The sequence below is a fragment of the Micromonospora tarensis genome, assembly GCF_016803395.1.
Lineage (GTDB): Bacteria > Actinomycetota > Actinomycetes > Mycobacteriales > Micromonosporaceae > Micromonospora > Micromonospora tarensis.
In genome coordinates this window covers 1-46,158 of the sequence record NZ_JAEVHL010000026.1, presented here as the reverse complement: position 1 = coordinate 46,158, position 46,158 = coordinate 1, and the positions used below count along the sequence as shown (strand labels likewise).

Here is a 46,158-nt window from a genome sequence, read left to right as displayed (position 1 = left end):
CCGGACGCCGGCGAGGCGGAGACCGGCGCCGCGGACACCGGCGGGCCACCGTACGGCTGCCCGGAGGCCGGGGCGGCGGAGACCGGCGGGCCACCGTACGGCGCACCGGAGTAGGGCTGCGCGGAGTACGGCTGGCTGGACGTCGGCGAGGCGGAGACCGGCGCACCGGAGTAGGGCTGCGCGGAGACCGGCGGCGCCGAGTACGGGTGCGTCTCGGGGCTGCTCGGCAGCTGCCGGGGAATCGACGGCTGCTGGCCGGTGGTCGGGGTGTCGTCCCCGGCCCGGCGCTGCGGCAGCGGGTCGATCGGCTGGCCGTTGGCCGGCCGCGGGGTGAACCCGTCGCCACCGTTGACACCGTTCGTCCCGGCCGCGCCGGTCAGATCGGACCATGCCGGCATCGAACGGTACCCGCCGGCGTTGGCGGGGGTGCCGGCGCCGTTGCGCGATGCCGGCTCGAACGGCCGACCGCCGAGGGTGACCTGGTTACCGGACTCGCTCGGGCGGGGGCCGTTACCCAGCGCGGGCAGCGCTCCGAAGACCGGCGCGGGACCGCCCTGCTGCGGCCCGCCGGCCGCGGGCAGCGCCGGCGGCTGCTGCACCCGACCGGAGAGCGCCCGGGGCACCAGCACCGAGGTGGGCAGGGTCACGTCGGCGACCGTGCCACGGTCGCTGCCGGGGCGCAGCTCGACCCGGACACCGTGCCGGGATGCCAGCCGGGCGACCACGACCAGGCCCATCATCCGGGAGACGGCCACGTCCACCTGCGGTGGCGTCGCGAGCCGCTCGTTGAGGTCGTGCAACTGCTCGGCGCTGATGCCGATGCCACGGTCCTCGACGTACAGCGAGGAGCGGTCACCCACCCGACGAGCCTCGACCATGACCTGCGAGTCGGGCGGCGAGAACGCCGTGGCGTTGTCGAACAGCTCGGCGACGAGGTGCACCAGGTCGTTGACCGCGTGCGCGGCGACCTCGATGTCGCGGTCGATGACCCCGAACTCGATCCGGGTGTAGTGCTCGACCTCGGACTGCGCGGCGCGCAGCACGTCGATCAGAGCGGCCGGCTCACGCTGCACACGGGTGGAGTCGGCACCGGCGAGCACCAGCAGGTTCTCGTCGTTGCGGCGCATCCGGGTGGCCAGGTGGTCGAGCTGGAACAGCTCCGCCAGCCGGTCCGGGTCCTCCTCGCCGCGCTCCAGCCGGTCGAGGTGCCCGATGAGGCGGTCGACCAGGATCTGCGAACGGCGGGCCAGGTTGACGAACATGGTCGCGACGGAGGCACGCAGTGCCGCCTGCTCGGCGGCCGTGCGGACGGCTTCCAGGTGGACGGCGTTGAACGCCTCGGTCACCTGGCCGAACTCGTCCTTGCTGCGGACCGGCAACGGTTCGGCGATCTGGTTGGCCAACTGCACCGGGGAGAGCTGACCGACGACCTGCGGGTCACGCAGTCGGGCCACCGCCTGGGGCAGCCCGTACTGGGCGACGGAGAGCGCGCCCTGCCGCAGCTCGCGGAGCGAGCGGGCCATCGAGCGGGCCACCAGGTACGCGAAGAGGATGGCCAGCAGCAGCATGCTGAGCAGCAGGCCGGTCTCCAGGAACACCTGGCGTTGGACGTCCGACCGGAGTGCGTCGGCCTCGTTGACCACCTCGTTGTCGAGCCGCGTCTCGACGGTGCGGATCAGCTTGGCGTTGGCCGTCATCGCGGACTCCCACTGGTCCGGACCGAACGGCGCGTTGCGCATGTCGCCTGTGGTGTTGCCGTCGATCCAGCCGGTGTAGTTCTGCGCCTCCCGGCGGTCGCCACCCGCGACGGTCTGGTCGTGGAACTTCGCGTCGTCCGGGGTGGCCACGGCCTTGAAGCTCTGCAGCGCCTGCTGCTGACCGGTGCCACTGGCGATGTAGTCGGTGCGCAGCGCCGGGGTGAGACGCTTTCCACCCTTGACGCCCAGCGCACGGTGCACCACGACCCGGCGTACGGCCAGGAACTCCTTCTCCCGGGCGACCGCCGCGGCGGCGCGCATCCGGTCGCTCAGGTCGTTGTCACCGGCGAGCTGCGTGGCCGAGTCGCGGATGGCGAGCAGGTCACTGATCAGACCCTCGTACGCCTGCACGGTCTCGGTGAGCGCGAGCTTGCCGTTGAACACCTGACTGCGGACGCCGGACAGGTCGCGCAGGTTCTGGTCGATGCCGTCGAGCAGAACCTCCAGGCTGCCCGGCAGGTCCTCGATCTCGGCGCGCTGCTGCCGGTAGGGGCCCGTCCGCTGGTCCACCCGGGAGTTCACCCGGTTGTAGGCCTCCTGGTACTGCGCCGTCGGCTGCGTCCCGTCCGCACCCAGCAGCAGCACGGCGGCGGTCCGCTCGTCCTGCAGGGTGTCGACCAGGTCACCCGAGTAGCTCGACAGGTTGGCCAGGTCGCCGGCCCGGTTGGCATTGTTGAGCGTCTCCACGTGGTCGACCAGACCACTGGTGCCCACCACGACCGTGGCGATGGTCGGCACGATCATGATGAGACCGAGCTTGGACCAGATCGGCATGTCCTGAAGCCGGCTGGCCGGCCGGCGCAGCCGCGACAGGAAGGAGCCCGCCGTGTTCGGCCGTTTGCTCACGTCACCGTCCTCGCGATTACAGCTTCAACGCGTTGCCCCGGGCAACGCCCAGCGACCGACCCGGCGGGTCGGACCCCCGAGATTCCATCACGCCGCTCGACAAGAAGAAAGCCCAGGTTGTCCCGGACCGAAGGTGTGATGAGATGTTGATGCGATTTGATAGCAGTCCGTCTGGCCGGAGTAACTGAAGGTAATGGAACATCCGCATCGCGTTGTCCTGCTCGCCGGCCCCTCTGGGTCCGGAAAGTCGTACATAGCTGAGCAAACCGGCTTGCCGGTGCTCTGCTTGGACGACTTCTACAAAGACGGTGATGACCCTACGTTGCCGAGACGAAACGGCCAGGTGGATTGGGAATCACCACAGTCCTGGGACGCCGACACTGCGGTGGAAATCATTGCCCGACTTGCTCGTGAAGGCCGAGCCGATGTGCCGGTTTATGCGATCGGCGCCGATCGACGGGTGGCCACCCGGACATTTGATGTCGCCGGATCGCCACTTTTCGTGGCCGAAGGGATTTTCGCCGCCGAGATCGTCGAGGAGTGCCGCCGCCGCGGCCTGCTCGCCGGGGCGTACGCGCTGCGTCGACCACGCGGGGCGACCTTCCTGCGCCGGCTCGCCCGCGACCTGTCCGAACAGCGCAAGGCACCTCGGGTGCTGGTCCGGCGCGGGGTGGCGCTGCTGCGGGCCGAGCCCGCGGTGCTGCGTCGACAGATGGGCCTGGGCGCGGAGGCGGCCCGGGCCAGGGAGGTGCTGCGCCGGGTGGCCGGTCTGCTCGCCGGCCACCCGCACGGCTGAGGAGTCAGGCCAGCAGCTTGGCGTACGCCGGCTTGATCACCTCATCGATGATCCGCAGCCGCTCGTCGAACGGGATGAAGGCGCTCTTCATCGCGTTGATGGTGAACCACTGCAACTCCTTCCAGCCGTAGCCGAACGTCTCCACCAGCAGCCACATCTCCCGCGACATCGAGGTGCCGCTCATCAACCGGTTGTCGGTGTTGACGGTGGCCCGGAAGCGCAGGTCCCGCAGCAGGCCGATCGGGTGGTCCACGATCGAGGCCACCGCGCCGGTCTGCACGTTCGACGAGGGGCACAGCTCCAGCGGGATCCGCTTGTCCCGGACGTACGCGGCCAGCCGGCCGAGCGCACCGTCGGGGGCGATGTCGTCGACGATCCGGACGCCGTGGCCGAGCCGGTCCGCGCCGCACCACTGGATCGCCTGCCAGATCGACGGCAGACCGAACGCCTCACCGGCGTGGATGGTGAAGTGGAAGTTCTCCCGTTGCAGGTATTCGAAGGCGTCCAGGTGCCGGGTGGGCGGGAAGCCCGCCTCGGCGCCGGCGATGTCGAAGCCGACCACCCCGGCGTCCCGGTGCCGCACGGCCAGCTCGGCGATCTCCTGGGAGCGGGCGGCGTGCCGCATCGCGGTGAGCAGGCTGCCCACCCGGATGGTCAGGCCCGCCTCGGCAGCCTGCGCGGTGCCCTCGGCGAACCCGGCCAGCACCGCCTCGACGACCTCGTCCAGGCTGAGGTCCCGTTCCAGGTGCTGCTCCGGGGCGAACCGCACCTCGGCGTAGACGACCCCGTCGGTGGCCAGGTCCAGCGCGCATTCGCGGGCCACCCGACGCAGCGCGGGCGCGGTCTGCATGACCGCCACGGTGTGCGCGAACGTCTCGAGGTACCGCTCCAGGGAGCCGGAGTCCGCCGCGTCCGCGAACCAGCGGCCGAGCGCCTCGGGGTCGGTGGTGGGTAGTTCGTGGCCCACCTCGGCGGCCAGGTCGACGATCGTCGCCGGCCGCAGCCCGCCGTCGAGGTGGTCGTGCAGCAGCGCCTTCGGGACCTTGACAATGTCCTCGTACCGGATAGTTGCGACCATGCTCAGACCCTAGTCAGCCAGCTCGAACACGCCCAGCCAGGCCACACTAGGCTCGACCACATGGACGCGCCCGGGAGATCGGAGAAGCCGCGGCCCGACCTGGACCCTCGGGTCCTCGACCGGCTGCGCTGCCCAATCTGTGGCGAACCACTTCGGCAGGCCACCGACACCCGGGCCCTGCGCTGCGCGCGCCGGCACAGCTTCGACATCGCCCGGCAGGGTTACGTCAACCTGCTCACCGGTCGGGCGCCGCACGCCGGTGACAGCGCCGAGATGGTCGCCGCCCGCGCGGACTTCCTGGCCGCCGGGCACTACGACGTCATCTCGACCACGCTTGCGAATGCCGCCAGCGAGGCGGTCGCCCGGGTCGAACCGCTGGCGGCGGGCTTCGGGGCGTACCCCCTGGTGGTCGATGCCGGCGCCGGCACGGGCCGGTACCTGGGCGCGGTGCTGGCGGCGCTGCCGGACGCCGTGGGTCTGGCCCTGGACGTGTCCAAGCCGGCGCTGCGCCGGGCGGCCCGCGCGCATCCCCGCGCCGCGGCGGCGCTCGCCGACACCTGGCAGCGGCTGCCGCTCGCGGACGCCTCGACCGCCGTGCTGCTGAACGTCTTCGCCCCGCGCAACGGCGCGGAGTTCCACCGGGTGCTCGATCCGGCCGGGACGCTGTTGGTGGCCACGCCGGACGCCGACCATCTCGGCGAGCTGGTGGACGCCCTCGACCTGCTGCGGGTGGACCCGGACAAGGCCGACCGGGTGACCGCGAGCCTCGGCGGGCACTTCACGCTGGCCAGCTCGACGGTCTGTCGGGCCCGGCTGGCGCTGAGTCGGACGGATGCCGCCACCCTGGTCGGGATGGGCCCGAGCGCCTGGCACACCGACCCGGGGGCCCGCACCGACCGGCTGGCCGCCCTGCCCGAGCCGGTCCGGGTGACCGTGGCGGTCCGGGTGGACACGTACCGACCCCGCTGAGTCAGGTGGAGAGGTCGACCTCTTCCCAGCCGGGCGGCTCGTCGTGGTACGGCCCGCGCAGGATCACCGCCCACTCCAGTGCCCAGCGCCGCTGCCCGATCGCGTTCGCGTCGACCAGGCCCGGCGCCCGCCGGCCACCCCGCTCGGTTTCCAGGTACGCCCAGTCCAGGCAGTAGTGCAGGTCGAGCAGGGCGGCCGCGTCCGCCGGGTGCTGCGGCGCGGTGAGGATCCGGGCGCGCCAGTGCGGGAAGGTCTCCCCCTCGGCGATGTGCGGCAGCCGCTCGACCAGCTGCTCGTCGACGGCCAGGGTGGGATCGAGCTGCTTGCTCAACCCGAGCACCCAGGCCAACGCGAACAGCGCGTCGTGGTGCAGCACGAACGAACGGTGGTCGCCCTTGCCGCCCATCACGAACTGCCACTCCGGCGGGGTGACCATCTCGACCAGGTGTGAGTTGAGCAGCCAGCTCATCGCCGCCTGCGGGGGCATCCCGAAGCAGCGGGCCAGGATCAGGTGCAGCACGGCGATCCGCGCCTCGATCTCCACAGTGGGCCGCAGGTCGATCTGGTCGCCCGGCTCCCAGACGAGCGGAAACTGGGCTGGCGGCAACGGCAGGCCGAGCCGGGACAGCTCGTCCAGGCTCGCCTCGCGCACCTCGCGTGGGTCGGGGGCAGGTACGGTCACGGGGCAACTTCCTGTCTGCTCGCGACGGCTCGAAGCCGGCTGTTCCCCCCTTGGCCTGCGAGAATAGCGCCCTCAGGTGACCGACACCACGCCACCCCGACCCGCGATCGATCAGCCGATCCGCTCGATGACCAGCGGCGTCGGGGCCGGTGCCGTCGGCGCGATCCGCACCGCGTCGGCGGCCTCGGCCAGCGCGGCGGGAATCCGCGTCGCGTCCTCGGCACGCAGCTCGTAGAGCGGGTCGCCGGCCCGCACCGGGTCACCGGGCCGCTTGTGCAACACCACACCGGCCGGCACGCTCACCGGGTCCTCCTTGCGGGCCCGACCGGCGCCGAGCCGCCACGCCGCAACCCCCATGGCGTACGCGTCGACGGCCGCGACGTGCCCGTCCCGCTCGGCGCGGACCACCTCGACCTCGGCCGCCGCCGGCATGGCTGCGTCCGGGTCGCCGCCCTGCGCCCGGATCATCGCCCGCCAGGAGTCCATTGCCCGGCCGTCGCGCAGCGCCGCCGCCGGGTCGGCGTCCGGTAGGCCGGCGGCGTCCAGCATCTCCCGGGCCAGCGCCAGGGTCAGCTCCACCACGTCGGCCGGTCCGCCACCGGCCAGCACCTCGACCGACTCGGTGACCTCTACCGCGTTGCCGATCGCCAGGCCGAGCGGGGTGGACATGTCGGTGAGCAGGGCGACCGTCCGCACGCCGTGCGCTCCGCCCAGCTCGACCATGGTGCGGGCCAGTTCGCGTGCCTGGTCGACGGACTTCATGAAGGCACCGGAGCCGACCTTGACGTCGAGGACCAGCGCGCCGGTCCCCTCGGCGATCTTCTTGCTCATGATCGAGCTGGCGATCAGCGGGATCGCCTCCACGGTTCCGGTGACGTCCCGCAGCGCGTACAGCTTGCGGTCGGCCGGGGCCAGGCCGGCACCGGCCGCGCAGATCACCGCGCCGACCTCGTCGAGCTGGGCGATGAACTCGTCGTTGCGCACCGTGGCCCGCCAGCCCGGAATGGACTCCAACTTGTCGAGCGTGCCGCCGGTGTGCCCGAGGCCACGGCCGCTGAGCTGGGGCACCGCCGCGCCACACGCCGCGACCAGCGGGGTGAGCGGCAGAGTGATCTTGTCGCCGACGCCGCCGGTGGAGTGCTTGTCCACCGTCGGCCGGCGCACCGCCGAGAGGTCCAGCCGCTCACCGCTGGCGATCATCGCGGCGGTCCACCGGGCGATCTCCGGCCCGGTCATGCCGTTGAGCAGGATCGCCATCGCCAGCGCGGACATCTGCTCGTCGGCGACAACCCCCCGGGTGTACGCGTCGAGCACCCAGTCGATCTGCGCGTCCGACAGCACACCCCCGTCCCGCTTCACCCGAATAACGTCAACAGCAGCAAACCTCATCAGAAGATCTTCCCTAGTCTGTTGCAGATCCCGATCCACGGCCCGTGACCACGTCAGGGCCGGGGCCGACCGTGCCCGGCGGAGGGATCAAGCCTGACCGCCCGGAGCCGGGCACGGTCGCCCCGGCCCCAAACCGCAACCACAGTCAAGACCAGCGCACCGGGATCTCCGCAGGCGGCTCCCCCTCGCCGGCCCAGAAGATCGTGCCGGTCTCGTCCACCACCACCACCCGTGGCGTCCGGGCCATTCCCCAGGTGATCGCCTCGGCCGGGTCGTCCCAGCTCGGCGCCTCCTCCAGCACCCCGGTCTCGGCACCGGCGTCGTCCCCGGCCGACCGCTCCCAGTAGGCCGTCCAGACCTGCTGCCCGGCGGACATGTCCGGGTGCACGAAGACGGTGCCGCGGCCTCGCCAGGCGGCCAACCGCTCCGGGACCACAGGTACCGGCGTCTCGCCGGTGACCGCCTCCAGATCCTCCACGCCGAAGCGTGTGGCAGCAGCTCGGCCATCCGCAGCGGACGGGTCTTGCTCTCGATCAGGCAGTCCGGCCCGCCGTGCTCCCAGAGCAGCTGCCGGCAGCGGCCGCACGGCATCAGCGGCTCGCCGGTGGCGTCGACGCAGGAGAGCGCGACGAGCCGACCACCGCCGGTGGCGTGCAGGCTGGAGACGACGCCGCACTCGGCGCAGAGGGTCACCCCGTACGCGGCGTTCTCCACGTTGCAGCCGACCACCACGCGGCCGTCGTCGACGAGCGCGGCCGCGCCGACCGGGAACGTCGAGTACGGCGCGTACGCGTGCCGCATCGCCTCGATGGCGGCGGCCCGCAACCGTGCCCAGTCAATGTCGGTCATGCCATCATTCTGCCGAAGTACCCCAGCTCAGAAGCGGGCAGGGCCACTCCCCCGCCAGCCTTCGGGTTGATCAAGAAGTTTGCGTCAGGATCGGCGGTTCCGCTGACCGACACCTCTTGATCAACCCGAGGGGATGGAAGGTCAGCCCTTGATGTAGGGCTTGCCGTCGGCGGCTGGGGCGCGGACCCGGCCGACCAGGCCGGCGACCGCCAGGATGGTGGCCAGGTACGGGAGCATGGCCAGGAACTGGCTCGGGATCGAGCTGCTGATCGCGCCCAGGTAGGTGGCGAGCTGGTCGGCGAAGCCGAAGAAGAGCGCGGCCAGCAGCGCGCCGGTCGGGTTCCAGCGTCCGAAGATCAACGCGGCCAGGGCGATGAAGCCCTTACCACCGATCATGTTCTTGGTGAACGAGTAGAGCGCAAGCGTGTAGGAGGCACCACCGATGCCGGCGACCACACCGGCCAACAGCACGTTGCGGTAGCGCACCCGCAGCACCTTCACGCCGAGCGTGTCGGCGGCGGTCGGGTGCTCACCGACCGAGCGGGTACGCAGCCCCCACCGGGTCCGGAACAACCCGATGTGGATCACCAGGACCAGCAGCAGCCCGAGGTAGAGGAAGATGTTGCCGCGGAACAGCGCCGGCCCGAGCACCGGGATGTCCTTCAGCAGCGGGATCTCCCAGTTGCTGAAGCGCGGCGCGCTGTTGTATTTCGCCGCGTCGGTCTGCATCAGCCGCTCGTAGAGGAAGCCGGTGACGCCGACCGCCAGCAGGTTGAGCACGATGCCCATGACCACCTGGTCGACCAGGTAGCGGATGGCGAAGACGGCGAGTAGCAACGAGATGAGCGCGCCACCGAGGGCGGCGGCGACCAGGCCCACCCAGACGCTGCCGGAGATGCTGCCGAACAGGGCGCCGCTGAACGCGCCCATCAGCAACTGCCCCTCGATGGCCACGTTGACCACGCCGGAGCGTTCGCAGAGCACACCGGCGAGCGCGCCGAAGATCAGCGGCAGGGCCAGGATGAAGGTGCCCCGGATGATGTTGACCAGCGGCATGAAGTTCTGCCCGGTCGGCGCGGCGGAGACCTGCCAGCAGAGGAACGAGAGCACGAAGCCGACGAGCCCGACGCCGAGCACGGCGAGGAACCACCGCTTCGGCACCCCGGCGAGCAGCGCGGCACCGGCGGCGATCGTGATGACCCCGAACAGGATCGCCCCGATCGTGCCGTTGATCTCAAGTGCGGCACCGGCCGCGTCATCGCTGAGGGTGAATCGGGCCTGCTGGTCCGTCGCGAGCGCGCCGAAGAGCACCGCGGCCAGCAGACCGAGCCCCAGCAGCGTGAGGCCGACCTTGCGACCCCGGGTCCAGAAGCCCTCGTCGACCGGCGCGACAGCGATGTCGGGGACAGCCATGGTGGACATGAGTTACCAGCCCTTCGCCAGGCTCGTCTGCAACCGGGCGGCGCGCGCGGCCCGGAGCTGGAAGATCGCCTTCACCAGGGCCGGCGCGGCGATGAAGATGACGATCAGCGCCTGGAGCACCGTCACCAGCTCCAGCGAGATCCCGGAGTACGACTGCATCCGGTTGCCACCGGCCTGCAACGCCCCGAACAGCAGCGCTGCCAGCAGCACGCCCCAGGGCTTCACCCGCCCGAGCAGCGCCACCAGGATGCCGTCGAAGCCGATCTGCGCGGCCACCAGCGGAGTCAACGCGCTGGCGGTGGAACCGAGCACCATGTTCGAGCCGCCGAGGCCCGCCAGGATGCCGGCGAAGACCATGATCAGGACGTACGTCCGGGTGACGCTGATGCCGGCGGTACGGGCCGCGTCCGGGTTGGCGCCGACGGCGCGCAGCTCGAAGCCGAGCGTCGAGCGGTTCAGCAACCAGGCGACCGCCCAGGTGGCCAGCACGGCCAGCAGGATGCCGGCGTGCACCCGCAGGTTGTCGCCGAGCAGTCGGGGCAGCTGGGCGGAGCCGTGCACCGCCTTGCTGATCGCGTCGGTCCGGGTCGGGTCCTGCACCCCGTTCTGCACGATCAGCCAGGTGAGGAAGTAGGTGGCGACGTAGTTGAGCATGATCGTGTTGATCACCTCGTGCGCGCCGGCACGGGCCTTGAGGATGCCCGGGATGAAGCCCCAGATCGCCCCGCCCAGCGCGCCGGCCAGCACCGCCACCAGCAGGTGCAGGCCGGGGGGCAGGGGCAGCAGGAAGCCGGCCAACGCCGCCATGATCACGCCGATGATGGCCTGACCCTGGGCGCCGATGTTGAACAGGCCGCCCCGGAAGGCCAGCGCCACCGACAGACCGGTGAAGACCAGCGGCGCCGCGTAGGTGAGCGTCTCGGAGATCGGCGCGAGCACTGCCTGCCAGCCGCCGTCGCCGCTCACCCAGGCGGAGAACGCCTCGGGGTCGAAGACCGACCCCTTGAACAGGTTCGCGTACGCCTCGCTGACCAGCGTCCAGCTGGAGTTGATCGCGTCGGACGGGCGGGAGGTGATGTAGGAGTAGGTGGAGAGCACCGCCGGATCACTGATGATCATCAGCACCGCGCCGACCACGATCGCCAACACCAACGACAGCAGGGTGACCGTGAAGGTGTTGGCCGCCCAGAGGTTGTCCAGGAACAACCGGCCCAGGCTGGACTCCGGCTCCGGCTTCGGTGCCGGCTGGCCCGGCTCGGTCGCCAACTCGGCCCGTTCGGTGTTGTCGAGCGCGTTCTGCGCGGCCTGCGCCTCGCTCGCCGGCTCCTTGTCCGGGGAGCTGGGCTGCGGGGTGGTGTCGCTCATGCCGTCACTCCGCTTCGACGCGCGACGCCGTGCGGCACCGACGCCGGGTAACGATGATTCGCACGCTGGGGATCGCTCATGCCCTGTCCTCGTTCGCGGGGCCGTCGGCGCTCGCCGGGCCCCCGTCGGTCACCGTGCCGTCGGCCGCGCCGGGCTCGGCGGTGGCGTCCGGGCTGATGCCGGCCATCAGCAGGCCGATCTCCTCGCGCGGGGTGTCCGGGCCGACGATGCCGATGATCCGGCCCCGGTACATCACCGCGATCCGGTCGGCCAACCCGATGACCTCGTCCAGCTCGCTGCTGACCACCATGACGGCGGTGCCGATGTCCCGCTCGTGGACGATCTGACTGTGGATGAACTCGATCGACCCGACGTCGACGCCACGGGTCGGCTGGGCGGCGATGAAGAGCTTCAGCGGCCGGGACAGCTCCCGGGCCACGATCACCTTCTGCTGGTTACCGCCGGAGAGGGTGCCCACCGCGGCGTCGGCCGACGGGGTACGGACGTCGAACTGCTCGATCCGCTCCTTGGCGGACGCGGCGATCGCGTCCGGCTTGAGTGCGAGCCCGGCACCGAACGGCGGCCGGTCGTAGATGTCCAGCACCAGGTTCTCCGCGACGCTGAACTCCTTGACCAGGCCGTCCACGCTGCGGTCCTCCGGCACGTAGCCGACACCCGCGCGGAGCACCTTCTTGGGCTTCCAGCCGTCGATCCGCTCGCCGGCCAGGCTGACCGTGCCGGCGAGCACCGGGCGCAGCCCCATGATCGCCTCGATCAGCTCGGTCTGACCGTTGCCCTGTACGCCCGCCACGCCGAGCACCTCGCCGGCCCGCACGGTCAGGTCCACCCCGTCGACGGCGCGGATCTGCCGGTCGTCGTCGACGACCAGACCGGTCACCTCCAGCACCGGCTCACCCGGGGTGGCCGGGGCCTTGTCCACTGTGAGCCGGACGTTGCGCCCGACCATCAACGCGGCCAGCTCGTCCCGGCTGGCCTCCGGCGAGGCGGTGCCGACGGTCCTGCCACGTCGGATCACCGTGATCCGGTCGGCGATGGCCTTGACCTCGCCGAGCTTGTGGGTGATGAAGACGATCGACTTGCCGGCCGCCTTGAGTGACCGCATGACGGTCAGCAGCTCTTCGGTCTCCTGTGGGGTGAGCACGGCGGTCGGCTCGTCCAGGATGAGCAGGTCGACGTCGCGGGTGAGCGCCTTGACGATCTCGACCCGCTGCTGGATGCCGACCGGCAGGTTCTCGATCACCGCGTCCGGGTCGACCCGCAGGTTGTAGCGCTCGGACACCTCGGTGACCTCGCGCCGGGCGCGCCGCCGGTCCAGGAAACCGGCGATGCCGCCCCGGGTCTGCTCGGCGCCAAGCATGATGTTCTCGGCGACGGTGAAGACCGGCACCAGCATGAAGTGCTGGTGCACCATGCCGATCCCGGCGCCGATCGCGTCGGACGAGCCCTTCAGCTTGAGCGGCTTGCCGTCCACCAGGATCTCGCCCTCGTCGGGCTGGTAGAGCCCGTAGAGCACGTTCATCAGGGTCGACTTGCCCGCGCCGTTCTCGCCGAGCAGGGCGTGAATCTCTCCAGGCTCCACCGTCAGGTCGATGTGGTCGTTGGCGACCAGATCACCAAACCGCTTGGTGATGCCGCGCAGTTCGAGTCTCAGCGCAACCTCCTGGAGTGCGAGCGATGGTGCAGCCTAGCTGCCGTCAACCCGGCCGGACCGGCCCGGCCGATGTGGTGCGCGATCGGCCGCTCCGACCCCACGGTCACCCGCGGGGCCAGAGCGGCCGATCGGTCGTAGCTGTCCCCCGCCGCCTCCCCCGATGATCTCACCGGAGGAGGCGGCCGGTCGTCACTTGGTCGGCTGGGCCGCTGAGGTGACGGTGATGGTACCGGCGGCGATGTCCGCCTTGATCTTGTCGACCTCGGCCTTCAGCTCGGCCGGAACCTTGCTGTCGAAGTCGTGGTACGGGGCGATCGAGACACCGTTGTTGGCCAGGGTGCCGACGAAGCCCGGCTTGGCCGGCAGCTTGTCACCGGCAGCGGCCTTGACCACGGCTTCCTTGACGGCCTCCGGGATGTTCTTGACCACGGTCGTGATGATCGCGGAGCAGTCCGGGGTGCTCTCGCAGCCGTCGACGTCCACCCAGATGGTGCTGTACTTGCCGCCCGAGGCCTTGGCCGCGGCGGTGGTGCCGAGGCCGGAGCCGCCGGCGACCGGCATGATGATGTCCGCGCCCTGGGCGACCAGCGCGTCGGAGACCTTCTTGCCCTCGTCCTGCTTGGCGAAGTCGTTGGTGAAGGAGCCCTTCTGGGTCTGCTTGTTCCAGCCCAGCGCCTGGACGTTCTTGCCCTTGGTCTTGTTGTAGTGCGCCACGCCGTCGACGAAGCCGTCCATGAAGATCGTCACCGGCGGGATCGGCACGGCGCCGTAGGTGCCCACCTTGCCGCTCTTGCTCATCCCGGCGGCCAGGTAGCCGGCCTGGAACGCGGCCTGCGCGGTGTCGAACTGCATCGGGTAGATGTTGTCCAGACCCGGGTTCGAGTCGACGATGCCGAACTCCTGGTTCGGGTTCGCCTTGGCGATCTTCGCGGTGGCGTTGGCCATCAGGCCACCCACCGCGAGGATGAAGTCGCACTTCTGGTTGACGTACTGCGTCAGGTTCGGCTCGTAGTCGGCCTCGGCCTTCGACGCGACGAACTTGATGTCGATGTTGTCGTTGGCGGCCTTGGCCTCCTGCAGACCCTTCCAGGCCGAGGCGTTGAACGACTTGTCGTCGATGCCACCGACGTCGGTCACCATGCAGGCGCTGAACTTCTTGGCGCCGCCGCCGGCGTTGTTGTCCTCATCGGGGGCCTCGCCACAAGCGGCGGCGGAGAGCGCGAGCCCACCCACCGCGACGATCGAGGCGATCCGCATCCCACGCACCGAGCGCAAGACGTCTCCTTCCCATTGCACACCGCGCCTAGTGCGGTGGCAGCCCATCAGCCGACCTGCGGGTGTGCCGCCGGCTGTCCCACGTTACGGACGGGAGCGTACGCCCGCGCCCACCCACCGGCCGACAATCGTGCACGACTGTTGAGCGCCTGTTACCCGGGTGTAACCCTCGCGTGGGGCAAGTCACTCTTCGTGCTGGTAGGCGAGTCCTCGGGCGTCCGCAACGTCCGTTTTTCCGGGGGCGGGCCCCTCCCCGGACGTTACCGCCAAAAGACCGCGACCGCCGCGTTGACCAGGGTCAGACCGATGATCGCGAGGAAATGGCCGCGGTTGACCGCCTCCCGCTTCCGGGAGAAGAACACCATGACGAAGATCAGCAGGGCGATCACCAACTTCGTCACAAGTTTCGCCGGGGCCGGCTCGTCGCCATCACGCAGCGGCGCGGCCAGGCCGAGCCCGGTCAGCAACTGGATCACCGCGCCCCACAGCATGGCCGGGTTGACGCGCAGCCGATTGGTGACGTATTGAGCGATCGAGCCGCCGAGCAGCAGCGCGAACCCGATCAGGTGGGCGTAGAGGAGTACGAGTCTGAGAGCTTCCACGATCGCCATACTCCCCTATTCACGACGGAACGTAGTAGTGGGCATCGCCGACCGGCCGAAGATCAGTCGCCGGCCTGCCCGGTCGCGCCCGACAGGACCGGCTTCGGCGGCTCGTCGCGCACCGGGTGCGGCCCCACCTCGCGACCACCGCCGAACGCGACAGCGACCCAACCCGCGCAGCTCACCACCGCCAGCTGGATCACCGGCAGGGTGACCCGGTCCACCGAGGTCGTCAGCCACCATTCGATGTCGTTCGGACCGGACAGATAGGTCCAGACCAGAACGGCCAGGTAGTAGCCATTGGCCGCCCACACCCAGCCGTCCGGGGACAGCCCGGTCGCCCGGCGCTGCCTGCGCAGGAACAGCGTGCCGAGCAGCGCCACCACCGCGGCGCCGGCCAGGAGTGGGCCGACCACGTCCCACAACGCCGAGACGGTGAGCTGGAACCGCTGCACCGCACCCAGGTCCACGGGTGCCACCCGACCCGATCCATCGCCGGTGATGTCCGACCGGGCGCCGAGAAGACGGGCCAGCACCGCCCAGGCGACCCCGGCCAGCACCGGCAGCCAGACCAGCGCGGCACGGCGCGGCTCACCGCGGGCCCGCAGGGTGACCAACACGGCGACGCCGACGGCGGCCACCAGCCCTTCGTTCTTGCTGACCGCCGAGACGGTCAACAGCAACAACGGCAACAGCGGCTGGCGTAGCGGGTCGGCACCGAGCAGCAGGGCCACCACCGCCCCGGCGAAGGCCGCGGACCAGAGTGCGTCGGCGAGCCCGCCCGCCACCCCGTAGGAGGCGGTCGACCAGCACGCCAGGCCCACCCCGGCGGCGAGCGCCCAGGCCAGCCGCGCGGACGCCCCGTGCAGCGTCCGCCGGACCAGGTAGACCAGCATCGCGATCGCGGAAAAGGTGACCAGCGCGCTCACGACCTGGGCGGTACGGAAGTCCGGCTCGACGACGCTCCAGACGACGGCGGCCGGCGCCGAGGCGAGCGGCGGGTAGTCGGTGTGCGAGAAGAGGAGGGCGGGGTTGCCGATCGCCGCCCGGGCGTACTCCCCGCCGTTGGCGAAGTAGCCGGCGTGCAGCCACCAGATGGAATGCGCGTCCCACTGGTAGGCCGGTTCGAAGACCAGCAGGAACGGCGGCAGCAGTGGCAGCACGATCAGCAGCGAGTGCGACAGGCGCCCGTACGGCGCCGGCTCGCCGGGGTGGCGGAACAGCCACCGGCCCGGCCGCGCCGGCGAGCAGCACCACGGCGGTCCAGAGCGGCAGCGGACCGCCGACGACCAGCATCAGGATCACCGCGACAGTGCCCGACAACGCCGCCACCAACGGCGCGAGGACCAGGGCGAGGAAGGGGCTGCGCACGATCGCGAGGGCCAGTGGGAAACCGGCGGCGAGGACGGCGAGGACGGCCAGCACCGGGGCGAGATCCATGACGTCAACCGACCTTCCGGACGACCAACCGCACGCCGGGACCGGTCGGCCGTTTCCGCTTCACCTGCACGACGCCCACCGAGTAGTCCCGGTCCGCCCCCTGGACGACGACACATCCGTTCAGCACGGCGAACTCGGTCAACCGCTGTTGCCAGTGTTCCGCGTCGGTCTGGGGCGGTGTGATGGCGACCCGGCTGCCCGACGGCACCTGCTCGACGAACTGGCGCCAGAGCGTCTCGTAGTCGGCCTGGAACTGGCGCGGGGGAAGGTCGTACTCCGGGTCGTGCAGGATGGCGACGCCGCGACCGGCCGCCTTCACCGCGCCCCCGGCGGTCAGCAGCAGGCAGCCCACCCCGACGAGGGCCACCACGACGCGGACGACAGTCGTCGGGCTCCGGCGCTTGGTGAGCGTCATTGGTCAGCGAGAGAGTTGACGGGGTTGTCGCTGGGACGACGCCGGGCCCGTTCCCGGCCCAGGATCCACAACGCCTCGACCCCGTCCCGCCAGGTGATCTTCTTGCCTTCGTCGCGGCCCCGCGCCCGATAGGTGATCGGAACGTCGTACGGGCGGATCTGCCGCCGCAGCAGCTTGCCCGTCACCTCGGCCTCCATACCGAAGCCACGGGACCGGATGTCCAGGGATCGGTACAGCTCCACCGGCATCAGTTTGAAACACGTCTCGAGATCGCCGATGTAGGAGTTGAACAGCATGTTCGCCGCGGTGGTAACGCCCCGGTTGCCCACCACGTACCAGAAGCTGTAGGCGCTGTGGCTGCCGAAGGTGCGGTTGCCGTAGACGACCGTGGCGCTCCCGTCCAGCACCGGCGCCAACAGTCTCGGGATGTCCTGCGGGTCGTACTCCAGGTCGGCGTCCAGGATCACCATGTACTCGCCCCGCGCGCCGGCCACCGCCGTCCTGATCGCCGCGCCCTTGCCGATGTTGCGCGGGTGGGTCACGACCCGCAGTCGCGCGTCGTCCACACCGCGAAGGATCTGCGCGGTGTCGTCCGTACTGCCGTCGTCGACGACCACGATCTCGATCTCGCAGGGGTACTGCACCGCGAGGGCCTGCTTCAGTGCCTCCGCGACGCGTTCCTCTTCGTTGTAGACCGGCATCAAGATCGACAGTTGCACGAGAGTCTCCCGGGAACGCACCGGACGGCGGATGAGGGGCGGCGGCCAGCGGCTGGTGAATCAGGCGCACCGCCCGTTCGCTGGCCCGCCCGCGCCGCGAGGCGCGGGAGCGGTGCCGAAGCACCCTACCGCTTGACGATCGCGCATCGATCAACCCCGGCCCCTTCCTCGACGGCCGCCGAGGTCGGCCGACCTGACGCCGGGAGGCCGCAGCAAGAAATTGCAACGGGCGGAAGGGATTACGGGGCACCCCGCAAGAACTTGCCGGTGAGCTACAGTGCCGCCATGCGCGCTCGACTGTCCGACATCGCCCGGCAGGCCGACGTCAGCGAGGCCACGGTGTCGCGGGTGCTCAACGACCGCCCTGGCGTGGCCGCGGAGACCAGACAGGCCGTCCTCACCGCTCTCGACGTGCTCGGGTACGAGCGCCCCGCTCGGCTTCGCAAGCGCAGCGCCGGACTGGTCGGCCTGGTGGTGCCGGAGCTGGACAACCCGATCTTCCCCGCCTTCGCCCAGGTCATCGAGTCCACACTGGCGCAGAGCGGGTTCACCCCCGTGCTCTGCACCCAGACCGCCGGCGGCGTGACCGAGGACGAGTACGTCGAGATGCTGCTGGACCGGCAGGTTTCCGGAATCGTCTTCGTCTCCGGTCTGCACGCCGACACCGCCGCCAACCACGACCGCTACCGGGCCCTGCTCGCCCGGCCCATGCCGGTCGTGATGATCAACGGGTACGTGCCCGACATCGGCGCGCCCTTCGTCTCCTGCGACGACCGGGAGGCGGCCGAGCTGGCCGTTGCCCACCTGGTCGCCCTCGGGCACCGGCGGATCGGCCTGATCACCGGCCCGGACCGGTTCGTTCCGGTGCAGCGTAAGGTGGCCGCCTGGCGCGCCGCGATGACCCGCCTGGCCGGCGTCTCCGAAACCGATTTGGGCGCACTGGCCGAACTGTCACTGTTCGGAGTGGAGGGTGGCGAGGCTGCTGCCGGCCGGCTACTGGACCGCGGTGTCACCGGCATGGTCTGCGGCTCCGACCTGATGGCGCTCGGCGCGGTCCGGGCGGCCCGGCAACGCGGCCTCAGCGTGCCCGACAGTCTCTCCGTGGTCGGCTTCGACGACTCCCCGCTGATGGCCTTCACCGACCCGCCGCTGACCACCATGCGGCAACCGGTCACCGCGATGGCGGTTGCCGCCGTCCGGGCTCTGGTCGACGAGATCAACGGGCACGGCGCCCCGCACTCGGAATACCTGTTCCGGCCCGAGCTGGTGGTGCGCGGCTCCACCGCCGTCGCCCCGAGTTCCGCCCGACTCGCTTACGCACGATCCGCCTGACCGTTGCGGCGCCCCGGGACCGGAACGCCTGCCGGCAATTGCGGCGACAGTCCGGTTTGATCGGCGCTGAACGGGTAACACGTCCTCGACCTGGTCGTTCGTCGTGCCCCGCGCCGGCGGGCGACTGGGCTACCGACCCCTTGTGGTGGGGGGTGAGGTGCCACCGGCGCCACGCGGAGCCCGCTCCGCGCGGCGCCGGTGTCCGTTTCGGCGTGTGCGCCGGCACCGACGGGGGTACCGCACCGGTACCGACGCTCCCGGAGGTGACCCAGGTGGTACGGGTGGCACAGTGCACGATCGACGTCACGGACCTGGACCTGATGGTCGCGTTCTGGTCCGCGGCGCTCGGCTACCAGGTCGAGCAGGGCGACGACGGCAGCGCCAAGCTGTGGCCACCGGGGCCGCCGTCCGGCGCGGCGCCCACCATCTGGTTGCAGGGCTCGGGCACCCCAAAGCAGGGCAAGAACCGGCTGCACCTCGACCTCGTCGCCGACGGCGACCCGCAGGCCGAGATACGGCGGCTCGTCGAACTGGGCGCGCGGCATGTCGACGTCGGGCAGACCGGCACCGAGCCGTTCACAGTGCTCGCCGACCCCGAGGGCAACGAGTTCTGCGTACTGGACGCCGCACCCGAGCGCTGACCCTCCCGGCGGTCACTTCGCGGTGAGCAGCGCGGCGATCCGGGTGAAGCCGGCACGGACCTCGGCCTCGTCCGGCGGCTCGGCCGGCTCACCGTGGCCCGCCTCGTCGGCCGCGGCGTCCAACTCCTCGTCGATCACGTCCTCGAAGTCCCCGTACAGGTCGGCCCCCTCCACCTGACGGGCCTCGTCCTCGGCGGCGACCTGCGCGGCGGCGATCTCGTCGCGGATCTCGTCGGCCGACAGCGCCGGCAGCAACGGCTCGACCACCGCCATCAGCTGCTCGTCGGCCACCACCGCCTCGGCCAGCGCCAACGCGTGCGGCCGCTCGTACGGCCCACACACCACCGGCTCCCACTCGTCGAGGTCACCGAGCGGGCCGAAGGTGATGATCCACGGCAGGCCGAGCAGCGGCGAGTCCGCCGGTAGGTCCAGTGTCATGAGTGCGCCCACCGGCTCATCATGGTCCGCGAACGCGAGTCCCGACGGCGTTCTGCTCAGTTACCGCTCGATCGGCGGCCGGTCAGCCGGGCCGGACGGCATCCAGCGCCGCACGGACCAGCGCGAGCGCGGTGGCCGCCGGTACGCCGAGTCGGGCCGCCTCGGCCGCGTAGCCGGCCGCCGCCCGCTGCAACCGGTCGACGGCGTCGTCCCGGCCCGGGGCGACGAAGGTGCCGTTGCGCCCCCGGGTCTCCAGCAGTCCAGCCGCCTCCAGCTCCCGGTAGGCCCGCGCCACCGTGTTCGCGGCCAACCGCAGATCGGCGGCGAGCTGCCGGACGGTGGGCAGGCGGCTGCCGACCGGCAACCGGCCGTCCCCGATCAGCTCGGCGAGCTGTCCACGGACCTGCTCGTACGGCGGCACCGACGAGTCCGGGTCAACCGAGATCAGCACCTGCCCACCTCCGTCCTCAGCCGGCACCGCCCGGCGTACCGGGACCGGTGTCCTCGTCGACCACCTTCGGCGGGGCCGGGGTCTCCGCCAGGTCCACCACCCGGCCCTTGGTGCTGGTCGCGAGAAGCGCCGCGCCGAACAGCACCAGCTGGTTGAGCAGGTAGAGGTAGAGCAGCAGACCGACCGCACCGGCCACCACGGTGTACGCCGGGTTCCGCTCGGTCCGCACCACGTAGTACCGCCCGACGGTGTTCAGCAGCGTGATGCCGACCGCCACCAGCAGCACCACCGGGCGCAGCCGGGACCGGCTCATCCGCAGCCGGGGCACGGCGAGCAGCAGCGCGGTGGCGAGCACGGTGTTGACCAGCACGCTGAGCACCGCGCTGATCGTGGTCAGACCGACCGATCCGGTGCTGCGCAGCAGGAACCGCAGCAGCGATTCCAACGCGTCCACCGCCGCGACCGAGACACCGAGCAGCACGAAGATGCCGATCATCACGCCCAGGTCGACCAGCCGTCGCACCACCAGGTTGCCCGGCTGCTGGTTGAGCTGGTACATCAACCGCTGCGAGGACCGGATGGCCTCCACCCAGCCGATCCCGGTGAAGACCAGGATGACCAGGCCGACCACCCCGACCGTGTTGCTGGAGTTGGCGATCTGCTGGGCATCCAGGAACGGCAGATTCTCCTTGAGGAAGTTGGCCGCCGCCGCGCTCACCTCGTCGTTGTCCTCGAGGATCGCGCCGAAGATCGAGTACGCCACCAGGGCCAGCGCGAACACCGCGAAGAAGCCGTAGTAGGCGATCGCGGCGGCCAGCCGCCCGGCCAGCACCTCGGCGTAGAGCGCGCCGGCCCGCCACACGTGATCGAAGAGCCCCGACCGGTGGCGCGCGGCGCTCACCCAGCGGTCGATGCCCGCCTCGATCCGGCCGATCACGTTCACGCGATCATCCTCGCCGATCTCCCACCGCTGTAGTGGCAACCGGCTCTCGATGCTCGCCGACCGGCGCGTCGCCGACGGCTCAGGTGCCGAGGCGGAAGTCCCGACGCGGCTGCCACCGGGCCTGCCCGCTGTGCGAGAAGAGGGTGAACGCGTCGACCTCGAACATCGCGGAGAAGTCGGCCAGGTCCTCGTACACCTTGTCCAGGGCATCCGCTGCCACGTCCTGCGCCACTGTGACGTGCGGATGGTACGGGAAGCGGGCCGTGCGGCGCAGGCCCGGGGACGCGGCGATGGCGGCGGCCAGCAACTCGCACTCGCTGATCCCGGCGGCCACCGCGACGAACACCACCTGGGTGACCGGCCGGAACGTGCCAGTGCCGCGCAGGTGCAGGGTGAACGGCAGATGTGCGGCGGCGACGGCGGCCAGGTGCTGCTCGACCGCGGGCAGGCTCGCCATCTGGATCTCGGTGGGCCCGAGCAACGTCACGTGCGCGGGCACCGCCAACGGGTCGCCGGCCTCGACCCGCCGCCGGGTGAGCTGGGCACCCCACGGCTCGGGAATGTCCACCGCGATGCCGATCTGGATGGTGTCGCCGGTCGGCGGCACCCCGCCACTGCGATCCACGCTTCGCGCCGCCCCTCCGACCACCGACCCGTCCACCTGTATCGGGAACTATTCGCCGCGCACGGGCGGGAAGAACCCGACCCGCTCGTACGCGACCGCAGGGTCGTCGAGGCCACCGCGCGTGCCTTCTCCGCGCCGGCGCCGAGGAGCTTGTCCAGCTGTGCCGGGTCGTCGAGGTAGCCGCGGGTGCGCTCCTGGATCGGCCGGACGAAGTCGGTCACCACCTCGGCCAGGTCCTTCTTCAGGTCGCCGTAGCCGCGGCCGGCGTACGCGGCCACCAGCTCGTCGATGCCGCGCCCGCTCAGCGCCGAGTAGATGGTGAGCAGGTTGGACACGCCCGGCTTGGTCTCCGCGTCGAAGACGATCTCCCGACCGGTGTCGGTCACCGCCGACCGGATCTTCTTCGCCGACCGGGCCGGATCTTCCAGCAGGTCGATGATGCCGGCCGGCGAGGACGACGACTTCGACATCTTCGCGGTCGGGTCCTGGAGGTCGGTGATCTTGGCAGTGTCCTTCACGATGTGCGGCGCGGGCACCGTGAACGTCGCGCCGAACAGCGAGTTGAAGCGCTGGGCCAGATCGCGGGAGAGCTCCAGGTGCTGCCGCTGGTCCTCGCCGACCGGCACCGCGTTGGCCTGGTAGAGCAGGATGTCGGCGGCCTGCAGGACCGGGTAGGTGAACAGCCCGACGCTGGCCCGCTCGTTACCCTGCTTCTGCGACTTGTCCTTGAACTGGGTCATCCGGCTGGCCTCGCCGAAGCCGGTGATGCAGCCGAGCACCCAGGCCAGTTGCGGGTGCTCGGGCACCTGCGACTGGACGAACAGGGTGCTTCGTTCCGGGTCGAGCCCGACCGCGTAGAGCTGGGCCGCGGCCACCCTGGAACGCTGCCGCAGCACCGCCGGGTCGTGCCCGGCGGTGATGGCGTGCAGGTCCACCACGCAGTAGAACGCGTCGTGGGTGTCCTGTAGCGCCACCCAGTGCCGCACGGCGCCGAGATAGTTGCCGAGGTGGAACGAGTCGGCCGTCGGCTGGATGCCGGAGAAGACGCGGGGGCGGGCGGGAACGTCGGACATGGCGATAATTCTGTCAGCAAGCAACCCGGTACGTCATGACGGGCCGGCGGGTTGGCGACGGCCCGCCGATGCCGGGGTGCTGACCTCGCGTGGTTCGTCCATGCCGGCCCGACGCGTCGAGCCGGCCGCGAGCCGACGCTGCTGCCCGGCCACCGCCTCCCGGCGAGCCTCCGGCAGGCGCATGGCCGAGACCGCGAGTCGGGCCACCCGGCGGCCGTCCACCGTGAGCACCCGCACCAGCCAGCCACCCGGCGGGTCGGCCGGACCAGGCGCGCCGACGTCGGCGGGTTCGGCGGGCACCGGCACCTCGTCGCCGGTCACCGGCAGCCGGCCCAGCGCGGCCATGACGAAGCCACCCACCGTCTCGTACGGCCCGACCGGGAGGGCCACCCCGGTCCGCTCGGCGAAGTCGGCGAGGTTGAGTCGGCCGTCCACCACCGCCGGGAGGCCGGCGTGCACCGGGTCCGGGGCGGCGTCGTACTCGTCGTGGATCTCACCGATCAACTCCTCGATCAGATCCTGGAGGGTGACGATGCCGGCGGTGCCGCCGTACTCGTCGACCACCACCGCCAGGTGCTGGCCCTCCCGGCGCATCTCGGTCAGCGCGGCCAGCACCCGCTTGCTGCCGGGGAACCGCTTCACCTCCCGGGCCAGCTCGCCGACGGTGCCGCACTGGTCGGCGTCCGGGCGCAGCAGCACGTCCCGTAGGTGCACGAAGCCGACCACGTCGTCGTGGGTGCCGTCGGTGACCGGGTACCGGGTGTGCGTTTCGGCGCGGACCAGTCGGGCGGCTTCGGCGATGGTCAGCCGCGCCGGGAGGAAGACCACCTCGGTGCGCGGCATCATCACCTCGCGGATCAGGCTGGCGCCGGCCACCAGGACCTCGTCGATGATCCGGCGTTCGTCCGGGTCGAGCACCGTGTTCGCCGCGACCAGGTCCCGCAGGTCTGCCTCGGAGATGCGCTCCCGGCCGGCGGCCGGACCGGTCCCGAGCAGGTCGGTGACGAGTCGGGTGGTGCCGTCCGCGGCGCGGACCACCAATCGGGCGACGGCCCGGGCGAGCGGGCCGGGGTCGCGGCGGGGGTGTACCCGCGCGCGCCGCCGGAGCCCGGTACGGGCCGCTTCCCGCATGACAGAGATGGTAGACACCGTGGGCCCGTCGCACGGGCGATCCCGCGGAGCAGCCCACCGATGTTCGGCTCTGTTTAATCGTGAGAGATTATGATGGAATGGGGTTGCCGGTGGCGTCGGCGTGGGTGCCGGCCACCGTCCTAGTGTGATCACGAAGGGCCACGTCCCGAGCGGGCCAGGCAGGAGGCAACGACGTGAAACTGCTCGTCACCGGGGGCGCCGGTTTCATCGGGAGCGTGGTGACCCGGATGCTGCTCGACGCGGGCCACCAGGTGGTCGTGCTGGACGACCTGCGCACCGGGCACCGCGAGGCCCTCGCCCCGGACGCCACCCACGTCGAAGCGTCCATCCACGACGCCGCCCGCGTCATCACCGCCGATGCCGGCTTCGACGGCGTGCTGCACTTCGCCGCCCTGATCGCCGCCGGCGAGTCGATGGTCAAACCCGAGCTGTACTGGCAGACCAACACCATCGGCACGCTCGCCCTCATCGACGCGGTACGCGCGGCCGGGGTGCCCCGGATGGTCTTCTCCTCCACCGCCGCCGTCTACGGCAACCCGACCGAGCTGCCCATCACGGAGCACGCGGTCAAGGCCCCCACCAACACGTACGGCGCCACCAAGCTCGCCGTCGACATGGCACTCACCTCCGAGGCGATCGCGCACGGGCTGGCCGCGGTGTCGCTGCGCTACTTCAACGTGGCGGGCGCCCACCTCGACGGCGACGTCACGCTCGGCGAACGGCACGACCCGGAGACGCACCTGATTCCGATCGCGCTGGAGGTCGCCGCCGGCCGGCGGGAGAAGCTCCAACTGTTCGGCGACGACTACCCCACCGTGGACGGCACCTGCGTCCGCGACTACATCCACGTCGCGACCTGGCCCGGGCGCACCTACTGGCGCTGGACGCGGCCACCGCCGGCCAACACCGGATCTACAACCTGGGCAACGGCAACGGCTTCACCAACCGTCAGGTCGTCGACGTGGTCCGCGAGGTCACCGGGCACGAGCTGCCCGTCGAGGTCGCGCCGCGCCGCGAGGGCGACCCGGCCGAGCTGGTCGCGTCCGCCGCGCTGGCCCGCGACGAGCTGGGCTGGGTGCCACAGAAGCCGACCCTGCACGACATGGTCGGCGACGCCTGGGCGTTCTACCGCACGCACATCCTGGGGCAACAGTGAGCGCGAGGAGTGAGCCGGGTTTGCGAGCCCCACAGTCGCGATCGAAGAGGGCACAGTGAGCGCGAGGAGTGAGCCGGGTTTGCGAGCCCCACAGTCGCGATCGAAGAGGGCACAGTGAGCGCGCCGCAGCCGGTCGGTGACGTCGTCGGGCGGGCCGCCGCCGGTTTCACCGCGCAGTTCGGCGGTCAGGCCGCCGGTAGTTGGGCGGCTCCCGGCCGGGTCAACCTGATCGGCGAGCACACCGACTACAACGAGGGGTTCGTCCTACCCTTCGCGCTCCCGATGCGGACCATCGTCGCCGCCGACCGCCAGGACGGCGAGCACTGGACGGTCTGGTCCGAGCTTCCCGACGAGACGATCACCTTCGGTGCGCACGACGTCGCCGAGCCGGGCCGGGTCACCGGCTGGGGGGCGTACGTCGCGGGTGTGGTCTGGGCGCTCCGCGAGGCGGGTCACCGGGTGCCGGGCGCCCGGCTGGCGATCGCTTCCGACGTGCCGCTGGGCTCCGGGCTCTCCTCCTCGGCCGCACTGGAGTCGGCCGTGCTGGCCGCCCTGCTCGACCTCGGTGGGCTGGAGTTGCCCGCGACAGCTCAGCCTCGGCTGGCGCAGCGGGCGGAGAACGTCTACGTGGGTGCGCCGACCGGCATCATGGATCAGTCGGCCTCGATCCGCTGCCGCGCCGGGCACGCCCTCTTCCTGGACTGCCGCGACGAGTCGGTCGAGCACATTCCGTTCGATCTCGAGGCGGCCGGGCTGGCGGTGCTGGTCATAAACAGCCGGGCGCCGCACCGGCACGCCGACGGGGAGTACGCTGCCCGCCGCCGCTCCTGCGAGGCGGGGGCCCGTGCGCTCGGGGTGGCCGCGCTGCGGGACGTGGGCGTGGACCAGCTCGACGCCGCGCTGGCTCAGCTCGACGACGAGGAGACCCGGCGGCGGGTCCGGCACGTGGTGACGGAGGACCAGCGGGTACTGGACACGGTGGCGCTGCTCCGCGCGGCCCGGGTCAACGAGATCGGCCCACTGCTCACCGCCTCGCACGTGTCCATGCGCGACGACTTCGAGATCACCGTGCCGGAGGTCGACACCGCGGTCGAGGCGGCGTTGGCGGCCGGCGCGCTGGGCGCCCGGATGACCGGCGGCGGCTTCGGCGGCTGCGTCCTCGCCCTGGTTGAGGTCGACCGCGCCGACGCGGTAGCCGCAGCGGTAACGACGGCGTACGCCGAACGCGGCTTCACCACCCCCGGCACCGTGCCGGTCCTCCCCTCCCCCGGCGCCACCCGCCTCGCCTAACCCGCCCCACTCCCCACTCCCACTCCACCCAGGTTGATCAAGAATTTTGCGTCGATTCCAACCCGCATCCTGACGCAAACTGCTTGATCACCGGGCAGGGCGAGGGGTGGGTGAGCTGGGGAAGGGGAGATCGTGCTTGTTCAGAGAAGTAGTGGCCTCGCCCGCTGGGCGAGGCCACTACTTCATAGCTCGAGCGCGATCTCGCCGCGGGCGGGCGGGCGGCGCGGTCCGTTGGCGGGGCCGGGGGGTGTCAGCCGGCTTCGACGATCATGGCGGCGCCCACCGTGCGGTTGGTGGTCTCGTCGATGATGACGAAGCCTCCGGTGGTGCGGTTGCGGCGGTACTCGTCGGCCAGCAGCGGCACCGTGGTGCGTAGCCGCACCCGGCCGATCTCGTTGAGCCGCAGCTCGTCGGCCGACTCGTCGCGGTGCAGCGAGTTGATGTCCAGTCGGTAGTGCAGGCCGCGCACGATGGCCCGCGCCGACCGGGTGGTGTGCTTGATGGCGTACCGACCGCCGACCCGCAGCGGGGCGGTCTCGTCCATCCAGCAGACCATCGCCTCGATGTCCTGGGCCACCGCCGGCGCGTTGTTCGGCCGGCAGATCAGGTCACCCCGGGAGATGTCGATCTCGTCGGCCAGTCGTACCGTCACCGACATCGGTGGGAACGCCTCCGGGACCGGCCCGTCGGCGGTCTCCACGGCGGCGATCCGGCTGCTGAAGCCGGACGGCAGCACCATCACCTCGTCACCCGGCTTGAGCACACCGGAGGCGACCTGACCGGCGTAACCGCGGTAGTCGGTGACAGTGGTGGACTGCGGACGGATCACGTACTGCACCGGGAACCGGACGTCGACCAGGTTGCGGTCGCTCGCGATGTGCACCCGCTCCAGGTGGTGCAGCAGCGACGGGCCCTCGTACCACTGCATGTTCTCTGATCGGCTGACGATGTTGTCGCCGCGCAACGCGGAGACCGGCACCACTGTCAGGTCCGGTACGTCGAGCTTCGCGGCGAACGCGGTGAACTCGTCGGCGATCTGCTCGTAGACCTCCTGGGACCAGTCCACCAGGTCCATCTTGTTGACACAGAGGACCAGGTGCGGCACCCGCAGCAGGGAGCACAGGAACGCGTGCCGTCGGGACTGCTCGACCAGCCCCTTGCGCGCGTCCACCAGGATCAGCGCCAGGTCGGCGGTGGACGCCCCGGTGACCATGTTGCGGGTGTACTGGATGTGCCCGGGGGTGTCGGCGATGATGAACTTGCGCCGTGGGGTGGCGAAGTACCGGTACGCCACGTCGATGGTGATGCCCTGCTCCCGCTCGGCCCGCAGACCGTCGGTGAGCAACGCCAGGTTCGTGTACTCGTCGCCGCGGGCCGCGCTGACCGCCTCCACGGCGGCCAACTGGTCGGTGAAGAGCGACTTGGTGTCGTAGAGCAGCCGACCGATCAGCGTGGACTTACCGTCGTCCACGCTGCCGGCGGTGGCGAAGCGCAGCAGGTCCATCGGCCGCGCCTCGGCGGCCGGGGCGACGATCTCGGTGCTCATCAGAAGTAGCCCTCCCGCTTGCGGTCCTCCATGGCGGCCTCGCTGACCCGGTCGTCACCGCGGGTGGCGCCACGCTCGGTGATCCGGGTGGCCGCCACCTCCTCGATGACCTTCTCCACGGTGTCCGCGTCGGAACGGACCGCGGCGGTGCAGGAGGCGTCGCCGACGGTGCGGTAACGCACCTGCGCCTTGAACCGCTCCTCGCCCGCTCGGGGGCGGAAGAACTCGTTGACGGCGTAGAACATGCCGTCCCGCTCGATCACCTCACGCTCGTGCGCGTAGTAGATCGAGGGCAGCGGGATGCGTTCCCGGGCGATGTAGTGCCAGACGTCCAGCTCGGTCCAGTTGGACAGCGGAAAGACCCGGATCGACTCGCCCGGGTGGTGCCGACCGTTGTACAGCGACCACAGCTCCGGTCGCTGGTTCTTCGGGTCCCACTGGCCGAACTCGTCGCGGAAGCTGAACACCCGCTCCTTGGCCCGCGCCTTCTCCTCGTCGCGGCGGGCGCCACCGAACAGCGCGTCGAAGCGGTGCTTCTCCACAGCGTTCAGCAGCACCGGCGTCTGGATCCGGTTACGCATGCCGTCGGCGGACTCCCGGACCAGGCCGCTGGCCAGGGCCTCCGGCACGCTCGCCAGCACGAGCTGCAACCCCAGCTCGGCGACCCGCTGGTCGCGGTATTCCAGGACCTCGGGGAAGTTGTGCCCGGTGTCGACGTGCATGACGGGGAAGGGAATGTTGGCCGGGGCGAACGCCTTCTGCGCCAGCCGCAGCATGACGATCGAGTCCTTGCCGCCGGAGAAGAGCAGCACCGGGCGTTCCATCTCGGCGACCACCTCGCGCATGACGAAGATGCTCTCCGCCTCCAGGGCGTCCAGGTGGGAGACCTGGTATGCCGCGGGAGTGGTCATGACACCGGCTCGATTCGCTCGCTCATCCGATTTCCAGACCTTTCCGGTCGGGCATGTCAAGAAGTCCGCTCAGGCTACCCGGAATGCCTCTGCAGCGCTGCAAGCAACCGGCTGGCGAGATCCTTGCGGCAGACCAGCAGGTCCGGCAGGCGCGGATCCGCCTCGTTGTATTTCAGCGCAGAACCGTCGATCCGGGAAGCGTGCAGTCCGGTGGCCGTCGCCACAGCGATCGGGGCCGCCGAGTCCCACTCGTACTGCCCACCGGCGTGGATGTACGCGTCCACCTCACCGGTGACCACCGCGGCGATCTTCGCGCCGGCCGAACCCATCGGCACCAGGTGCGCCCCGACATCCTCGGCCAGGTCGGTCAGGAAGACCGGCGGCCGACTCCGACTCGCCGCCAGCCGGATCTTCCGCTCGCCGGCGGTCGCCGCCTCGACGGTCATCGGCGGGTACGCCGGCGGGTAGTCCGTGCCCAGCACCCGGTGCTGGGCCGGCAGCCCCACCGCGCCAGCCAGCAGGCCGTGCGGGCTCGGCGCGTTACGCGCCCAGAGCGCCACGTGCACCGCCCAGTCCGAGCGGCCCTCCTCGGCGAACTCCCGGGTGCCGTCCAACGGATCGATGATCCACACTCGGTCGGCGGTCAGCCGCGACACCGCTCCGGTGTTCACCTCCGCGGCCCAGGCCAACCGCGACCCCTCGTCCTCCTCGGAGAGCACCGCGTCACCCGGGCGCCACTTCGCCAACTCCGTGCGGATCAGGTCGTGCGACACCTTGTCCCCGGCCGATTTCAGCGCCCCGGTGTCCGCGAAACCCAGCTCCGTGCGCAGGTCGAGCAGTGCCTGCCCGGCCCGGGACGCCAACCACCGGGCGAACGCGCCATCGATCATCGGAGGACTGCTCATCTGCCCGCTCCCGTCGCCTCGCCGCGCTGCCCGCACGGGCCGATCCGCCGCGACTCGCGTCGCCGGTCGCGGCACGCCGAAAGGCGCAGACTACCGGCCCGCAACGCCCGATCCGGTACGCCCCGCCCGGTTCAGCCGCCGTGGTAGAGGTTCTGCGTCGGCTCCACGCCCTTGAGGATCACCGACTCCACCACGTCGGCAGCCCGGTCCACCAGGAAATCCACTTCCTTGCGCTCCGCCGCGCCGAAATCCGACAGCACGTAGTCCGCCGGGTCCTGCCGCCCCGGCGGTCGGCCCACGCCGAACCGCACCCGGGCGTAGTCCTTCGTGCCCAACGACTTCGACATCGAGCGCAGGCCGTTGTGCCCGCCCTCGCCGCCGCCGAACTTGACCCGCACCTGACCGAACCCGATGTCCAGCTCGTCATGGACCGCGATGACCTGCGCCGCCGGCACCTTGTAGAACTGCGCCAGCGCGGCCACCGGCCCGCCGGAGAGGTTCATGTACGTCAGCGGCTTCACCAACACCAGCTTCGGTCCACCGAACCCCAGCCGCGTCTCGGCCACCTCGGCCACCGCCCGCTTGTGCCGGCCGAACCGCGCGCTCGTCCGCCCGGCCAGCAGCTCGGCCACCATGAACCCGACGTTGTGCCGGTTGCCGGCGTACTCCCGCCCGGGGTTGCCCAGGCCGACCACCAGCCACGGCCCCGACTCGTCCGTCACGACCCGTCCCTCCCGACGCTCATCCCACCGCGTGCCGATACGCCGACAGGCGCCCCCGAACATCCGGGGACGCCTGTCGCACAGTACGAACCGATCAGGCCTCGGTGCGCGCCTCGGTCGGCTCCTCGCCCTCGGGGGCGTCCGCGCCCTCGGAGCCCTCGGTGGTCTCGCCGACCTCGGCCTCGGCCTCGTCGGTGGCCGCCTCGACCTCGGGCAGCGTCGCCTCGAGCTGCTCGGCGGTCGGGGCGGCGGTCACCGACGCGACGGTCAGCTCCGAGTCGGCGGCCAGCTCGACGCCGGCCGGCAGCTCGACGTCGCCGGCGGTCACCTGGGTGCCCGCCTCCAGGCCCTCGATCGAGGCCTCGAGGTGGTCCGGGACCTTGGTGGCGTCCGCGGTCACCGAGAGGGTGTCGTGGTCGTGCACGATCAGGGTGTCCCGGGCGGCCTCGCCGGTCAGCTGGACCGGGACCTCGACGGTGACCTTCTCGCCCCGGCGGACCAGGATGAGGTCGACGTGCTCGAAGGTGTCCCGGATCGGGTCACGCTGGATCGCCTTCGGCAGCGCCAGCACCTGGGTGCCGTCGGTGATGTCGATCGCGAAGAGCTGGTTCGCACCGCCCTTGCGGATCGCGGCGGCGAACTCCCGCGACGGCAGCGCGATGTGCTTGGGCTTCTCGCCGTGGCCGTACAGCACGGCGGGCACCTTGCCGGCCCGGCGGGTACGGCGGGCACCACCCTTGCCGAACTCGGTGCGGGGCTCGGCGCTGATCTTTACCTCGGACACGGGGAAACTCCTGATGCTTTTCGCTGCGGCGGCTTGTCGTCTGGCGGTGCTGGGGCGAGGGGCTCGCTGGGGCTCATGCGTCATGAACGACTGCCCGGAGCACCGCGTCGATGACGGTGCCTCCGTGCGGCGCTTTTCAGCGGCCCGCCGGGCACCCTCGCCGTGGCAACCGCACCAGTCTACCCGAGCTGTTTCCAGCGTTTCCGGCAGTCCCCGGTCACGGCTCGGGACCGGCGCGTCGGTGTGGTTCGCCGCCAGCGCGCCGGCCTCGTTTCGACCAGTTTGTCAGGCCCCGCCCGCACCGGAACGCGAGTGCCGGAAACGGGGCGCGCGGCTCAGCTCAGGCCGCCGAAGAGGGTGGTCACCGAACCGTCGTCGAAGACCTCCCGGATCGCCCGCGCCAGCAGCGGCGCGATCGACAACACGGTCAGCTTGTCCAACTGCTTCTCCGGCGGCAGCGGCAACGTGTTGGTCACCACGATCTCGCTGATCGAGCTGTTCTTCAGCCGCTCGGTCGCCGGGTCGGACAGCAGCGCGTGGGTGGACGCGACCACGATCTCCGCCGCACCCGACTCCTTGAGGATGTCGGCGGCCTTGGCGATCGTGCCACCGGTGTCGATCATGTCGTCGACGATCAGGCAGACCCGACCCTCGACCTCACCGACGACCCGGTTCGCCACGACCTGGTTCGGCTTCATCGGGTCCCGGGTCTTGTGGATGAACGCCAGCGGGCAGCCACCCAACCGGTCGGTCCACCGCTCGGCCACCCGCACCCGGCCCGAGTCCGGCGCCACCACGGTCATCGGCCGGCCGGCGTACTTGTGCTCGACGTACTCGGCCAGGATGTCCATCGCGAAGAGGTGGTCCACCGGGCCGTCGAAGAAGCCCTGGATCTGCGCGGTGTGCAGGTCGACGGTGAGGATGCGGTTCGCGCCGGCGGTCTTCAACAGGTCCGCCACCAGGCGGGCCGAGATCGGCTCCCGACCGCGGTGCTTCTTGTCCTGCCGCGCGTACGGGTAGAACGGCAGCACCACGGTGATCCGCTTGGCCGACCCCCGCTTCAGCGCGTCCACCATGATCAGGGTCTCCATGACCCAGGTGTTCACCCCGTGCGTGACGGACTGCACCACGAAGGCGTCCGAACCGCGCACGGAGTCCTTGAACCGTACGAAGATCTCGCCGTTGGCGAACTCGTACGCGTCGGCCGGGGTCGGCGCTACGCCGAGCACCTCACCGATCTCCTTGGCCAACTCCGGAAAGCCACGTCCGGAAAAGAGCATCAGGCTTTTGCGGTTTTCGGCGACGATGCTGCCCATGGGCCCGTCTGCTCCCGTTTTGTCGGCGGTACCCGACCCGGTGGTGGTGGGTCAGGGACTATTCGGTTGCAGTATCTCCCGTGCCGGATGCACCGCCCACCGTCTCGGCCACCCCGTGGATTGCCTCACTGTCGCTTGCGGTACCGGCCCCCTCCGACGCACCCTTCGCGTCGCCAGTTCGCTGCGCGCCCTCCGCGTCCCGGGCCCGCTGGGCCGCCTCCGCCGCGGCCGTACCGGCGCGCCGCTTCACCACCCAGCCCTCGATGTTGCGCTGACGTGCCCGGGCGACGCCCATCGCGCCCGCCGGCACGTCGTCGACGATGACCGAGCCGGCGGCCGTGTACGCCCCGTCGCCCACCTCGACCGGCGCCACGAACATGTTGTCCGCCCCGGTCCGCGCGTGGCTGCCGATCACCGTGCGGTGCTTGTTGACCCCGTCGTAGTTCACGAAGACCGAGGCGGCGCCGATGTTGGTCTGCTCGCCGATCGTCGCGTCGCCGACGTACGTCAGGTGCGGCACCTTCGAACCGGTGCCGATCTGCGAGTTCTTCACCTCGACGAACGTGCCGACCTTCGCCTTCTCGCCCAACCGCGCCGCCGGCCGCAGGTACGCGTACGGCCCGACGCTGGCGCCCTCGCCGACCTCGGCCCCGACCGCGTGGCTACGGACCACCGAGGCGCCGGGGCCGACGATGGTGTCGACGAGCGTCACGTCCGGGCCGACCAACGCTCCCGCGCCGACCACCGTGCCGCCGCGCAGCTGGGTGTTCTGGTCGACCACCGCGTCGCGGTCGAGCGCCACCGTCACGTCGATCCAGGTGGTCGCGGGGTCGAGCAGGCTCACCCCGGTACGCATCCAGGCCTCGTTGACCCGGTCGCGCAGCAGCCGGCGCAGAATCGCCAGCTCCACCCGGTCGTTGCAGCCCAATGTCTCGACGTGGTCCACGGCCACGTGCACGGCGACCGGTTCGCCGGCCGAGCGGAGTAGGCCGAAGACGTCGGTCAGGTACTCCTCGCCCTGGTCGTTGTCGGTGGAGAGCTTGCCGAGGGACTCGCGCAGCCGGACCGCGTCGAACGCGTAGATGCCCGCGTTGATCTCGCGGATCGCGCGCTGCGTCGGGTCGGCGTCGCGCTCCTCGACGATCTGCTCCAGCCGGCCGTCGGCGTCCCGGACGATCCGCCCGAGGCCGGTCGGATCGGGCACCTCGGCGGCCAGCACGGTGGCCGCCGCGGCGGCCTCCTCGTGCGCGGTCACCAGCGCGCCCACCGTCTCCGGGCGTAGCAGTGGCACGTCCCCGTTGATCACCACGACGGTGCCCGCGCCGTCCGGCACGGCCTCCAGTGCGATCCGCACAGCGTGCCCGGTGCCGAGTTGCTCGGCCTGGAGCACGGGGGTGGCGGTCGGGGCGACCTCGGAGAGGTGCGCGCGCACCTGGTCGGCGCCGTGCCCCACCACGACGACGGTACGGTCCGCGCCCAGCGGGGCGGCGGCGCTCAGCACGTGGCCGAGCAGCGTCCGACCGAGCAGGGGGTGCAGCACCTTGGGCAGTGTCGACTTCATCCGCTTGCCCTCACCGGCGGCGAGCACGACGACGGTACGGAGGTGGGACTGGGGCACGACGTGGCTCCCGTCGGGACGGCGGACACTCTCGCGGCCATGCTAACCGCGAGGCCCGGCACGTTCCCCTCTTACCCCCACCGGAACCTAAAACGGACGTAGGTGGGCAGCTCGGCCGCCAGGGTTCGAACCTGAAATACGGGTACCAAAGACCCGGGTGTTGCCAATTACACCACGGCCGATCAGCGACGCGAGCACGTCGCACGAGGGATGGACATCCCGCCGCTACACCTTAGCGCCCCGAGCGCCGGACGCCATCGCTCATCCCGCCCACCCGTCGCCGACCCGGGCCCCCGGCACCCCTCGGTGGGCCACCCGCAGGGCTCGACCGGCGGCGAGTCGAGCCCCCGCACCCGTCCCCGGTAAACCTTGCTGACCTGCGGGTTCGAGCCGCCAAGCGAGGTTTTTTCCAAACTTCCCCGTGCGATCTACGGTGCCGTAAGTTACGGTGACGTAGGCGTAACTTCGTCGCTTCCATCCCCCTGCGAGGTCCCATGTCCACTGCCCTGCTCGATCCCAACACCGCCACCCCCGGCCCCAAACCACTCACCGACGGCAGCCAGTCCTCCGGAATCCTGGCCGCCCTCTGGGCATTCGTGGTGATCCCCTTCGTCGCCCTGCTGGTCGCCGTCCCGGTGGCCTGGGGTGGCTGGCTGGGCTGGACCGACGTGATCATCGGCTTGGTCTGGTACGTCGTATCCGGGCTCGGCATCACGGTCGGCTTCCACCGCTACTTCACGCACGGCTCCTTCAAGGCCAAGCGGTGGCTGCGGGTGACCCTGGCGGTCGCGGGTTCGCTGGCCGTGCAGGGCGAGATCATCCAGTGGGTCGCCGACCACCGGCGGCACCACGCGTTCTCCGATCTGGAGGGTGACCCGCACTCCCCGTGGCGCTTCGGCACCAGCTTCTGGGCGTTGACCCGGGGGCTGTTCCACGCACACGTGGGCTGGCTGTTCCGCCGGGAACTGTCCAACCGCGAGCGTTTCGCACCGGACCTCATCGCCGACCGTGACATCAGCCGCGTCGACCGCCTCTTCCCCGCACTGGTGGCCATCTCACTGCTCGGCCCGGCAGTGATCGGCGGCCTGGTGACCTGGTCCTGGCAGGGCGCGCTGACCGCCTTCTTCTGGGCCGGGCTGGTCCGGATCGGTCTGCTGCACCACGTCACCTGGGCGATCAACTCGGTCTGTCACGTCTACGGCGAGCGTCCGTTCGCGATGCGCCAGGGCGACCGCGCGTCGAACTTCTGGCCGCTGGCGATCCTGTCGTTCGGCGAGAGCTGGCACAACCTGCACCACGCCGACCCGACCAGTGCCCGGCACGGCGTGCTGCGCGGCCAGGTGGACATCTCCGCCCGGGTGATCTGGCTGTTCGAGAAGATGGGCGCGGCGACTCAGGTGCGCTGGCCCAAGCCGGAGCGCCTCGCCGCCAAGCTGGTGAAGCCGGTCGCACCCCGCTAAACCGGGCGGTGCCGGGGGAGGCCGCCTGGCAGGATGACCGGATGGCCGAGCCACGCGGGGGACCGGACGGCTCGGCGGATGGGGAGCCGAGCCTGATCCGGGCACGGTCGAACGGCCCGGCGGGGCGGTCGGACCGTCCGCCAGTGAGGCGACGACGTGAACGGGCACAGCGGAGGCACCATTCCACGGCAGGGCGTCACCGAGCGCCAGCAAGGCGGCGACATGCCCCAGGTCAACGAGGGTGACAGCGCGGGCGTCGGGGCCCGACGGGCGACACCGCCGACCCCGAAAGCCAAGCCTGCCACCTCCCGGGTCCGGATGTCAGCGGCCCAACGACGCGAGCAGTTGATCGCGACGGGCCGGCAACTCTTCGCCGAACGCGGTTTCGACGCCACCTCCATCGAGGAGGTGCGTCCCGCGCAAAGGTCTCCAAGCCGGTCGTGTACGAGCACTTCGGCGGCAAGGAAGGGCTCTACGCGGTGGTGGTGGACCGGGAGGTCCGCGCCCTGCTGGACCGGATCACCACGGCGTTGACCGCCGGGCACCCCCGTGAGCTGCTGGAACAGGCCGCGCTGGCGCTGCTCGGCTACATCGAAGAGGAGACCAGCGGTTTCCGGGTGCTGGTCCGCGAGTCACCGCTGATGTCCGGCACGGCCAACTTCAGCAGCGTGATGAACGACGTGGCGCACCAGGTCGAGCACATCCTGGGCGCCGAGTTCAACAGCCGTGGGTACGATCCGAAGCTCGCCGAGTTGTACTCGCAGGCGCTTGTCGGGATGGTGGCACTGACCGGCCGCTGGTGGCTGGAGGTGCGCAAGCCGCGCAAGGAGACGGTGGCGGCGCACCTGGTCAACCTGGCCTGGAACGGGTTGTCGCATCTGGAGGCCAAACCGACGCTGATCACCGCGCGACGCCGCTGACGCCGGTCAACGGCGGTGCACGTCGGCCACCGGGTGTCTGCGGCGCTCCCGCTCCGCCTCGGCCCGCTCCGGCGGGCCGACCTTGTCGTACAGGCCGGTGCCCAGCAGGATCAGACCGAACAGCATCGACACCACCACTGTCGACATCGAGAAGTTGAGGAAGTTCGCCTCGGTCTGCAGCACGGACATCATCAGGATGCTTGTCACCAGGAACACCGCGCCGGCGGTGAGGTTCATGTAGTGGCCGAGGTTGGTGCGCCGCGAAGCCCCGATGATCAGGACGATTCCGAAGACCACCGAGGCGAGCGAGAAGGCCAGGTTGGTCCGCAGCCCGAGGGCCCAGGTGCTGCTCCGGGCGAAGAGCGGGTCGCCGATCGTCTCGGCGACGCCCCAGACGCCAAAGACCAGGATGTAGACGCCGATCAGCCCGGAGAGAAGCCGGTAGAGCGGCCGTGCCGGATGATTGACCGGAAAGTGCGGCATAACCAGACCCCCTGATTGACCAATTCAGGAGATTGTCACCCCGGGCAGCGCCAACTGTCCGAAGAACCACGAAGCCGAAAGGGTCCGCCGAAGGCTGGACCAAGTCAGGTTTTCGCCGGAGCCCGAGCTGCGCAGGGATCAAGCCTGACCGCCCGGAGCAGCTCGGGCTCCGGCGAAAACCCCCGGCCGCGACCCAAAGGATTCAGAGAACGAGACGAGCCTTCTGGAACGCCTCCGCCTCATCGTCCGTGCCGACCTTGCCGTACATGCCGACCACGAGCAGCACCAGGCTGACCGACAGCACCACGATCACCGTGGTGATGCTGAAGTTGAAGATGTTGGCGTCGGTCCGGATGAACGCGAGACCACCCAGGCCGATCACCATCAGCGAGTACGCCAGCCACTGGTTGATCGCCACGTCGATGTTGCGGCCGAGCGCGGTGCCGACCAGCACGACGAGCCCGAGCAGCACGCTGAGCAGCGAGAAGCCGAGGTTGGTGCCCTGACCGAGGACCCGGGTGTCGTCCTGCGCGAGGATCTCGTTGCCGGCGCTCGTGACGATGCCGAGCACACCGAAGACGACCAGGTACAGACCGGTCAGCCCGCCGATCGCCCGGTAGATCGGCGCGCGGGGTGGTTGACGGGGGTGTGGGCCATGTCTGTGTCTCCAACGCCGTGGGGTGAGGTGTCGCCGACGATTGTCTCGCATGTGGCGGTGTGACGCCGCACACGGTCCCGGGTCGGCGCGCCCGGACCGTTCAGCTCTCCGGCAAGTCCTCGGCGAGGGTCATCCAGCTCTCCTCGATCTGCTCCCGCTCGGCGCGCAGATCCTTGAGCTGGGCGTCCAACTCGGCGACCCGGGCATAGTCGGTGGCGTCCGCCGCGAGCTGATCGAGCAACGTGGTCTCGCGCTGGTCGAGCTTGCCGAGCTGCCGCTCCAGCCGGCTCAGTTCCTTGCGGGCCTGCCGGACCTCGGCGGCGGACATGCCACCGGTGCCCGGGCTGGCGGGCGCGCTGCTCGGGCTGGCGCCACCCCGGGAGGCGCGGCCGCTCCGCGGTCCGCGCCAGGTACTCGTCCACCCCGCCCGGCAGGTGCACCAGCCGGCCGTCACCGAACATCCCGTACGCGGTGTCGGTGACCCGCTCGATCAGGTAGCGGTCGTGGCTGGCCACGATGATCGTGCCGGGCCACGAATCGAGCAGGTCCTCCAACGCGGCGAGAGTGTCGGTGTCCAGGTCGTTGGTGGGCTCGTCGAAGAGCAGCACGTTGGGCTCTCCCGCGAGCAGGCGCAGCATCTGCAACCGGCGGCGTTCCCCACCGGAGAGGTCGCTGACCGGGGTCCAGAGCCGGCGGTCGTCGAAGCCGAACACCTCGGCGAGCTGGGACGCGGAGACCTCCCGGTCACCGAGCTGCACCCGGCGGGCGACCTCCTCGACGGCTTCGAGCACGCGCAGGTGCCCGGGCAACTCGGCGAGCTCCTGGGACAGGAACGCGGGCCGCACTGTGGAGCCGGTGCCGAGACGGCCACCGTCGGGGCGGGTGATGCCGGCGAGCATCCGCAGCAACGTGGTCTTGCCGGCGCCGTTGGCACCGAGGATGGCGATCCGGTCGCCGGGACCGACCAGCCAGGTGACGTCGCGCAGGATCTCCTTCGGCCCGGCGTGCAGCTCGACGTTCTCCAGCTCGTACACCTGCTTGCCGAGCCGGGAGACGGCCATGCGCTGCAACGACATGGTGTCCCGCGCCGGCGGTACGTCGGCGATCAGCGCGTTGGCGGCGTCGATGCGGAACTGCGGCTTGGAGGTCCGGGCCGGCGGCCCACGGCGCAGCCAGGCGATCTCCTTGCGGAGCAGGTTCTGCCGGCGGGCCTCGGTGGCGGCGGCGACGCGCTCGCGCTCGGCGCGGGCGAGGATCCAGGCGGCGAAGCCACCCTCGTAGGCGCGGACGGTCTGGTCGGCGACCTCCCAGGTGGTGGTGCAGACCGCGTCCAGGAACCACCGGTCGTGGGTGACCACGGCCAGGGCGCCCTTGCGGCCGACCAGGTGCCGGGCCAGCCAGTCGACACCGCCGACGTCCAGGTGGTTGGTGGGCTCGTCGAGGATGAGCAGGTCGGAGTCGCGGACGAGCAGCGCGGCGAGCGCCACCCGGCGTCGTTCGCCACCGGACATCGGGCCGACCGGCTGGTCGAGACCGAGGTGCGGCATGCCGAGGCCGTCGAGGATGGCGCGCACCCCGGCGTCGCCGGCCCACTCGTGCTCGGCGCCCATGCCCTCGGCGAGCCAGGCGGTGCCGAGCACCACGTCCCGGACGGTGGCGTCGGGGGCGAGGGTGAGCTGCTGCGGCAGCCAGAGCACGCGCAGGTCGCGACGGTGGGTCACCCGGCCGTCGTCGGGATCCTCCTGCTTGGTGAGCAGCCGCAGCAGGGTGGACTTCCCGGCGCCGTTGAGGCCGACCACGCCGATCCGGTCGGCGTCGTCCAGGCCGAGCGAGACGTCCGTGAGCAGCCGCCCAGCGGCGCCGTAGCCCTTGGACACCCGGTCCAGATTGACGATGTTCGCCACATTCCACCCTTCATGATCAAGGCGTCCCGGTGCCGGCGGGCACCTCGGGACGCCTGACCCAAGGGTACGCGGACGCCTCAGCCGTCCGCGCCGCCCGTCGGCAGGGGCGCGGTGGACCGACCGGACGTGCGGTCAGCCGATCCGGGCACCGGCGACCGGACCGTGCGCCACCCGCGCCTCCCGGCACACGCCCGCAGCGGTCAACTCGGCGGCGATCCGCTCCGCGTCGGCCGCGCTGGCGGCGAGAAACACGCAGGTCGGCCCGAGCCGGAGACGATGCCGGTGAGCGCGCCGGCCGCCTCGCCGGCCTTGAGGGTGTCAGCCAGCGCCGGGCGCATGGTCAGCGCGGCATCCTGGAGGTCGTTGCCGAGGGTACGGGCGAGCACCCGGGGGTCGCGCTGACGCAACGCCCCCAGCAGGGCATCGGTGCTGCCCAGCGGTGCGCCGGCGGCACCCGAGTCGCGGAGCCGATCCAGCTCCCGGTACGCGGCCGGCGTGGAGAGGCCGGCGTCGGCGATCGCCACCACCCAGTGCCACGAGGTGGGGCGGGCCAGCACCGGACTGATCGCCTCGCCCCGGCCGGTGCCCAGCGCGGTGCCCCCGTAGATCAGGAAGGGCACGTCGGAGCCGAGGTCGGCGGCGATCCCGGCCAGCTCGTCGCGGGAGAGCCCGGTGCCCCAGAGCGCGTCACAGGCCACCAACGCGGCGGCCGCGTCGGCGCTGCCGCCGGCCAGCCCACCGGCGAGGGGGATCTGCTTACGCAGGTGCAGTCGCGCGTGCGGCAGCACGCCCGCGTAACCGGCGAGGGCGTGCGCCGCGCGGATCACCAGGTTGCTGTCGTCCAGGGCCAGCTCGCCGGTGCCCTCACCCTCCATGGTCAGGGCGAGGGTGTCGCCCCGGCGGGCGGTCAGCTCGTCGTAGATCGAGATGGCGTGGTAGATCGTGTTCAGCTCGTGGAATCCGTCGCGGCGCAGCGGACCCACCCCGAGGTGCAGGTTGACCTTCGCCGGCACCCGGACCTTCACCGGCCCGGCGGCGCCGCGTCGCTCGTCCTCGTCGTCCGGTCGCCAAGCCTCGGTCACGGGGTGACATCCGGCAGGTGCAGGCGGATGTCGAACGGCTTGGCCACGATCAGCTCCTCAACGTCCTCGGCGGGCACGGCGTCAGCCTACTTCGCGGCCGGCGTACCGACCGGAGCCGACGCGGCGATGGCGGCGAACTGCGCCACGGTCAGCGACTCCCCCCGGGCGCCCGGGTCGACGCCGGCGGCGGTGAGCGCCTCGGCGGCCCGGTCCGCGCCACCAGCCCAGCCGGCCAGCGCGGCGCGCAGCGTCTTGCGGCGCTGCGCGAACGCCGCGTCCACCACCGCGAAGACCCGTTCCCGGGACACGTCGTCCCGGGGCGGCTTCCGGCGGCTGAAGGAGACCAGACCGGAGTCGACGTTCGGCACCGGCCAGAACACGTTCGGGGGCACCCGCCCAGCGCCCCGGGCCTGGGCGTACCAGGCGAGCTTGACCGACGGGATGCCGTACACCTTCGAGCCGGGACCGGCGACGAGCCGGTCGGCGACCTCCTTCTGCACCATCACCAGGCCGTGTCGCAGGGTGGGCAGCACGGCGAGCAGGTGCAGCACCACCGGCACTGCCACGTTGTAGGGCAGGTTCGCCACCAGCGCGGTCGGCGGCGGGTCGGCCAACGTGGCGGCGTCGATGCGCAGGGCGTCGGCGGGATGCACGGTGAGCCGGCCGGTGTCGGCCCCGGCGTGCCGCGCGACGGTCTCGGGCAGCGCCCCGGCGAGCACCGGGTCGATCTCCACGGCGTGCACGTGCCCGGCGACCGGCAACAGCCCCAGGGTCAACGAGCCGAGTCCGGGACCCACCTCCACTGCCACGTCGTCGGGGGTCAGACCGGCGGCGGTGACGATCCGGCGCACGGTGTTCGGGTCGTGCACGAAGTTCTGGCCCAGCTTCTTGGTGGGCGCGACGCCCAGCCGGGCGGCGAGTTCCCGGATCTCCGCCGGGCCGAGGAGACCGGTCATGCCTGGCAGCGTAGCGACGGGGTCGGCGCCGACCGTCGGGCCGGGCTCACCACGGCCCGAAGACCCGGTCGCCGGTGGTGGAGATGGCCGCGCACAACTCGTCCAGGTCACTGCCGGTGGTCGCGGCGAGCGCGCGGACGGTGAGCGGGATCAGGTACGAGGCGTTCGGCCGGCCCCGGTGCGGCATCGGGGTGAGGTACGGGGCGTCGGTCTCCACCAGCAGCTGGTCCACCGGGGTCAGCGCGGCGGCCTCGCGCAGCGGCGCGGCGCTGCCGAAGGTCACCGTGCCGGCGAAGCTCAACAGGTAGCCCCGGCGGACGCACTCCCGGGCGAAGTCGGCGTCACCGGAGAAGCAGTGCAACACCACCCGGTCGGGAGCGCCCTCGTCGTCGAGGATCCGCAGCACGTCGGCGTGCGCGTCCCGGTCGTGGATGACAAGCGTCTTGTCGTACCGCTTGGCGATGGCGATGTGCGCCCGGAAACTCTCCTCCTGCGCGGCCCGCCCCTCGTCGCCGGTCCGGAAGAAGTCCATACCGGTCTCGCCAATGCCCCGGACCCGGTCCCGCGCGGCGAGTGACTCGATCTCCCGCAGCGCCTCGTCGAGGTCGGTCAGCCGGGGTGCCTCGTTGGGGTGCAGCGCCACGGTGGCCAGCACGGCCGGGTACTTGTCGGCGGTGTCCGCGCCCCACCGCGAGGAGGCGACGTCCACCCCCACCTGAACCAGCCGGTCCACGCCGACCCCGGTGGCCAACGCGATCGCCGCGGCAACCGGGTCGTCGGCCGGCCCGCCGCCGGGCACACCGGCCTCGCTGACCGTGATGTCCAGGTGGGTGTGGCTGTCCAGCACCGGGCGGGGCAGCGACTCGGGGGCGGGCGGAAACTCTCCGGCCCGTCGCGCAACCCGCTCTCGGCGGGACTCAGTGGGCTCGCTCATCAGCGACAGCATCACACACCGGGCCTGTCCATCTGCCCGCCACCCGACGTTCACCTCGACTACGCCGCGCGACTCTACCGTCGCCGGTGAGCGAGCTCGCTGAGGACACGGGAGGTGACGGTATGAGCGTCACCCCCCGGGTCGGCGGGACCGAGGACGAACGGACCGGGCTGCGGGTGGCGTTCGCTGGCGGCGTCTACCCCGCCGAGGAGATCGCCCGCGGCGCCGCGTACGAGCTGTTCAGCGCGGACGAGGTGAACGGCTTCGAGTGGGCGCCCCGCCCCGGTGGCGCCCTGCCGTGGCGCCGGTTCGTGCACGTCACCGAGGTGACCGCCGTGCACGGGGCGACGGAACCGGCCGACGAGCCGGAGACGCCGCTGATGATGCCGGCGCACCGCGAACGGGGTTGGGCGTACCTGCACCAGCTCAGCCAGCAACCGGCGGCGGCCAGTGACCCGGTGCTGGCGATGGCGCGCGGATCGGCGGTGGTCCGGCGGGGCACCCGGATGATGAAGGTGCTCTCGGCCCAGCAGCTCTCCGGGTACGTGCGGGGTTGGCTGCCGCACGGCTTCTGCTACCGGGAACACGATGTGGCACATCTGCGGACGCCCGCGGCGACGACAGTGTTGCGCACCGACGGGGAGGTCGGCCGGGACGGTTCGGACGTGGCGTACGCGCTGCGCTGGCGCGCCTCCGATCCGGGTGACTACGACGTGCCGGCGGGCGAGGCCCACCGGGGTCTGACCGCACTGGCATCCCGGGACCGGCTCGGCGCGCCGGTGCTGGGCACGGGTTTCGTGCCCAGCAACCGTCAGCTCATCCCGGAGTTCGTCACCCGGGACTTCGCCGACCTGCCGATGCCGGCGAACGCCACCCTGGTCGCCTACCCGGCGCAGGGGGTCGAGGTGGTGCTCTACACCTACCAGGCCGAGCAGCGCGGGTGGTTACGGATGGTGGGCCCGCAGTGGCGGCACCTGCTGGCCGGGGTGCCGGGTCTCTCGCCGGACCAGGAGTACGTGCCGAACGGCGACGCGCCGCGCTCCACCCAACTGGTCGGGATGTACGGCGACAACGAGTACGAGGCGGTGGCCGACCTGCCCGGCGGGTTCCGGGTGCTGGCGATGACCCGGGCCGCCCGCTACCCGGTGGACGCGGTGGCCCGCCGGCTCCGGTTCGCCCAGTGGCGGGGGGTGCCGTGCCTGGTACTGCGGGAGGAGGCCGGGTGGCTGCGGATCCGGCTGCGTTACCCGAACCCGGACACGGTGGCCGCGACCGGTGCGCAGTGCCAGGAACGGGGCGTCTACGAGGCCTGGGCGCCGGCCGCCGAGGTGACCAACGACCAGGTGATGGACACCCGGTACGTGATGTGACGGCGCGCGGCGGCCGGAGGTCCAATCGCCGCGCGCCGGGCGATCAGTCCGCCAGTCGGGCCAGCTCCTCGTCGACGATCGACGGGTCGAGCTTGCGGAACACCGGCTTCGGCGCGGCCAGCGGCCGGTCCGCCTCGATCGGCACCGACTCCCAACGCGCGCCGACGGTGTAGTCGCCGGTGAGCACCGGGTACGCCGGGCCGCCGTCGAGGTCGTCGACCTGCTCGATGACCGGCATCGGCGCGTGCACACCGGTGCCGCCGAGCAGTTCGTGCACCTGCTGCGCGGAGTGCGGCAGGAACGGGGTGAGCAGCGTGTTGGCGTCGCTGATCACCTGGAGGGCGACGTGCAGGATGGTGCCCATCCGGGGCTTGTCCGCCTCGCCCTTGAGCTTCCACGGCGCCTGCTCGGAGAGGTACCTGTTGGCCTCGGCGACCACCTTCATGGCCTCGCCGATCGCCTGCTTCTGCCGGTGCCGGCCGATCAGGTCGCCGACCGTGCCGAACCCGGCGCGGGCCACCGCGAGCAGGGCCTCGTCGGCCTCGGTGAGCCCGGCCGGGTCGACCGGCGGGATCGCCCCGAAGTTCTTCGCCGCCATCGAGACGCACCGGTTGACCAGGTTGCCCCAGCCGGCGACCAGCTCGTCGTTGTTGCGGCGGAGGAATTCGGCCCAGGTGAAGTCGGTGTCGTTGCTCTCCGGGCCGGCGGCGGCGATGAAGTACCGCAGCGCGTCGGCGTCGTAGCGCTCCAGGAAGTCGCGGACGTAGATGACCACCTTGCGGGACGAGGAGAACTTGCGCCCTTCCATGGTCAGGTACTCGCTGGAGACCACCTCGGTGGGCAGGTTGAGCCGACCCAGCTCGCCCGGCTCACCGTCGCGGGAGCCCTCGCCGGAGTAGCCGGAGAGCAGCGCCGGCCAGATCACCGAGTGGAAGACGATGTTGTCCTTGCCCATGAAGTAGTAGGACTGGGCGTCCTTACCCGCACCGTCGGCGGACCACCACCTCCGCCACGCGTCGGGGTCGCCGGAGCGGCGGGCCCACTCGATCGAGGCGGACAGGTAGCCGATCACCGCGTCGAACCAGACGTAGATCCGCTTGTCCGGCCGGTCGCGCCAGCCGTCCAGCGGGATCGGCACGCCCCACTCCAGGTCGCGGGTGATCGCCCGGGGCTGGAGGTCGTCGAGCAGGTTGCGGGAGAACCGCAGCACGTTGGGCCGCCATCCCTCCCGGGTGTCCAGCCACTGCCGCAGCACCTCGGCCAGGGCGGGCAGGTCCAGGAAGAAGTGCTCGGTCTCGACGAACTTCGGGGTCTCCCCGTTGATCCGCGACTTCGGGTTGATCAGGTCGATCGGGTCGAGCTGGTTGCCGCAGTTGTCGCACTGGTCGCCACGGGCGCTGTCGTACCCGCAGATCGGGCAGGTGCCCTCGATGTAGCGGTCGGGCAGGGTGCGCCCGGTGGATGGGGAGATCGCGCCCATGGTGGTCTTCGGCACGATGTAGCCGTTGCGGTACATCCCCTCGAACAGCTCCTGCACCACCGCGTAGTGGTTGCGGGTGGTGGTGCGGGTGAACAGGTCGTAGGAGAGGCCTAGGCCGTGCAGGTCCTCGACGATCACCCTGTTGTACCGGTCGGCCAGCTCGCGCGGGGTCACCCCGTCGGCGTCGGCCTGCACCTGGATCGGGGTGCCGTGCTCGTCGGTGCCGGAGACCATGAGCACGTCGTGGCCGGCCATCCGCATGTACCGGGCGAAGACGTCGGAGGGAACGCCGAAACCGGAGACGTGGCCGATGTGGCGGGGGCCGTTGGCGTACGGCCAGGCCACTGCCGCGAGAACGTGACTCATGAGCAGCAAGCCTAGTGACCCGTCCGGGGCGTCCGCGAACCAATGGGGGGTGCCGGGCCGGCGGACCGGACCGACCACCCCGGCCATTGGTCCGATTTGTCGTCGACACGCGGCTCAGCTGCCCGTTCCAGCTCCCGGACCGGTGTGCAATGAACGTCGTGACGGGCAGACGAACGGCGCGGGACCACGACGACCGTCCCACCGGACCGGCGATCGACGACGATCCGGGTCCCGACGCCGCCGCGCCCCGCAGCAGCGGGGTGGCACCGCAGCCCCGACTGGTGCCCAGCGCCGACCCGGGCGAGCAGCGCCCCACACCGGCCGGGAGGTCCGCGACGCCGGCCCGGCCACGCCGGCCGCGCCGTC

At 71.2% G+C, this 46,158-nt stretch carries 35 protein-coding genes, 1 tRNA gene and 8 pseudogenes; 10 read left to right on the top strand and 34 right to left on the bottom strand.

Features of this window, described 5'->3' with window-relative positions; genetic code table 11:
• A partial coding sequence (locus tag JM949_RS08895; RefSeq protein WP_203147950.1) for a sensor histidine kinase occupies positions 1–2,603 on the bottom strand: 2,603 nt, incomplete at its 3' end.
• A gap of 502 nt (positions 2,604–3,105) precedes the next feature.
• Here JM949_RS08895 and JM949_RS36680 point away from each other — a divergent pair.
• Positions 3,106–3,399: a hypothetical protein gene (locus tag JM949_RS36680; protein ID WP_231392511.1), complete on the top strand. Its 294-nt coding sequence runs from the start codon at positions 3,106–3,108 to the stop codon at positions 3,397–3,399.
• Positions 3,400–3,403: 4 nt separating this feature from the next.
• Here the strand turns inward: JM949_RS36680 and JM949_RS08885 are convergent, their stop codons facing one another.
• Positions 3,404–4,477, bottom strand: a complete 1,074-nt coding sequence (locus JM949_RS08885) for an adenosine deaminase (RefSeq protein WP_203147948.1) — start codon at positions 4,475–4,477, stop codon at positions 3,404–3,406.
• A gap of 99 nt (positions 4,478–4,576) precedes the next feature.
• On the opposite strand from JM949_RS08885, the gene JM949_RS08880 reads away from it, so the two are divergent.
• Complete coding sequence (locus tag JM949_RS08880; protein ID WP_203147955.1) at positions 4,577–5,446, top strand: putative RNA methyltransferase; 870 nt, start codon at positions 4,577–4,579, stop codon at positions 5,444–5,446.
• Position 5,447: 1 nt separating this feature from the next.
• Here the strand turns inward: JM949_RS08880 and JM949_RS08875 are convergent, their stop codons facing one another.
• The 11 genes and pseudogenes from JM949_RS08875 to JM949_RS08825 form a co-directional block, all read right to left on the bottom strand.
• The gene (locus JM949_RS08875) at positions 5,448–6,128 is read right to left on the bottom strand and encodes a DUF4272 domain-containing protein (protein WP_203147947.1); all 681 of its coding nucleotides are present in this window, start codon (positions 6,126–6,128) and stop codon (positions 5,448–5,450) included.
• A 111-nt stretch (positions 6,129–6,239) separates the two neighbouring features.
• Positions 6,240–7,520 carry a thymidine phosphorylase gene (locus tag JM949_RS08870; RefSeq protein ID WP_203147954.1) on the bottom strand — a complete coding sequence of 427 codons (1,281 nt, stop codon included), beginning with the start codon at positions 7,518–7,520 and terminating at the stop codon, positions 6,240–6,242.
• A 142-nt stretch (positions 7,521–7,662) separates the two neighbouring features.
• Positions 7,663–8,366 (bottom strand): annotated as a pseudogene (locus tag JM949_RS08865) (cytidine deaminase).
• A 141-nt stretch (positions 8,367–8,507) separates the two neighbouring features.
• Entirely contained in the window at positions 8,508–9,788 is a 1,281-nt protein-coding gene (locus JM949_RS08860) for an ABC transporter permease (RefSeq protein ID WP_203147946.1), read from the bottom strand.
• 3 nt (positions 9,789–9,791) lie between these two features.
• The gene (locus JM949_RS08855; RefSeq protein WP_203147945.1) at positions 9,792–11,153 is read right to left on the bottom strand and encodes an ABC transporter permease; all 1,362 of its coding nucleotides are present in this window, start codon (positions 11,151–11,153) and stop codon (positions 9,792–9,794) included.
• 76 nt (positions 11,154–11,229) lie between these two features.
• Positions 11,230–12,765, bottom strand: coding sequence for an ABC transporter ATP-binding protein (locus JM949_RS08850; RefSeq protein WP_309232068.1), 1,536 nt, complete (start codon positions 12,763–12,765; stop codon positions 11,230–11,232).
• Between the two features lie 249 nt (positions 12,766–13,014).
• Complete coding sequence (locus JM949_RS08845) at positions 13,015–14,082, bottom strand: BMP family lipoprotein (protein WP_203147952.1); 1,068 nt, start codon at positions 14,080–14,082, stop codon at positions 13,015–13,017.
• A gap of 278 nt (positions 14,083–14,360) precedes the next feature.
• Positions 14,361–14,702 carry a hypothetical protein gene (locus JM949_RS08840; RefSeq protein WP_203147944.1) on the bottom strand — a complete coding sequence of 114 codons (342 nt, stop codon included), beginning with the start codon at positions 14,700–14,702 and terminating at the stop codon, positions 14,361–14,363.
• A gap of 62 nt (positions 14,703–14,764) precedes the next feature.
• Complete coding sequence (locus JM949_RS08835; protein WP_203147943.1) at positions 14,765–15,865, bottom strand: hypothetical protein; 1,101 nt, start codon at positions 15,863–15,865, stop codon at positions 14,765–14,767.
• Positions 15,866–16,146: 281 nt separating this feature from the next.
• Positions 16,147–16,557 carry a hypothetical protein gene (locus JM949_RS08830; RefSeq protein WP_203147942.1) on the bottom strand — a complete coding sequence of 137 codons (411 nt, stop codon included), beginning with the start codon at positions 16,555–16,557 and terminating at the stop codon, positions 16,147–16,149.
• Positions 16,554–17,276 (bottom strand): glycosyltransferase family 2 protein, encoded by a 723-nt coding sequence (locus JM949_RS08825; RefSeq protein ID WP_203147941.1) that lies wholly within the window; start codon positions 17,274–17,276, stop codon positions 16,554–16,556. Before JM949_RS08825 ends, JM949_RS08830 begins: the two co-directional genes overlap by 4 nt.
• 285 nt (positions 17,277–17,561) lie before the next feature.
• On the opposite strand from JM949_RS08825, the gene JM949_RS08820 reads away from it, so the two are divergent.
• Together JM949_RS08820 and JM949_RS08815 are read left to right on the top strand one after the other, a co-directional pair.
• On the top strand, positions 17,562–18,608 hold the full coding sequence (locus JM949_RS08820; protein WP_238432816.1) for a LacI family DNA-binding transcriptional regulator: 1,047 nt from the start codon (positions 17,562–17,564) through the stop codon (positions 18,606–18,608).
• Between the two features lie 263 nt (positions 18,609–18,871).
• Positions 18,872–19,249, top strand: a complete 378-nt coding sequence (locus tag JM949_RS08815; RefSeq protein ID WP_407664717.1) for a VOC family protein — start codon at positions 18,872–18,874, stop codon at positions 19,247–19,249.
• Positions 19,250–19,261: 12 nt separating this feature from the next.
• Here JM949_RS08815 and JM949_RS08810 read toward each other — a convergent pair whose 3' ends face one another.
• The 6 genes and pseudogenes from JM949_RS08810 to JM949_RS08785 all read right to left on the bottom strand — a co-directional run bounded on the left by JM949_RS08810 (position 19,262) and on the right by JM949_RS08785 (position 23,910).
• Complete coding sequence (locus JM949_RS08810) at positions 19,262–19,699, bottom strand: hypothetical protein (protein ID WP_203147939.1); 438 nt, start codon at positions 19,697–19,699, stop codon at positions 19,262–19,264.
• Between the two features lie 70 nt (positions 19,700–19,769).
• Entirely contained in the window at positions 19,770–20,138 is a 369-nt protein-coding gene (locus tag JM949_RS08805) for a GntR family transcriptional regulator (RefSeq protein ID WP_203147938.1), read from the bottom strand.
• Between the two features lie 16 nt (positions 20,139–20,154).
• Entirely contained in the window at positions 20,155–21,081 is a 927-nt protein-coding gene (locus tag JM949_RS08800) for a YihY/virulence factor BrkB family protein (RefSeq protein ID WP_203147937.1), read from the bottom strand.
• Between the two features lie 79 nt (positions 21,082–21,160).
• Positions 21,161–21,742 (bottom strand): 2'-5' RNA ligase family protein, encoded by a 582-nt coding sequence (locus JM949_RS08795; protein WP_407664716.1) that lies wholly within the window; start codon positions 21,740–21,742, stop codon positions 21,161–21,163.
• Between the two features lie 12 nt (positions 21,743–21,754).
• Positions 21,755–22,779: pseudogene (gene trpS / locus JM949_RS08790) on the bottom strand (tryptophan--tRNA ligase).
• A 33-nt stretch (positions 22,780–22,812) separates the two neighbouring features.
• Entirely contained in the window at positions 22,813–23,910 is a 1,098-nt protein-coding gene (locus tag JM949_RS08785) for a hemolysin family protein (protein ID WP_203147935.1), read from the bottom strand.
• A 194-nt stretch (positions 23,911–24,104) separates the two neighbouring features.
• Between JM949_RS08785 and galE the strand changes: the two are divergent.
• A pseudogene (gene galE / locus JM949_RS08780) lies at positions 24,105–25,087 on the top strand (UDP-glucose 4-epimerase GalE).
• A 114-nt stretch (positions 25,088–25,201) separates the two neighbouring features.
• Entirely contained in the window at positions 25,202–26,377 is a 1,176-nt protein-coding gene (gene galK / locus JM949_RS08775) for a galactokinase (RefSeq protein WP_203147934.1), read from the top strand.
• Positions 26,378–26,627: 250 nt separating this feature from the next.
• Here the strand turns inward: galK and JM949_RS08770 are convergent, their stop codons facing one another.
• From JM949_RS08770 to JM949_RS08735, 8 genes are all read right to left on the bottom strand, one after another.
• Positions 26,628–27,923, bottom strand: a complete 1,296-nt coding sequence (locus JM949_RS08770; protein WP_203147933.1) for a sulfate adenylyltransferase subunit 1 — start codon at positions 27,921–27,923, stop codon at positions 26,628–26,630.
• Entirely contained in the window at positions 27,923–28,834 is a 912-nt protein-coding gene (gene cysD / locus JM949_RS08765) for a sulfate adenylyltransferase subunit CysD (RefSeq protein ID WP_203147932.1), read from the bottom strand. The genes JM949_RS08770 and cysD overlap by 1 nt, the downstream gene beginning before the upstream one ends.
• A gap of 74 nt (positions 28,835–28,908) precedes the next feature.
• Positions 28,909–29,739 carry a 3'(2'),5'-bisphosphate nucleotidase CysQ gene (locus tag JM949_RS08760; RefSeq protein ID WP_203147931.1) on the bottom strand — a complete coding sequence of 277 codons (831 nt, stop codon included), beginning with the start codon at positions 29,737–29,739 and terminating at the stop codon, positions 28,909–28,911.
• 131 nt (positions 29,740–29,870) lie between these two features.
• A complete protein-coding gene (gene pth, locus JM949_RS08755) occupies positions 29,871–30,461 on the bottom strand; it encodes an aminoacyl-tRNA hydrolase (protein ID WP_203147930.1) in 591 nt (196 codons plus the stop codon).
• 94 nt (positions 30,462–30,555) lie between these two features.
• Positions 30,556–31,245 (bottom strand): 50S ribosomal protein L25/general stress protein Ctc, encoded by a 690-nt coding sequence (locus JM949_RS08750; RefSeq protein ID WP_203147929.1) that lies wholly within the window; start codon positions 31,243–31,245, stop codon positions 30,556–30,558.
• Positions 31,246–31,580: 335 nt separating this feature from the next.
• The gene (locus tag JM949_RS08745; protein WP_030329105.1) at positions 31,581–32,561 is read right to left on the bottom strand and encodes a ribose-phosphate diphosphokinase; all 981 of its coding nucleotides are present in this window, start codon (positions 32,559–32,561) and stop codon (positions 31,581–31,583) included.
• Positions 32,562–32,619: 58 nt separating this feature from the next.
• A complete protein-coding gene (glmU, locus tag JM949_RS08740; protein WP_203147928.1) occupies positions 32,620–34,179 on the bottom strand; it encodes a bifunctional UDP-N-acetylglucosamine diphosphorylase/glucosamine-1-phosphate N-acetyltransferase GlmU in 1,560 nt (519 codons plus the stop codon).
• 110 nt (positions 34,180–34,289) lie between these two features.
• Positions 34,290–34,361 (bottom strand) — tRNA-Gln (locus tag JM949_RS08735).
• Between the two features lie 312 nt (positions 34,362–34,673).
• On the opposite strand from JM949_RS08735, the gene JM949_RS08730 reads away from it, so the two are divergent.
• Both JM949_RS08730 and JM949_RS08725 read left to right on the top strand, forming a co-directional pair.
• Complete coding sequence (locus tag JM949_RS08730; protein ID WP_203147927.1) at positions 34,674–35,639, top strand: acyl-CoA desaturase; 966 nt, start codon at positions 34,674–34,676, stop codon at positions 35,637–35,639.
• Positions 35,640–35,861: 222 nt separating this feature from the next.
• Positions 35,862–36,559, top strand: a pseudogene (locus tag JM949_RS08725) (TetR family transcriptional regulator).
• 6 nt (positions 36,560–36,565) lie between these two features.
• On the opposite strand, the gene JM949_RS08720 reads toward JM949_RS08725, so the two are convergent.
• The 6 genes and pseudogenes from JM949_RS08720 to JM949_RS08695 form a co-directional block, all read right to left on the bottom strand.
• Entirely contained in the window at positions 36,566–37,042 is a 477-nt protein-coding gene (locus JM949_RS08720; protein ID WP_203147926.1) for a DUF4383 domain-containing protein, read from the bottom strand.
• 202 nt (positions 37,043–37,244) lie between these two features.
• Positions 37,245–37,699, bottom strand: a pseudogene (locus JM949_RS08715) (DUF4383 domain-containing protein).
• A 101-nt stretch (positions 37,700–37,800) separates the two neighbouring features.
• A pseudogene (locus JM949_RS08710) lies at positions 37,801–39,604 on the bottom strand (ABC-F family ATP-binding cassette domain-containing protein).
• Between the two features lie 132 nt (positions 39,605–39,736).
• A pseudogene (locus JM949_RS08705) lies at positions 39,737–40,686 on the bottom strand (4-(cytidine 5'-diphospho)-2-C-methyl-D-erythritol kinase).
• Positions 40,687–40,772: 86 nt separating this feature from the next.
• The gene (rsmA, locus tag JM949_RS08700) at positions 40,773–41,642 is read right to left on the bottom strand and encodes a 16S rRNA (adenine(1518)-N(6)/adenine(1519)-N(6))-dimethyltransferase RsmA (RefSeq protein WP_203147925.1); all 870 of its coding nucleotides are present in this window, start codon (positions 41,640–41,642) and stop codon (positions 40,773–40,775) included.
• 46 nt (positions 41,643–41,688) lie between these two features.
• Positions 41,689–42,588, bottom strand: coding sequence for a TatD family hydrolase (locus tag JM949_RS08695; protein WP_203147924.1), 900 nt, complete (start codon positions 42,586–42,588; stop codon positions 41,689–41,691).
• Between the two features lie 110 nt (positions 42,589–42,698).
• On the opposite strand from JM949_RS08695, the gene JM949_RS08690 reads away from it, so the two are divergent.
• On the top strand, positions 42,699–43,946 hold the full coding sequence (locus JM949_RS08690; RefSeq protein ID WP_203147923.1) for a hypothetical protein: 1,248 nt from the start codon (positions 42,699–42,701) through the stop codon (positions 43,944–43,946).
• Positions 43,947–43,989: 43 nt separating this feature from the next.
• On the opposite strand, the gene metG is transcribed toward JM949_RS08690, so the two are convergent.
• Positions 43,990–45,792 (bottom strand): methionine--tRNA ligase, encoded by a 1,803-nt coding sequence (metG, locus tag JM949_RS08685; protein WP_203147922.1) that lies wholly within the window; start codon positions 45,790–45,792, stop codon positions 43,990–43,992.
• A 158-nt stretch (positions 45,793–45,950) separates the two neighbouring features.
• Here metG and JM949_RS36675 point away from each other — a divergent pair.
• Positions 45,951–46,158, top strand: a pseudogene (locus JM949_RS36675) (hypothetical protein); the annotation flags it as partial.

Bases quoted from the DNA above. Each gene is read 5' to 3' on its own strand.
- JM949_RS08885 (WP_203147948.1), bottom strand. From the start codon at position 4,477: ATGGTCGCAACTATCCGGTACGAGGACATTGTCAAGGTCCCGAAGGCG.
- JM949_RS08860 (WP_203147946.1), bottom strand. From the start codon at position 9,788: ATGTCCACCATGGCTGTCCCCGACATCGCTGTCGCGCCGGTCGACGAG.
- JM949_RS08855 (WP_203147945.1), bottom strand. From the start codon at position 11,153: ATGAGCGACACCACCCCGCAGCCCAGCTCCCCGGACAAGGAGCCGGCG.
- JM949_RS08845 (WP_203147952.1), bottom strand. From the start codon at position 14,082: ATGCGGATCGCCTCGATCGTCGCGGTGGGTGGGCTCGCGCTCTCCGCC.
- JM949_RS08830 (WP_203147942.1), bottom strand. From the start codon at position 16,557: ATGACGCTCACCAAGCGCCGGAGCCCGACGACTGTCGTCCGCGTCGTG.
- JM949_RS08820 (WP_238432816.1), top strand. From the start codon at position 17,562: ATGCGCGCTCGACTGTCCGACATCGCCCGGCAGGCCGACGTCAGCGAG.
- JM949_RS08785 (WP_203147935.1), bottom strand. From the start codon at position 23,910: ATGCGGGAAGCGGCCCGTACCGGGCTCCGGCGGCGCGCGCGGGTACAC.
- JM949_RS08770 (WP_203147933.1), bottom strand. From the start codon at position 27,923: ATGAGCACCGAGATCGTCGCCCCGGCCGCCGAGGCGCGGCCGATGGAC.
- cysD (WP_203147932.1), bottom strand. From the start codon at position 28,834: ATGACCACTCCCGCGGCATACCAGGTCTCCCACCTGGACGCCCTGGAG.
- JM949_RS08760 (WP_203147931.1), bottom strand. From the start codon at position 29,739: ATGAGCAGTCCTCCGATGATCGATGGCGCGTTCGCCCGGTGGTTGGCG.
- JM949_RS08745 (WP_030329105.1), bottom strand. From the start codon at position 32,561: ATGGGCAGCATCGTCGCCGAAAACCGCAAAAGCCTGATGCTCTTTTCC.
- JM949_RS08730 (WP_203147927.1), top strand. From the start codon at position 34,674: ATGTCCACTGCCCTGCTCGATCCCAACACCGCCACCCCCGGCCCCAAA.
- JM949_RS08720 (WP_203147926.1), bottom strand. From the start codon at position 37,042: ATGCCGCACTTTCCGGTCAATCATCCGGCACGGCCGCTCTACCGGCTT.
- rsmA (WP_203147925.1), bottom strand. From the start codon at position 41,642: ATGACCGGTCTCCTCGGCCCGGCGGAGATCCGGGAACTCGCCGCCCGG.
- JM949_RS08695 (WP_203147924.1), bottom strand. From the start codon at position 42,588: ATGCTGTCGCTGATGAGCGAGCCCACTGAGTCCCGCCGAGAGCGGGTT.
- JM949_RS08690 (WP_203147923.1), top strand. From the start codon at position 42,699: ATGAGCGTCACCCCCCGGGTCGGCGGGACCGAGGACGAACGGACCGGG.
- metG (WP_203147922.1), bottom strand. From the start codon at position 45,792: ATGAGTCACGTTCTCGCGGCAGTGGCCTGGCCGTACGCCAACGGCCCC.